Below are 56,476 nucleotides of genomic sequence, written 5' to 3'. Positions count from 1 at the left end.
ACGCCCCATTATGGAGCAGAAATACATCGCTATGTTTCTGAACCCCGACTCGTGGTCGGACCTGCGCCGCCTCGACTTTGACCCTGCCCTCTACGTCAACTTCGTGTACCCCACCCGCACCGTGAACCCCATCGTGGCTGGCCAGAGCGACCCACTGCGCCGCTACCCACGCCGCCTCCTGCCAGGCGCCACCGAGGTGCTCTACAACCCCAATGCCGTGGCCAAGCTTTTCAGCGATGCCGGGGCTAGCACCAACGACGACTACGTGACCAAGCCGCTGTGGTTTGACCAGAAATAAGGGGTTTCACTTTTTAGTATTCTTTGATTATGAAGCCTTTTGCTAAAATTCTTCTGCCGTTGCTGGCCGGCCTAGCCCTGCTGGCCGGCTGCAAGAAGGAGCTAGACGACTACTACCAGCCCGTGGCCACGGCCGGCTACTTTGTGGTGGGCCTGCCCAATGCCACGCTCAGTACCACCTCCACCACGGCCTTCAACGCCAAGTACGCGCCCGGCGAAACCATTCCGATTATCGCCGGCTACAACCTGACCGATAACCCGACAACCATCACGGTTTTTCAGGCCACCAAAACCGACTCGGCCCAGGTAGGCAGCTACCCCATCGGCGGCAGCTTTTTGCAAAGCGCGCAGCTCACGGCCCAAACGGTACCTTACACGGTGCCCACCACTTACCCCGTGGGTACCTCGGTGCGCGTCGACCTCACGCTCACTTTTCCTGGTGGTGGCACCCGGCTGCGGCGCTTTACTTACCAGGTGGCCAATGCGCCTACGCTGGCCTTTGGCACGCCTGCCGCCACCTACCGCAACGGACTCAGTGCCAGTGCCCAGGCCGAGGGCGACCTGATTGGCTACGCCATTACGATTAACGCGGGCGGCATCTCGACTTCGACCACGCCCGCCACCAACCTGTTTAAGAACGTCGACAGCCTCGTGTACTACGCTCGCGTGGGCGCTACCGGCCCGCTGCTGCGCCAGGGCGTAATCAAAGCGCCGACGGCCGGCGTAGAAAACAAGCGCACCATCGACCTGCGGGTGCCTAGCGGCGCGGCGGCCGGGGGCGGGGCCTCCTTCGTATTCACGGCCTACGCCCAGTACGTAGCTACCTCGCTGAGCACGGCCGTGCTGCCGGTAGTGGCGGGCACGCCGCTCAAAACTACCCGCACGGGCCGCCTGGCCTTCGGCGGCGGTGTCACCACCGACTCGCTAGCCTTCAACCTGGTAACGGGCCTCAACGAGCCCGCCGCCAATGCCGCTACGGCCAAAGACCTGCAAGTGAGCGGCTTGTCGAGCGCTGGCAACCTGACCGTTAATACCTCTAATACCACGCGCTACTACAAGCTGACCGCTGCCCAGCTCGCCGCCAACCCCTACGCCACGGCCACGGCCAATATGGTAGGCGCCTTGCTCTACCAGAACACCCCTAGCGCCGACCTGGGCACGCCGGCTGTGGGCGATGTGTACGCCGTAAAGCTGCGCGGCACTGCCGAAGTAATGCTGCTGCGCGTGCTAGCCCTGCGCGCCAGCACCAACGGCGGCGTGGGCCGCATCCGGTTTGAATACCGCTCTTTGTAGGTTAAACCAATTTTTTCAGCATTTTTTCATAAATAAAGCCCCGTTGGCCCCGGCCGGCGGGGCTTTTGCGCACTTCTGTGCCGACCTTTGCGCCCCGGTTTCGGTCTGCCACCCATGAACGCTCGCTTTTTCACCCAGTTTGCCGCCTTTGCGCTGAGCCTGCTAGCCGTCCTTTTCGGCTTGCGGGCGGCCTTTGGGCCGGCCGTGGTGCACCCGCTGGCGCCCTATGTGGTGGGGGCTTTGCTCGTGCTTACCCTGCTAGCCTACTGGCTTACGGCAAGCGTCGTTCGCAGCTCGCCCAACAACTTTTTAGTTGCCTATTTCGGCGGGGTTGGCGTGCGGCTACTCATCGGAATCGGGATTATTCTCGCCTACTTTTTTATTGGTAATATTCACGATAGCCACGGCTTGCTCACCTTTCTCGGAGCCTTCTTTATAGGCTACTTCTTGTGTGCCGGCTTTGAAATATGGGCTATTTTTAGTAACTTGCGCCCGTTTTCAGCGAAGCAAGTCCCAAAAGCAGAATAATTTACCCCGGACTTGGTTTTTAACTACTATTGAATGAAGCGTTTACTCACCCTCTTACTTTGCCTGTGCACGTTCGTCGGCTTTGGCGCCGAACCCACTAAAACGGGTGAAAAAGGGGGGGCCTTCAACCCTGGCGAAGTTATTTTGCACCACGTGGCCGACTCGCACGAGTGGCACTGGTTCAGCACCGATAACGGCAACTTCGTTACCTACCTGCCCATCATCGCCTACCAGCCCGGCAAAGGACTATCCATATTCTCTTCCGAAAAGATAGCCGAGGGCGAAACCTACGGCAATTTCAAGCTCGAAGAAGAAAAGCTCGTCACCACCGATGGCAGCAAAGTCTACGACTTCTCCATCACCAAAAACGTGGCCGCCCTTGCCATGAGCAGCATTGTGCTACTCATCGTTTTTGCCTCCGTAGCCAAGTCATACCGCCGCCGCGCCGGCCAGGCGCCCTCGGGCTTGCAAAACGCGCTGGAGCCGTTTGTCGTGTTCATTCGCGACGAGGTAGCCAAAAAAAGCATCGGGCCCAAGTACGAGCGCTACATGCCGTACCTGCTCACGGTGTTCTTCTTCATCTGGTTCAACAACCTGCTGGGTCTCACGCCCGGTGCTGCCAACCTCACCGGCAACATCGCCGTAACGGCGGCCCTGGCGATACTCACGCTGATTATCACCCTGTTCAGCGCCAACAAAAACTACTGGGGTCACATTTTCGCGCCTCCCGGTGTGCCGTGGCCGCTTTACATCATCATGGTGCCGGTCGAACTGGTAGGTGTGATTGTGAAGCCCTTCTCACTGATGATTCGTCTGTTTGCCAACATTACGGCCGGCCACATCATCATTCTGAGCTTTATCAGCCTCATCTTTATCTTCCGCTCGGCGGCCACTGGTTTTCTCTCGGTGCCTTTCGGCTTGTTTATCAGTATGCTGGAGCTGTTGGTGTCGGTGTTGCAGGCATATATCTTCACGCTGCTCACGGCCATGTACATCGGCAGCGCAGTAGAGGAGCATCACCACGATGAGGCCCACGGCGGCGAGGACTTCGGCACTGCTGAAGAGCGCGCTGGTGGCTCCAACTTTGCCAACCTCGGCCGCCCCGACGTAACTGCCCACTAACCCCCTAGCCGGGCGGCCATACTGGCCGCCGGGTCGTATTTCCCCAAGTTTTTTCCCTACACACATTTCATTTTTACCATGCTTCTTTCGTTGTTGCTGCAAGTTGTTAATTCGGTTGGTCTGGCTGTAATGGGTGCCGGCATCGGCGCTGGTCTGGCTATCCTGGGCGCTGGCCTGGGCATTGGCCGCATCGGCGGTAGCGCTATGGAAGCCATCGGCCGTCAGCCGGAGGCTTCGGGCAAAATCCAGACTGCCATGCTCATCGTGGCCGCTCTGCTGGAAGGTGCTACGCTGTTCGCCATCGTAGTCTGCCTGCTCATTGCCCTGAAATTGCAGTAGTCGCGTCGGTTTAAGCCCGGCCGGCCGGCTCCCTCCCCGGGGGCCGGTCGTGCCGGGTTTTCGTTCGGCTAAAGCCTGGGGGTTGGCAGCAAAGCCAACTAAACAAGCGCTTTGGCAACTTACCCGCTGCTGCCGAATGTTTATCGGTGCCGCCTGGCTGCGGCGCTGCCACTCCGATAATTGCCGCCCCTATGAATCTTATCACTCCCGAGTTTGGTTTGCTTTTCTGGCAAACCCTGATTTTCCTTCTCCTATTCTTGCTGCTGGCCAAGTTCGCTTGGAAGCCCATCCTGGGCTCGCTCAAAGAGCGCGAGGACAGCATCGACCAGGCGCTGAAAATGGCGGAGCAGGCTAAGCTGGAAATGCAAAGCCTGAAAGCCGGCAACGAAAAGCTGCTGGCTGACGCCCGCCACGAGCGCGACCAAATGCTGAAGGAGGGACAGGCTATTGCTAACCGCCTCGTTGAGCAGGCCAAAACCACGGCCACCGAAGAAGCCAACCGCATTTCGCAGCAAGCCCGCGAAGCTATTCAGCAGGAGAAGAACCAGGCCCTGGCCGAGGTGAAAAACACTGCTGCCCAGCTGAGCGTGGACATTGCCGAGCGCGTACTGCGCCGCGAGCTAGCCGACCCTGCCGCCCAGCAGAAGCTGGTAGACGACTACCTGAAAGACGTTAAACTTAACTAAGGCCTTATTTCTGAACTGCTGGTCCCTCTGAGTGAAATCAGGGGCTAGCAGTTCAGGAATGGCAGCTACCCCAACAATGGCCGACCAACAAGTAGCCGCCCGCTATGCCAAGTCCTTGCTGGACCTCGCGCAGGAGCAGGGCACGCTGGCGACGCTGAAGCAGGACATGGACCTGCTGGCCACTACCATGGCCGGCAGCCGCGACCTGCGCTTGCTGCTGCGCAACCCGATTGTGAAGCACGACAAAAAGCTTAGCATCCTCACCGCCATCTTCGGGGGCAAGGTGTCGGACATGCTGATGCGTTTTTTTCAGATTCTAACCAGCAAAAACCGTGAGGACGCGCTGGAGCACATCGGTGATGCTTTTCTGACGCAGTACAATGCCCTGATGGGCGTGCAGGTAGCTGAGGTGACCTCGGCCACGCCGCTCACGCCGGCCACCCGCGCCGAAATCGAGAAGATGGTGAAGCAGCAGACGGGCCTTCAGGACGTGTCGCTCACCGAAAAAATCGATGCGTCGCTCATTGGCGGCTTTGTGCTGCGCGTGGGCGACCGGCAGATTGACGACTCGGTGAAAGGCAACCTGCGCCGCCTGCGCACTTCCCTCACCGACACTACTTATACCCCTAGCTTAAACTAATATTCCAATGGCTGAAGTACGCCCGGACGAAGTATCCGCCATCCTGCGGCAGCAGCTGTCCAATTTCAAATCGGCTGCCGAGCTGGAAGAAGTCGGCACCGTGCTCCAGGTTGGCGATGGCGTGGCCCGTATCTACGGCCTCTCCAATGCCCAGTCGGGCGAGCTGATTGAGTTTGAGAACGGCCTGCAAGCGCTGGTGCTCAACCTCGAAGAAGATAACGTGGGTGCCGTAATGCTCGGCGAATACGGCGACATTAAGGAAGGTGCCACCGTGCGCCGCACCAACAAAATCGCCGCTATCCAAGTGGGTGAGGGAATCGTGGGCCGCGTGGTAAACACGCTGGGCCAGCCCATCGACGGCCGCGGCCCTATCCAGGGCCAGACCTACGAGATGCCGCTTGAGCGCAAGGCGCCGGGCGTAATTTTCCGCCAGCCGGTAACCGAGCCCCTGCAAACCGGCATCAAGGCTATCGACGCCATGATTCCGATTGGTCGTGGCCAGCGCGAGCTGATTATCGGCGACCGCCAGACCGGCAAGTCGACCGTAGCGCTCGACGCTATCCTTAACCAGCGCGAGTTTTTTGAGGCCGGCCAGCCCGTATTCTGCATCTACGTCGCCATCGGCCAGAAGGCTTCGACGGTAGCGCAGGTAGTACAGGCCCTCACCAAGGGCGGTGCCATGGACTACACGGTAGTAGTATCAGCCTCGGCCTCGGACCCCGCGCCGATGCAGTTCTACGCGCCCTTCACGGGTGCCGCCATCGGCGAGTACTTCCGCGATACGGGCCGCCCGGCCCTCGTGGTATATGATGACTTGTCGAAGCAGGCTGTAGCTTACCGCGAGGTATCGCTGCTGCTGCGTCGTCCTCCCGGCCGCGAGGCTTATCCCGGCGACGTATTCTACCTGCACAGCCGCCTCTTGGAGCGCGCCGCTAAAATCAACGCTTCGGACGAGATTGCGCGCAACATGAACGACCTGCCCGAAAGCATTCGCCCCCTAGTAAAAGGTGGTGGTTCGCTCACGGCTTTGCCCCTCATCGAGACGCAGGCCGGCGACGTATCGGCCTACATTCCGACCAACGTGATTTCGATTACGGACGGCCAGATTTTCCTCGAAACCAACCTCTTCAACTCCGGCGTGCGTCCCGCTATCAACGTGGGTATCTCGGTAAGCCGCGTGGGCGGTAACGCCCAGATTAAGAGCATGAAGAAGGTGGCCGGTACGCTGAAGCTCGACCAGGCCCAGTTCCGCGAGCTGGAAGCCTTCGCCAAATTCGGCTCGGACCTCGATGCCTCAACTAAGCTCACCATTGAGCGTGGCCGTCGCAACCTGGAGATTCTGAAGCAGCCTCAGTTCTCGCCCGTAAAGGTGGAGGACCAGGTGGCCATCATCTACGCCGCTACCAACGGCCTGCTCGACACCGTGCCCGTTAACCGCGTGCGCGAGTTTGAGAAGGAGTTCACGCAGACGCTGAACGCCCGCCATCCCGAAGCCCTCAAGGCCCTGAAAGCTGGCAAGCTGGACGACGCCGTGACCGGCGCCCTGCGCCAGACGGCTAAGGATGTCGCCGCCAACTACGCCGCGAAGTAAAAAGTTAAGGCCGTCTGTCATTGCGAGGAGGAACGACGAAGCAATCGCACCCGAACAACTCGTTTTGATGTGATTGCTTCGTCGTTCCTCCGCGCAATGACAGACGGTTTTTAATTCCTTAATGATTATATGGCCTCTCTAAAAGAAGTTCGCTCGCGTATCCAATCGGTTTCGAGCACGCAGCAGATTACCAAAGCCATGAAAATGGTGGCGGCGGCCAAGCTGCGCCGGGCCCAGGATAATATCACCCGCATGCGCCCCTACGCGCAGCGCCTCACCAGCATTTTGGCTAACCTGACCCGCACTACTACCGACGAAGTAGTGAGCGAGTACGGCCAGGTGCGCGAGGTGCGCCGCGTGCTCATTATTGCCATTACCTCCGACCGGGGGCTAGCCGGGGCGTTCAACGCCAACGTGTTTAAGGGCGTGAATGCGCTTATTGCGGAGCGCTACGCTAGCCTGCCCGCGAGCAATATTTCCGTCATGGCCATTGGCAAGAAGGCGCACGACTACTACGGCCGGCGCAGCTACAAGCGCGTGGGCGACTACACACACGTGTTTGCCAAGCTCTCGTTTGACACGGTGCGCGTGGCAGCTGAGGAGGCCATGCGCGGCTTTGCCGACGGCAGCTACGACCAGGTAGTGATGGTGTACAACGAGTTTAAGAACGTGGCCACCCAGTTTATTCAGACTGAGCAGCTGCTGCCGCTGGTGCCTACCGAAGTGCCCGCGGGTACCCCTAGCGCCAACGCGCCCGACAATAGCATCGACTACATTTTTGAGCCGAGCAAGGAGGAGATTATCCAAACCCTGATTCCGCAGAGCCTGAAAATCCAGCTCTACAAAGCTGTTTTGGAAAGCAATGCCTCGGAGCACGGCGCCCGCATGACGGCGATGGACAAAGCCACCGACAACGCCGGCGAGTTGCTGAAGTCGCTGAAGCTGACTTACAACCGGACGCGCCAGGCGGCCATCACGACCGAAATCCTCGAAATCGTGGGCGGGGCCGAGGCCCTGGCGGCCAGCCGCTAAAACATAAAGACTACGAGTGTGAAAGCGCCGGCGCCCATAAGGGTTCCGGCGCTTTTTGCTGCGCCAGGGTAAGTATCTGCCTGCTAAATGGCTGGCTGCGCGCGTGTATTGACGAGGCCACTGCCTAAAAGCTAACGGACAAAGCAAGCTGGCTAAGCTACGGGCGAGCAGCCCAGGTGGCGAAGTATATTCTATCTGAACCACTGCGCTTGAGCTGGGTGAGAGTTGGCTCTGCCTGGGGCCAGGCAGTTCAGCCCGGGTATAGGCCCGCCGACGTCCCTGGCCCGCATTGCTGCCGTGCGCGATAGCAGCGAGCCCCTGGCCCGGCCGGCGCTGGCCCATGCCGCTTGCGCCTTCTCGCGCCTTACCCGCTGCGCTGCCCTGGTAGCGCCCTGCCGGGGCCTCACGCGCTTTGCCAACCCTTCTCTGAGGCAGGGAAAAGCATTCGCATCTGGCTGCGGATGCGGGGCTTTTGCCTGGCAGCGGCGGTACTTTTGGGGGACTCATGCGCTATTTCATTCATTTTGCCTACGACGGCACGGCCTACTGCGGCTGGCAGGTGCAGCCTGGCGTGCCCACCGTGCAGGCCACGCTCGACAAGGCTCTGAGCCAGGTGCTGCGCCAGCCCGTTCATACGCTCGGCAGCGGCCGCACCGATACCGGCGTGCACGCCAGCCACCAGGTAGCCCATTTCGAAGCCGAGCTGCCCGAAGGCATGACCTTCGAGCTGCTGCGCTACCGCGTAAACCGCGCCCTGCCGCCCGATGTGCAGGCGTTCCGCATTCATGAGGTGGGCCCCAAGGACCACGCCCGGTTCTCGGCCGAAGCGCGCACCTACGAGTACTTCGTGAGCCTGCGGCCCGACCCGTTTCGGCGCGACCAGGCGCTGTACCTCGACCGTGGCCCCGACGTGGCGGCCATGAACGAGGCCGCCGCCTACCTCGTGGGGCAGTTCGATTTTACGGCCTTTTCGAAGGTCAAAGGGGCCGAAACGCACTATGTGTGCTATCTCTACGAGGCGGGTTGGCGCGAGGAGCCTGGCGGCCTCGTGTTTCGCATCCGGGCCAACCGCTTTGTGCGGGGCATGGTGCGGCTGGTGGTGGGTACGCTGCTCGATGTGGGCCGGGGCAAGCTCACGCCGCTCGAATTCCAGCAGGTGCTACACCGCCAGCAGCGTATCGCGGCTAGCGGCGCCGCGCTGGCTAAGGGCCTGTATTTGAGTAAGGTAGAGTACGCGCCCGGTATTGTGCCGCCGGAGGAAGGTTGCTAGCGACAGCTTTTTAAGTACAAAAAGGCCTGTTTTGCTATTGCCAGGTTCCTTATCAGGCATAAAACAGTACACGCGCAAGCGGTAAGAAGCGGCGCGCCCGGCAACGAAACGTGCCGACCTTTGTTAGCACGTTACTTATATGGACCCAACCTCTGCTACCAAAACCGGTCAGGTATTCGACTGGCAGGTGCTGCGCCGCCTGCTCACCTACGTGAAGCCCTATCGCGGCACGTTCATCGGCCTCATCGTGCTCACGGTGGCCACGGCCGTGCTCGGCACCGTGCGCCCGGCCCTCATCCAGCGCATAGTCGATGTTGATATTACTAACAACGACTGGGCTGGCCTCAACCGCTCCACGCTGTGGCTGCTTGGGCTGCTGCTGGTGCACACGCTCGTCAGCTACCTCCAGACCTACTACGGTGGCTGGCTGGGCCAGTACATCGTGCGCGATATCCGGGCCGACCTCTATCGTCATTTGCTCAGCCTCAAGCTCAGCTTCTTCGACCGCACGCCCATCGGGGTGCTCGTCACGCGCAATATCTCGGACGTGGAAACCCTGGCCGATGTCTTCAGCGAGGGCCTGGCCGCGATGGTGGGCGACTTGCTGCAAATAGTCTTCCTCATGATTTTCATGTTCTGGACCAACTGGCAGCTCGCCCTCATCAGCCTCTCAGTTATCCCGCCGCTGCTCTTTAGCACCTACGTGTTTAAGGAGAAGGTAAAAGGTAGCTTTCAGGAAGTGCGCAATGCGGTGGCCAAGCTCAACAGCTTCGTGCAGGAGCACCTCACGGGCATGAACGTGGTGCAGATTTTCAACAACGAGGAGCGTGAGTACCGCAAGTTTGAGGCGATAAACCAGGAGCACACCAAGGCTAACATCAAGTCGGTGCTTTACTACAGCATCTATTTCCCGGTGGCCGAGGTGCTGGGGGCCATTGGCGTGGGCCTCCTGGTGTGGTACGCCGCTCAGGGCCAGGTAGCGGGCGTTATCTCAAAGGGCGAGCTGATTGCCTTCATCATGTATAACGCGCTGTTTTTCCGGCCTATCCGCCAGATTGCTGACCGCTTCAATACCCTCCAGCTAGGCCTCGTGAGCACCGAGCGCCTGCTCAAGCTGCTCGACAACGAGGACCTGATAGCCACCTCCGGCACCCAGCCCGTGCCCCAGCTGCAGGGCGAGGTCGAGTTCGACAAGGTATGGTTTGCCTACAACGAGCCCGAGTGGGTGCTGAAAAATATCAGCTTCCACGTGCAGCCCGGCCAGACTGTGGCCTTTGTGGGTGCCACCGGCGCCGGCAAAACGAGTATTATCAACCTGCTCAGCCGCTTCTACGACATTCAGCAGGGCCACATCCGGGTCGATGGCCAGGACCTGCGCGAGTATGACCTGAGCCAGCTGCGCCGCCAGATTGGCGTGGTGCTGCAAGACGTGTTTCTCTTTGCCGGCTCCATCCGCGACAACATTACGCTGGGCAACAAGGAGATAAAGGACGCCAAAATCTGGGAAGCCGCCGCCCTGGTGGGCGCCGAGCGCTTTATCGGGCGCCTGCCCGGCGGCCTCGACTACCCGGTGATGGAGCGCGGCGCCACGCTCTCGGTGGGGCAGCGCCAGCTCATCAGCTTCGTGCGGGCCCTGGTGTACGAACCGCGGGTGATTGTGCTCGACGAGGCCACTTCGTCGGTCGATTCCGAAACCGAGGAGATGATTCAGCACGCCATCGACAAGCTCATGGAAGGCCGTACCTCGCTTGTTATCGCCCACCGCCTCAGCACCATCCAGAAGGCCGACCGCATTATTGTGCTCGACCGCGGCGAAATCAAGGAAACCGGCACCCACGACGAGCTGCTGCGCCTCGGCGGCTATTACGCCCAGCTCTACCGTATGCAATATGCTAGCAGTGAGCAGTTAGCAGCAAACAAGGAATAATAAAATTGTCTGTCCTTGCGAGTGCAACGCAGTGAAACGCGGCAATCTTTCCTCTTAATTAGATTGGCACCCCTAGCGGGAAGGGCGTGAAGGAAAGATTGCCGCGTTTCACTGCGTTGCACTCGCAAGGCCATAAAGTAAAAACATGCGTTTCTTTTTTCCCCTCGTGCTCATCTTCACGGCCATCGGCCTGAGCATCTATGCCTACCTGGGTGGGCTGCGCACCCCTAGTGTGGCCCTCGAAACCACGGCCGCGTCGGTGCTGCTGGCCGGCCAGCCCTTTTACGGCAAGGTCGATGACAGCCGGTTTGGCGAGCTATTTCGCACGGCCAAAAACTGGCAGGATGCCCACCCCGGCCAGCCGCTGGCCAACCTGTACTACAATAACCCCGAATCGGCGCACGATTCTATCCGGGCCTTCGTGGGCGTGCTGGTGCCCGACACGGCCGCCGCGCTGCCCGCTGGCTGGCGCTACCGCGTGGTGCCGGCCGGCCGCCGCGTGGTGGCCGCCCGTGTGCAGGGCGTAAGCTTTTTGCTAGCCCCAGGTAAGCTTTATGCGGCTGCCCAACAGCATATTAAAGACCAAAAATTGACCGGCGAACCGTTTTACCTTGAGCAGTTTGGGCCTAATGAAGACGACGAACTGCGGGTGGGGGTGAAGTAAAAAGGACGGTCTTTAGCCTGTGCGGATACTACCGGCAGCCCCAGGATTTATACGGGGCTAGCGATTTACTAAACGCGATTACTACGTAATTATCAGTAATAAGCGCATAGAAGTCAGCTTTAAGCAGCTGAAATGAGTACTCCCTAGCAGCAGCGCCGCCAGTAACGACTACTGGCGGCGCTGCTCGTTTTACATCATTAGAAAGGAGAGCGCTCATGCTAGCTATGGAATACCGCGGCCCGAAACGAATTCGGATCACTCAAAAGCCGATGCCTGAAATCTTGCATCCCGAGGATGCGATTGTGCGGGTAACCCGGTCCTGCATCTGCGGCTCCGACCTGCACCTCTACAACGGCAACGTACCCGATACGCGCGTGGGCCAAACCTTCGGGCACGAATTTACGGGCGTGGTGGAGGAAATCGGCTCGGAAGTAACCAAGCTCAAGGTGGGCGACAATGTGCTGGTGCCGTTCAACATTGCCTGCGGCAAGTGCATTTTCTGCAAGCAGGGCTTGTTTGGCAACTGCGCCGAAGCGGCGCCCCAGGCTTCGGCGGCGGGCGGCTTTTTTGGCTACTCGCACATCACGGGCGGCTACAACGGCGGGCAGGCCGAGTACGTGCGCGTGCCTTATGCCAACGTGAGTCCCACCGTCATTCCGCCCGGCATGGACATTGAAGACGCCGTGCTGCTCACCGACGTGGTGCCCACCGGCTACCAGGCCGCCGAGATGGGCGGCATCCAGACCGGCGACACGGTTGTGGTATTTGGCGCGGGCCCCGTGGGTATTATGGCCGCGCGCTGCGCCTGGCTGTTTGGGGCCGGCCGCGTCATCATCATCGACAAAGAGGAATACCGGCTGGAGTTTGCCCGCAACTACTCGAAGTGCGAAGCCTACAACTTCCTGGAAATGGACGACCCGGTGGTCTTCATCAAAAAGCAAACCGACTGGATTGGGGCCGACGTCTGCATCGACGCCGTAGGGGCCGAGGCCGCCGGCAACGCCCTGCAAACCATTACGGGCCGTAAAACGCTGCTGCAAGCTGGCTCGGCCACGGCCGTGCACTGGGCCATCAACTCGGTACGCAAGGGCGGCGTGGTGTCTATCGTGGGCGTGTATGGCCCTACCGATAACCTTGTGCCCATCGGCAACGTGCTGAACAAGGGCATCACCATCAGGGCCAACCAAACGGCCGTGAAGCGCCACCTGCCCCGCCTCATCGAGCACGTGCAAAACGGCATTCTCAACCCAAAGGGCCTCATTACCCACCGCCTGGCGCTGGAAGACGTGGCCGATGGCTACCGGATGTTCTCGGCCAAGCTCGACAACTGCCTTAAAACTGTCCTCATCCCGGCTACCGCCGGCATGTAACGCGCTGCTCTTATGGAACCCATCACCCACAATCCGTCGCAGCTTCCGGGCTGGAACATCGACGCCGACCCCGAAAACGACCCCACGTACCCGATGCGTACGCGCACCCCGGACGACCACAAGGGCTACTCCTGGGAGCGCCCCACTATGCAGCCCGTCACCATTGAGGTGCTGCAGTCCATCGAGCGCCCCGGCATCACGGCCGTATTTGGCACTTCCATGCCCCCTAGCGGCCTCAGCGGCGTTATCCGGCGCTTCGCCTTCAAGTACAGCGAAAGCAATTACCTGCACTGGCTCCCGCTGCTCTTCGCCGACCGCGTAAACGTGGTAGAAGGCGTGCTCAGCGACCTGGCGCACGGCCACGTGCCCAATATTTTTGCCGAGAAGGGCTACCCCGTCGAGTGGAAATACGATAAGAAAGGGCTGATACTTAAGCTAGCCACGTTTGCGGCTGTGGTGGCAGGCGCTACGGTGCTGCTCACGCGCGATAAATCGCCGAAAAGCAAGCCCGGCCGCGCCGGCCGCTAGACTTTGCAAGCTATTGTAGGCAGCATTATTTCTACCACTAAAAAGCCTTCGCTACATTGGGTAGCGAAGGCTTTTTAGTGCTAGCGCAGCCTAGCGCCCGAAGTAAAAAGTGCCGCTGAACAGCAGCTGGCTCAAACCAAAGCCCGCGCCGAACGAGGAAATAGTGTCCCCGTATCCATCGGCGGCCTTATCGGGCTTCACCGTAAGGTGCGTGTAGGCGAGGCTGCCAATTGAAGCGCCAAAGCTCAGTTTCGGAATCGGGAAAAACACGATACTGGGCGTAAGGCCGACATACGCGCCATCGGTCGTAATGTTGGTGCCCTGGGCACCTATACCCGGCTGAAAATCATTCTCATAGCCGCCCGCCAGGGTGCCCACCAGGCCAAACTGGTCAGTCACCATCTTGTAGTACTGCACAAAGGGGCCCACGCGCAGGCGGGTTGTGGGCGTTGTGGTGGTAGTGGTGCCCACATTAGAGTAGCTATTGGCCGCCGTATAGCTGAAATTCACCCCTAGCGCAAGGTTATTGGCTACAAATAAACCCAGATAGGGGTTGAGGGTCAGGCTATTAGTTGTGTACTTGGTGGTGTTGCTGATGCTGCCCGTTTTTACGGTTATTTCTTCGCTACTCGTGGTGTAGTTAACCGCGCCACCTAGTTGCAGGGTGCCGGCTTTAATGGGCGTTTGCGCATGGCTAGCCTGTGCCAGGGCACACAGCGCCAGCAAAGAGAAAATCTTCTTCATAAATAAATAAGTAGATGGGATTTTGCGGGCCTAAGGTAACTTAGCTAAAGTGGCCCCGCAATGAAATGTCATAAAAAAAGCCCGGCCCTTCTCTAGCGAGAAGGGCCGGGCTTTTCGGTGTCGGGGTGGCAGGATTCGAACCTACGGCCTCGTCGTCCCGAACGACGCGCGCTACCGGGCTGCGCTACACCCCGAGTACTAAGCGAAACCGATGGGGCGGCTCCGCGTCGGGAATTCCAAATAAAGAAAGTTGGCCTAAAAAAGCCTCCGACCCGAAGGTCAGAGGCTTTTTCGTGGGGCAAACTTGCTCCTCGGTCGGAGTGGCAGGATTCGAACCTACGACCTCCAGCACCCCATGCTGGCGCGATACCAGGCTACGCTACACCCCGAGGGCATTTGGAGTTGCAAAGGTAGGGAAACAAAGCGTATCTCCGCAAATACGGCGCCTTTTTTTTGCCCGCCAGCCCCGCAAACGGAGCTAAGGCGGTAGTAGGCAGCGACTAAAAATGTTGTGGGCTGCCGATGAAGTGGCATTCTTTGTGCTGCTGTACCTTTACCCGACTAATTCAACTACTCCCGAAATTCAGCTTTATTTCACGTTACTTTATGAAATCACTACCCCTGCTGGCGGCGGTGCTGCTGGCTCCGCTCGGGCTGCTGGCCCAAACTACCCCCCCGGCCAAGCCGGCGCCTGCGGCCACTGCCGCCCCGGCCCAAACCACCCCCGCGCCCCTCGCGCTAGCCCCGGTAACGCCCGCGCCTGACCCCAACGCGCTCAAAATCAAGGTTGACCAAAACCCCATCGCTCACACCCTCACGGTGCGCTGCGATGCGCCCGGCCCCACGCGCTTTGAAATCAACGACAAAGAAGGCCGCCCGGTGCTTACCAAAACCGCGATGGTGGGCACCACGCCCCTGGTAATGAAAGTAGGCACGCTGCCCGCCGGCCCCTACGTGGTGCGCTGCACCGCCGGCGAAAAGCGCGGCACCAAGCTGGTGCAGCTGCAATAACGCCGCAGGGGCTAGCCCGTTTCCCGGCCCAAAAAACGAAGAAGCCTTCCCGCAGCTAGCGGGAAGGCTTCTTCGTGGGTAGGTGGTAGGCTATGAGGTAGCAGCCTCAGTTTGGAGCTGGCGCTCGTAGAGGGCGCGGTAGAGGCCGCCGGCCTCGGCCATGAGGGCGGCGTGGGTGCCGTGCTGCACTATCTGACCGTCATCGAGCACGAGAATCTCATCGGCTAGCTTCACTGAACTCACGCGGTGCGAGATGATGAGGCTGGTGCGGTTTTTCATCACCCGCTGCAGGCTGTCGAGGATGGCGTTCTCGGTCTTGGTATCGACGGCCGAGAGCGAGTCGTCGAGAATCAGAATTTTGGGCTCTTTCACCAGGGCGCGGGCCATGCTCACGCGCTGCTTCTGGCCGCCCGAGAGCGTGATGCCGCGCTCGCCCACCTTGGTATCGAAGCCTTCGGGGAAGCGGATGATGTTGTCGTACACGTCGGCATCGCGGGCGGCCTGGGCCATGCGCGCCTCGTCGGGCTGGTCGAGGCCGAAGTTGATGTTGTTGCGAATGCTGTCCGAAAACAGAAATACGTCCTGCGGCACGTAGCCGATTTGCTCGCGCAGGCTCGTGAGCGAGTAGTCGCGCACATCGGTGCCATCTAGCCGGATATCCCCGCTCGTGACGTCGTAGAGGCGGCACAGCAGCGCGGCAATCGTGCTCTTGCCCGAGCCGGTGTTGCCAATCACGGCCAGGGTCTGGCCCGGCCGAATGCGGAAGCTCACATCGCGCAGGGCCCGGATGCCGGTGTCGGGGTAAGTAAACGTGACGTGGTCGAAGACAATTTCGCCGGCGATTGCCTGGCTGATGTGCTGGCGCGACACGATATCGGTTTTCTCATCCAGAAACTCGTTGATGCGGGCCTGCGAGGCCTCAGCGCGTTGCACCAGGGAGGAGGTCCAGCCCAGGGCCGTTACGGGCCAGGTCAGCAGGTTGACGTAAATAATGAACTCGGCAATGCTGCCCGTGGTGATGGTGCCCCGGATAACCTCCTGGCCCCCAATCCAAACCGTGACGATGGTGCTGATGCCCACCAGGAACATAATGAGCGGGAAAAACAGCGAGTTAACGAAGTTCAGGCTCAAGGACTTGTCTTTGTACTCGTTGGTCGAAACCTGGAACTGCTCATAGGAATCCTGCTGGCGCACGAACGACTTGAGCACCCGAATGCCCGAAAAGGCTTCCTGGGTAAAGGTCGTCATGGCCGCCAGGGCCTTCTGGATGTCGTCCGACTTCTTCTCAATCAGGTTGTTAACGTAAAAAATACTCACCGACAAAATGGGCAGCGGCAGCAGCGTGAGCACCGTCAGCTTCACATTGACGAGCAGCATGAGCGGCACCACGAGCACAAACAGCAGCACGAGCTGCAGAAAATACATGATGCCCGGCCCCAGGTACATGCGCACGCGGCCCACGTCTTCGGAGATGCGCGACATGAGGTCGCCGGTGCTGTGGCGGCGGTAAAAGGCGAGCGGCAGCGACTGGTAGTGCTGGTAAATCTGGTTTTTCTGGTCGTTTTCGATGCGCCGCGACATCACGATGAGCGTTTGGCGCATGAAAAACAGGAAGATGCCCCGCAGCAGGGCTAGCGCAATAATGACCATGCCGTAGAACAGCACGTTGCGCCCAAACAAGTGGTACACCCCCGCCTGCGCCTGGGTGCCGGCGTAGAGGTGGTAGAGGTCGATGCCCTCGTTCACCAAATCGAAGGAGTAGCGCACGAGCTGGGCCGGGAAAATGGTCAGCAGCGTGCTCAAAATCACAAAAAGCACTCCGCCGAGGAAATGCCATTTGTAGCGGAAAATATGCGGATTGACGGCAACCAGGGCGCGGGTGGGCATAAGCAGGGGAGGGGCCGGGGCCGGAAAACCGGGCCGCAACCGAAAAAAAACGGGTACTTTTGTGGCCGCAACGGCGTTCGGCCTGTCACAACTTAACGTTGGTCATGCTGAACGCAGTGAAGCATCTCGCTAGGGTCGGTGGCATGGCATACACCTATCGAAGCGGCCAAGATGCTTCACTGCGTTCAGCATGACGACCAAGTACTAGACTAGTACCTGAACAAAGTTACACCTCACTCTTCCCTCCCATTCCCACCCATTTTTCCTTTTTAACCCTATGGTACTCGACGCGCCTACCCAGGCTGCCGGCTCCATTTTTGAGCAGGTCGCCGAATTTCAGCACGAGCAAGTGGTGTATTGCCACGACCACGAGACGGGCCTCAAGGCCATTATCGGGATTCACAACACGGTGCTAGGCCCCGCGTTGGGCGGCACCCGCATGTGGCACTACGCCACCGAGGCCGAGGCCCTGCGCGACGTGCTGCGCCTGAGCCGCGGCATGACCTACAAGGCCGCCATCTCGGGCCTGAACCTGGGCGGTGGCAAGGCCGTCATCATCGGCGACGCTAAGAAACTGAAGAACGAAGCGCTGCTGCGCAAGTTCGGCCGCTTCGTCAATAACCTGAACGGCAAGTACATCACGGCCGAGGATGTGAACATGACCACCAAGGACATGGAATACATCCGCATGGAAACCAAGCACGTGGCTGGCCTGCCCGAGAGCATGGTCGGCAGCGGCGACCCCTCGCCGGTGACGGCCTACGGTACGTACATGGGCATGAAGGCCGCCGCCAAAAAAGCCTTCGGCTCGGACAGCCTGGCCGGCAAGCGCATTGCCGTGCAGGGCGTGGGCCACGTGGGCACTTACCTGCTGGAGTATCTGCAAAAGGAAGGGGCTAGCCTCGTCCTCACCGACTACTACGAGGAGCGTGCCTACGAGGCCGCCAGCCGCTTTGGCGCCGTGGCCGTGGGCCTGGAGGAGATTTATGACCAGGACGTGGACATCTACTCGCCTTGCGCGCTAGGGGCCACGATTAATGACGACACCATTGCTCGCCTGAAGTGCCGCGTCATCGCCGGCTCGGCCAACAACCAGCTAGCCCGCGAAAATGAGCACGGCCCCGAGCTGGTGCGCCGCGGCATCGTGTACGCCCCCGACTTTCTCATCAACGCCGGCGGCCTCATCAACGTCTACTCTGAAATAGTGGGCAGCACCCGCGAAGGTGCCCTGGCTCAAACCGAGAGAATTTACGACTACACCCTGCAAGTGCTCGACAAAGCTGAGCAGGAAAACAGCCACCCCCAGGCGGCTGCCATTCGCCAGGCCCAGGAGCGCATCGAAGCCGTGGGCCGGGTGAAATCGACCTATTAAAAAAGAGTTATGCCTAAAAATTCGTTTGTCATTGCGAGCAGAGCGAAGCAATCGCCCCAGAACGAGTCGTTCGGGTATCGTGTGGGTGCGATTGCTTCGCTGCGCTCGCAATGACAAACGATTTTTTACAGTGCAACGCTGAACAATAAACAACGAACCAACGAAATGCTAAACCGCCGTCTTCTCCGCATCAAAGTCATGCAGGCCCTTTACGCCTACCAGCAAGCGGTTGCCGCCGATTTGCTGCTGGCCCAGGACCTCATTGCGGCGGCTTTTGTGCCCGACCTTGCCGCCGATGTTGCCCCCGACCGCCGCCTGCTCGAAGGCCAGCGCAAGCTGGGCGAGGCGCAGCTGCGCGAGTGGCACCGCACCGGCGAAGTACCCGAGTCGGGCTCCGACGACAAAGCGGTGGCCGCGGCCGTGAAAAACGCCATCGAGTACTACGAGCGGCTGGTAAACAAGGAAGCCAATTTCTACGGCGGCCAGCTTATGCACGGCGCCGAAAGCATTCACGACCAGTATCTGCACCTGCTGAACATGCCGCAGGCGCTGCTCCAGATAATCATGGAAGACAACGAGCGCGAGGCCCGGCGCTTCACCGGCCCGCGCTTTGAAGCGAGCGACACGGCGCGCCTGTTTGAGAATGCGGCCTTTGCCAAGCTCAAGGAAAACGAGCAGCTGCTGCAAACCACCATCAAGCGCAAGCTGCAATGGACGGACAGCGAGGAACTCGACGCCCTGCGCGAGGCCTGGCAGAAGGAGATGAAGCCTGACGAAACCGTGCAGGCCTACCTGCAAGGCAAAAACACGGGCCTGGCCGAGACCGATTACGAAACCGATATGGAGCTGGTGCGCCACCTCTACAAAGACTTCGTATTCAAGGGCGAAGCCCTGCCGCGCTGGCTCGAAAGCAACGACCTGAACTGGGAGGAAAACCGCCCTATCGTGCGCAACCTGGTGCTGAAGACGCTGAAAATGCTGCCTTACGCTGCCGATGAAAAGCAGGAGCTGATGAACCTGAGCGCCAACTGGCAGGACGACCGCGACTTTGCCGAAACGCTCTACAAGCAGACCCTGGCCGACGATGCCAAGTCGGAAAAGCTCATTGCGGAATCAACCCAGAACTGGGATGTGGAGCGGGTAGCTTTGCTCGATAAAATTATTTTGAAGATGGCGCTCTGCGAGATGCAGCTCTTCCGGGGCATCCCGGTGAAGGTGACCATCAACGAGTATATCGAAATCAGCAAACTCTACAGCACCCCCAAGAGCAAACAATTCGTAAACGGGATTCTGGACAAGCTGGCTCAGGATTTGGCGGCTAGCGGCGAAATCCGTAAGTCGGGCCGGGGCCTGCTGGATAACCAGTAACGCATTCTTTCTTAACACTTTCCCTTTTCATACCCTTTCCCAAATGGCTAGCAAAACCACCACCGGACTGTTGTGCTTCACGGGCGGCGCCCTGGCCGGGGCCGCCATCGGCCTGCTCTACGCGCCCGAAACCGGCCGCGAAACCCGTTCCTGGCTCAGCTACCAGCTGGAAAAATACCGCTCGGTGCTCGCCGACCTCACCGAGAGCCTCGTGACGAGCCGCGACAACACCCCGTCGTCGGCCAAGAGCGAAGGCCAGCGCGTGATTCAGGACGCCAAAAGCAAGGCCGAGCAGCTGCTGGGCGATGTCGACCAGCTCATCAGCCAAATCAACTCGCGCCGCGCGCTCAACTAATTGGCGGCGGGAGCGGCCGGGCCAGCCCCGGCCGCTCCCGCTTGCTTTGTACCCCCTGCTCTCTCGTTAGTCCCTTTTTTATGCATCTCGTAACCCTTATTCCCGGCGATGGCATTGGCCCGGAAATCACCCGTGCCGTAGTCGATATTTTTACCGCCGCCCAGGTACCCGTGCAGTGGGAAACCCACAACGCCGGCGAAACCGCCCTGGCCGAAAGCGGCGCCCTGCTGCCCCAAACGCTGTTCGACTCGCTGGAGCGCACCCGTGTAGGCCTGAAAGGCCCCGTGACGACGCCGGTGGGAAAAGGCTTTAAGAGCGTCAACATCTCGCTACGCCAGAAATACGACCTTTATCAGAACGTGCGCCCGGCTAAGACGACGCCCGGCGTCGACACGCCGTTTAAAGGAATTGATTTGGTGCTGTTTCGCGAGAACACCGAGGGCCTGTACGCGGGCCTGGAGATATACGACGAGCGCCTGGGCATTGCCGACACCCTGAGCCGCATTACGGTGGATGGCTGCCACAAAATATGCCGGGCCGCCTTTGCCTACGCCGCTAAAAACGGCCGCAAGCACGTAACGCTGGCTCACAAGGGCAATATCATGAAAAATGCGGGCCGCCTAATGATTGAGGCCTGCAAAGACGCTTCGGCCGAGTACCCGGAGGTGACGTTTTACGACGAGCGCATTATCGACAATATGTGCATGCAGCTGGTGAGCAAGCCCCAGCAGTTCGACGTGATTGTGACTACCAACTTGTTTGGCGACATTCTGTCGGACCTCTGCGCCGGCCTGGTGGGCGGGCTAGGCGTGGTAAGCGGCGCCAACATTGGCGACAACATGGCCATCTTCGAGGCCGTGCACGGCTCGGCCCCCGACATTGCCGGCCAGGGCAAAGCCAACCCCACCGCCCTGTTGCGCTCGGCGCTGATGATGCTGGAGCACCTGGGCGAAAATGCTTATGCTGAGCGCATTGAGGCCGCCCTCAACGAGACGCTGCTGCACAAAGAGCAGTGCACCGGCGACCTGGGCGGCCGGGCCTCGACCACCGAGTTTGCCCAGCACATCATCGACAAGCTCAAGTAACCGTTTTTAAACCCGAAACCACCCGGCGCGGGCTAGCCAGCCCGCGCCGGGTGCTGCGTATATGCTGCGTTCTACTTTTTATTCGCTTGCCGTGGCGGCCCTGCTGCTAGGCAGCTGCAACCGCGACAAGGCTACCGACGCCGGTACCCAGGGCATGAATGCCGCCGCCGACGACGCGGCTGCCGATGCCAAGGCCAACCCCACCGTGGACAACCCCAACGTGGCCAGCGACACCGAGGCCCCCAACCCCGATGCGCCGGTGCTGACCTTCGCCGAAAAGCAATTCGACTTTGGTGATATTCAGCCCGATAGCAAGGTGCAGCACGTCTTCAAGTTCACCAATACCGGCAAAACGCCCCTGCTCATTGCCGACGCCACGGCCAGCTGCGGCTGCACCACCCCTAGCTGGACCAAGGACGCCGTGGCGCCCGGCGCCACCGGCGAAATGGAGGTGCAGTTTGACAGCCACGGCAAGCAGGGCCTCATCAGCAAGCAGGTGAACGTGCGGGCCAATACCCAGCCCAGCACCACCACTATCTACATCAAAGGCAACGTGCTCACGAAGTAGCCTGCCGGGCCGCAGCGTAGGCTAGCCAGCACATTTTGCCGGGCCCGCCTACCTTGCGGCCCGTTTGTTTTTGCTTGCGGCAGCACGCCCTTCCTACGCTTTTTTGATTTCTTCCATGACTTTTCTGACCCTTCTGCTCCAAGCTTCGCCTAGCGGCGGCGTTATGCAGCTCATCTTTCCGGTGGCCATCGGCCTGGTGCTATACTTCTTCATGATTCGGCCGCAGCAGCGCAAGACGACCGAGGCCAAGGCCTTTCGCGAGTCGCTGGTGAAGGGCACGCGCGTGGTCACCATAGGCGGCCTGCACGGCCTGCTGGTAGAGGTAGGCCCCGAAACCGTGCTGCTCGAAGTAGAGCGCGGCCAGCGCCTGCGCTTCGACCGCAGCGCCATTGCCCGCGTGGCTGGCTCGGCTGCGGCCGCCCCGGCCGATAGCACCACGCCTGCCGCCAGCTAATATGCGGCCCACGCCGCCCCCCATCGGCAGTGGCCGGGCGGGCCAGGTGCTGCGGCGCCTGGCTAGCCCGCTGGTAGGCCGCGAGCCGAGCTTTTACCGCGCCGTGCTGATTTGCTTCTTGATATCCAGCACGTTGTGGATGCTGCGCTCGCTCAGCAACAGCTACACTGCGCCGCTCAACTACCCCGTGAGCTGGCACTACAATGCCCGGCGCTACCACCCGGCCCGGCCCCTGCCGCCCACCGTGCCCATTGAGGTGCGGGGCAATGGCTGGCGCCTGCTCAGCCGCGCCGTGGGCCTGCACCTGCTGCCCGCCGAGGTGCGCCTGCGCCTGCCCGGCACGCCGCCCCAGCGCTCGCCGCTAAGGCCGCCGCTGCGCCGGGCGCTGGGCACCGTGCGCCTGGTGCGCCTGCCCGCCGACTCGGCCACGTACTACCTGGTGCCGGGCGGCGACTCGCTTTAACTAATTGTGAGTTATGAGTTAGAAGTTATGAATCATGAGTTGCTACTCATGGTTTCGTAAGTAACTTAATATCAGCTCATAATTCATAACTTCTAACTCATAACTCACAATCATGCTTCGCATCGGCATCACTGGCGGTATTGGCTCGGGCAAGAGTGTGGTGGCGCGGGTATTTGCCGCACTGGGCGTGCCGGTATACGACTCTGACAGCCGGGCCAAGCACGTGATGGCCAGCGACCTGGTGCTGCGGGCGCAGCTCCAGGAAGCGTTTGGCGCCGACGCCTACGATGCGGCCGGCCAGCTCAACCGGCCTTACCTGGCCAGGGTCGCTTTCAACGACGCCGCGCAGCTAGCCCGGCTCAATGCCCTGGTGCACCCGCGCGTGGGCGAGGATTTTGCCGGCTGGGCCGCTGCCCAGGCTGCTGCGGGCGCCCCGTATGTGCTGAAAGAAGCCGCGCTGCTCTACGAGTCCGGCTCTTACCGCGGCCTGGATGGCATTATCACCGTGTTTGCGCCGGCCGGGGTGCGGGCTGCCAGGGTGCTGCGCCGCGACAGCCACCGCTCGGCGGCCGATGTGGAAGCCATTATGAGCAAGCAGCTTAGCGAAGACGAAAAGCTGGCCAGGGCCGACTACGTGGTCTACAACGACGACTCGCAGCTGGTGCTGCCCCAGGTACTGGCGCTGGATGCGAGGTTTAGAAAAGCACTTTGAGCAAGGCGCGTAATTGAAGCAACGCCGTTTTGGTAAGCAGCGCGACAGTGCTCCAACTACTGCCCTTGCCCAAACCAGGCAGCTAGCGGATAATGGGGTAGCGCTCGAAGGGCCGGTCTACGAACAGCTTGCGGTAGGTGGCGTGGGTTTTAATGATTTTGGCCCCGATGCTGCGCGTCGTCACGAGCATCCGGGGGTTGAAATCGCCAATCCAGTTCATCTCAATGTCGCGGTAGCCAATAACGCTGAACGGCAGCTGCGTCCAGGCCACGAGCGCCTGGTCAACGCCTTTGCCCTGAAATTCAGGTACTACGCCGTAGATAATGCCGAGCATCTTTTTGTCGCGCCGCCGCATGTAGCGCCACTGCTGCCACACAAAGCGCAGTTTGCCTATCAGGTTGAGGCGGTGGCCGATGTGCTTGAAAATCTGGTTCAGCTCGGGCAGGCTGATAAAAAAGGCCACCGGCTGCTCGCCGTGGTAGGCAAAGGCCAGCAGGCGCTCGTCGAGCACGGGCTTCAGCTCGCGCACGAGGTTGCGGGCCTGGTCCAGGGTCATGGGCTGCACCCCGGCGTGGCGGCCCCAGGCCAGGTTATACACGTGGTGAAAATCGTGGGCCAGCTTCTCGGGCTGGGCCTTGCTGGCGTAAACGAAGCGAAACTCGCCGCTGGCCTGAAAGTCGGTCAGCTTCTGGTGAAAGCTAGGGTGCAGCGGCAGCAGCACCGGCCGCCAGCAGGTGTACTGCTTGAAGTAAAGCTGGAAGCCATAGGCCTCAAACAGGCCCTGGTAATACGCTGGGTGCCAGAACATGCCGTAGTTGGGCTCGCGGTTGAAGCCGTCGATGAGCACGCCCCAGAATCGGTCGCGGTCGCCGAAGTTGATGGGGCCATCCACGGCCAGCATGCCGCGTGCCCGCAGCCAGTCGCAGGCCACGTCGAAGAGCTGGCTGGCCGCCGCCTGGTCGTTGATACACTCAAAAAAGCCCAGGCCGCCCGCCGGCAGGCTGGCATCGGTAGCCGTAGCCGTGAGCGGGTTTACAAACGCCGCAATGCGCCCGATAACCGTGCCCTGGGCATCGGTGAGCAGCCAGCGCTGCGCCTGGCCGCCCGCGGCAAACAGCTTATTTTTGGCCGGGTCGAATACGGCATCTACTTCGTTGTCGAGCGGGCCAATGTACGCCGGCTCGTGGCGGTGCAGGCGGTGGGGCAGGGCGCAAAACTGCCGCTGCCGGGCCGCCGAAAGAACTTCGAGTAAGGGCATGGCGGCAAAGTTAGGGCGTGGGCCGAGCTAAGGCCTTTTGGCCAATGGGCTCGGGGGGCAGCGGGCGGCCCAGCGAATCGCGGCGGAAGATGGACAGTGCGCGCACGCCCCCTCCGGGCCGGTAAGCCAATACTTCGGGGCCTAGCGAGTCGGCATAGGCTTGCGGGTGCCAGCGGTAGGCCGTGAAATAGTAGCGGGCGGTGCTATCGGCTACGAGCCGGATGCGGCGGCGCTGGGCGGGCTCAAGCAGCAGCCAGTTGACGTAGATAATGGGCCGCTGCGGGCCCGTAACGGTAAGGGTGGGGGCGGGGTCGTGGCGCAGCAGCCACTGCAGCCCGTAGAGGTAGCTGGCCCCCCAGTAGTCGCGCTCAAACAAGCGCTCGGCAGCCGGCGCCGGCAGGCAGCTGAAGTACACCTGCTGGTTAGGGTAGGCCAGGATGATAAAGCACAGGGCCCGCGCAACATCGGCGGCCAGCAGCAGGCCGGCCAGCCCGGCCAGCCGCGCCGCGCGGCCCCCCGCCCGCCAGGCCTGAGCCAGCGCCCGCACGCCGCGCAACGCTAGCAGCAGCAGCGCCGGATAAACAAAGTAGATGTGCCGCCAGCCATCGTACACCACCGACTTATTGAGGATAATGAGGGCCGGGGGCACTACCAGCCAGGCCACCAGCAGCGCATCGAGCCAGCCGCCCGACTGGTACAGGGCGCGCGCGCCGCGCCGCCCGAGCGTTAGCAAGCCCGTGGTTAGCCCAAGCGCGGCGAGCACCAGGTAAGCCAGGGGAGTGGTGATAAGCAGCCAGGTAGGCAGGTAGTGCCACGGCAAGGCAATGGCGCGCAGCAGCTCGCCCCGGTACAGCACCAGCCCCGGCCACGGGAAATGGGTGGTGCGGTCCAGCACTTCGAGCAGGCGCGGCCCGGGGGCGGCCCACAGGTAGGGCCAGCCCACCACCGTGAGCACCGCCGCCAGCCCGGCATAGAGCGCCAGCAGCCCCAGCCGGCGGCGCAGCGGCGTGGGCACGGCGCCCGGCGCGCCGGCTTGCAGCCCCATCGCGGCCGCCGTGAAGGCCACCAGCAGCACCAGCCCGGTGAGGCGCACATCGGCCGCCACGGCCGTGGCCAGGGCGTGCACCAGCGTGCGGCGCAGGGTGGGGCGCTGGGCCAGCCGCACCAGCGTGAGCATACCCAGCGCAAACGCCACCATAAAGCTGATATCCTTGCCGTTATAAAAAGCCTCGGCAAAAAAGCGCGGCGACAGCACCAGCGCCCCGGCCGCCAGCAGCGGCAGCCAGCGGGCCGTGGGGTAGCGCAGCCGGGCCAGCCGGTACACCACCACCAGGCCGCCCAGAAACACTAAAAATACCAGCAGGTGCCGCAGCCGGTAGTAGCCGGGCGGGTCGCCGGGATACAGCACCCGCCCCAGGGCCGCCGCCGGCAGCTCAAACGCCACGCCGTGGTCGAAGCCCGGCCAGGTGCCCTTGGGGTGCAGCGGCAGGCCGGCTGGCGTGAGGCGCTGCGCCAGGGCCTTGGGCAGCAAAAACTCGACGGCATAGTTGAGGTTAACGGCCCCGTTGTAGTGGTTGCTGGGCTCATCCCAGGTCAGGCCATAGCCCCGGTAAATACTGGCCCCCAGCAGCAGCAGGGCCCCTAGCAGGCCCAGGGGCAGCCAGCGCTGCCAGCGCGGGCGGGGCGCCCCAGAATAGTTGCTCATAGGCCCGCAAGATACTGGCGCCCGCCCGGCAGTGTCCCAACCATTCGGGCCGCTAGCCAGTATTCGGAGGGGCGGGCAGGCGGCGGCCCGTCGTATCTTGCCGGGCAATCGGGCTCTTTTGCTGATAGAGGACAGTATTCAGGTTTATGAAAACTATTGATTATCAGCGCTTATTCCGAATATTGCCCGACTCGCTGCTGTTGCTGCTGCCCGATGGCACGGTGGCCGACAACTCCGATGCCCACGTGCAGGTGTCGCTGCTGCCGCGCGAGCAGGCCGTGGGGCACAATATTTTTGCCGCTTATCCATCGGCGCCCGAAAGCCAGCGCGAATTATTCGAGTCGCACGAGTACGTGCGCCAGCACCTGGTGCCCCACACCATGCCGCTGCTGCGCTACGACCTCGAACGCCCCGCCGAGCAGGGCGGCGGCACCGAGGAGCGCTACTGGCAGATAACCCACTATCCGCTCTTCGATGAGCAGGGCCGGCTCGAATACATTTTGCAGCGCCCCCAGGATGTGACGGCCCAAACCCTGGCCACCCGCCAGGTAGCTGAGGCCGCCCAGGCCCTGGCCGAAAGCCAGGCGCGCAGCCAGTTTATCCTGGATTCGCTGCCCGTGATGGTGTGGACGAATACGCCCGCCGGCCAGCCCGATTACTTTAACCCGCGCTGGCTGGCCTTCACGGGCCAAACCCTGCCCGAGCTACAGGCCAGCGACTGGCACAACCTGGCCCACCCCGACGACCAGGCCACGCTGCTGGCCGCCTGGCGCGAGGCCCTGGCCAGCGGCCAGCCCTTGCAGCACGAGTACCGCCTGCGCCGCCACGATGGTGCGTATCGCTGGGTCTTGATTCAGGCGGCACCCCGCCGGGCCGACGACGGCCACCTTACCATGTGGGTGGGCAGCGCCATCGACATCCACGCCCAGCGCCAGATGGTGGCCGAGCTGCTGCAAGCCAACGAGCAGCAGGCCGCCCTGGCCGAGCAGGCCTACGAAACCTACCAGCGAGCCGAAAGCCAGCGCCGCACCTACGACAAGCTTTTCAATGAAGTGCCCGCGCTCATCGCCATCTTGCGCGGGCCCGAGCACCGCTACGACTTCGTGAACCCCGCCTACCAGCAGGTGTTTCCGCACCGCCAACTGCTGGGCCGGGCCATTGCCGAGGCGCTGCCCGAGGTGGCGGCGCAGGGCTTAATCGGGATACTGAACCAAGTATACGCCACCGGCCAGCCCTTCCGCGACCCCGCCCTGCGCGTTGACCTGGAGCGCCAGCCGGGCACCCCGCTGCAGGAAGTCTACGTAGACTTGGCCTTGCAGCAGTTTACCGAGCAAAACCAGCCGGCCGGCATCATGGTTTTTGCCGTAGAAGTAACCGACTTGGTGCGCGCCCGGGCCGAACTGGCCGAGCTGCGCGCCCGGGGCACCGGCGGCCCGGGGGCCGCCAGCTAGCCCTAAGTGCCCTGGCAGCTGCCAGTTATCTCATTACCCCAGTTTTTCGCTTCCCTCTCCACATGGCACTTTCCCTCTTCGACTTTCAGCAGGCCCGCGTCAAGCAGGTGTTGTTCAAGTCGCGGCTGCGCTCGGTGCTGTACGGGGTGCGCGAGGCTGATGCTGCCCTTTTTTCGCCCGCCGAAAGCCCGCTGGGCCAGTGGGTGCAAACCGTGCTCAAGCCCAGCTACGGCACCCGGCCCGAGGTGCGCGAGGCCGAGCGCCTGCTTCAGCAAATGCTGCGCACCGGCCAGGACCTCACCGCCCGCTACCAGCGGGGCCAGATTGAGGAGGCCCGCGCCGGCCTCGACCAGATAAATTCGTTTGCCGACCAGATAGATGCTGTGCTGCTGGGCCTGCAAGCCAGCCTGGGCCTCAACTAGGCCGGCAACCCCGGCGCGGGCTACTACGTTTAGCAGGCGGCCTGCCCTATGCGCCCGCTTATGAAACGCACCGAAATCATTCTCCGTCAAGACCGTATCGTGTACACGCTGCTCATCGTCACGGCGGCCATTGGCCTGGCGTGGGTGCTGTGGCGGCACCAGTACCTGCTGGCCCGCACCAGCCACGGCGGCGCCCTGCCGGCTACCCAGGCCACGCGCTAGGCCCGGCGGCGCCCAGGAAGCCGCGTTTGCGCCGCCCGGCTAGGCAGGGGCCGGGCGCCCTGGCGCCAGCAGCTGGCCGGCCCCGGGTTCATGAGTAGGGGATGAACCTGTATATTACGGCCTGCTAACTCCCCTGGTCCATGTCTGCCCCCCGCGCTGCCACCTGCGTTATCGTTGATAACAACGAGATAGATGTGTACTTGACTGAGCATTTAGTCGGGCTTACCGAGGGCTTGCAGCTAGTGGCCTCTTTTACTAGCGCGCCGGCGGCGCTGGCCTTTTTGCGGGCCCACCCCGAAATAAATATGCTGCTGCTCGATGTGGAGATGCCCGAGCTGTCGGGCATGGAGCTGCTGCGGCAACTGCCCCGGCCCCACCCGGCCGTTATCATCATCAGCGGGCACCGCAGCTTCGCCATCGAGGCCTTTGACCTGCACGTGGCCGACTACCTGGTGAAGCCCGTGGAGTACCCGCGCTTTCAGGAGGCCGTGCGCCGGCTGCTGGGGCAGCCCGCACCGGGCGCGGCGGCCCTAGCCATTACTCCGCCTCCCAAAGCACCCCCATCCAACGGCCCGGGCCCGGAGGTGGTGCCGGAAAGCAACGACCTGTTTGTGAAAGTAAACAACCGGCTGGTGCGGCTCAACTTCGACGAGGTGCTCTACATCGAGGCCATGTCGACTTATTCGGTGCTGGTGACGGCCCGGCAAAAGTTTATCGTGCACTACACGCTCAAGAGCATTGCCGAGCGGCTGCCGTTTGCGCACTTTCGCCGGGTGCACCGCTCCTACATCATCAATACCCGCCTCATCGATAGCATTGAGGATAACATACTTACGCTGGCCGGCTACGAAGTACCCCTGGCCAAGTCGTATCAGGATGAGCTGCTGCACTCGCTGCGCAGCCTCTAGCCGGCGGGCGCGGCGCCCGGGTGGGGCAGGTGGGTGGTGAGGGCCTGCACCACGGCTTCTAGGTGGTCGGCCAGCTGCTGCGCGGCCTGCCCAAACGCGGTGGCGGCGGCACCCGGCCCGGCCGGCAGTGGCGGCTGCAAGGCCGCCAGGCAGCCCGCTACGTGCTGAATACCAAGTACCTGGATGGTAGAGCGCAAGTGGTGGGCTAGCCGCGCCACATCCTCCCACTGGCTGGCGGCGGCGGCGGCGCGCAGCTCGTGGAGCAGCGGCGGCGTGCTGCGCACAAACGCGTTGATAATCTTGGTGATAAGACCCTGGTTGCCCTGCGCCTGCGCCCGCAGGTACGTGAGGTCGAGGCCCACGGGCGGCGCAGCCTGGTAGGCACTAAGCTGGCGATGCAGGTCGTCTTCGGCAAAGGGCTTGAGCAGGCAATCGGCAAAGCCGGCGGCCCGGTAGCGCTCCGTGTCGGCCGGCAAGGTATTGGCCGTGAAGGCGATGGCCGGGGTGGCGGCCCGGCGCGGGTCGGGGTGCTGGCGCAGGCGGGCCAGCACCTCCAGCCCGCTTAGGCCCGGCATCTCAATATCCAGCAGCACCACGTCGAAGGCCTGGGCTTCGAGCAGGGCCAGGGCCGCGGGGCCGTCGTGGGCTTCGTGCAGGGCGGTGCCCCAGTGCGCGAGCAGGTAGCGCGCCACGTGGCGGTTCAGCTCATTGTCGTCGACCAGCAGCACGCGCAGGCCAGCCAGGCTGCCGGCCCGGCTGGGGGCGGCCACCGGCACGGCCGGGCGCAGCGTGGGCAAGGCCTTGGGCAGGGTAAGCACCAGCGTAAAGGTGCTGCCCACGCCCGGCTGGCTGGCCACGTGCAGCGTGCCGCCCATGCGCTGCACCAGCGCCCGGCAAATGCTCAGGCCCAGGCCCGAGCCGCCGTACTGGCGCTGAATGGCGGGGCTTTCCTGGGTAAAAAGCTCAAAAATCGCGTCGAGCTTATCGGCCGCAATGCCCGGGCCGCTGTCGGCCACCTCCACTCGCAGGGTCAGGTCGGCGTCGGTTTGGGCCAGCACCTGGCTGCGCACGTGCACGTGGCCGCGCTGCGTAAACTTGAGGGCATTGCCGACCAGGTTAACGAGCACCTGGCTCAGGCGGTGGCTGTCGCCCACCACCCAGGGGTAGGGCGCCGCCGGGCCGCCGGGTATCAGCTTAAAGTCGAGGCCCTTCTCGCTGGCCTGCCAGGCTAGCAGCGCCAGCGCCTCGCCGGCCACCCGGCCAAACTCAAATGGGGCCTGCTCCAGCTCCAGCCGACCGCTGGTTATGTGGCTGATATCCAGTACATCGTTCAGCACCCGAAGCAGGAAGTGGCCCGAGGTGCGCACTATGCTCAGCAACTGCTGCTGCTGGCTGGTAAGCGGCGTTTTAGCCAGCTGCTCGGCCATGCCCAGCACCCCATTGAGCGGGGTTCGAATTTCGTGGCTCATGTTGGCCAGGAAGGCTTCGCGGGCCTGGGCGGCGGTTTCGGCCGCCGCCTTGGCCTGCGCCAGCGTGTGCTGGGTGTGCTTCAGGTCGGTAATGTCGAGGCCCAGGGCCAGCAGCAGCGGCTCGCCGCCAGCGGGGGCGGGCAGCGGGCAGCTCACCGTTTGAAGCCAGCGCACCTCGCCCGAGTCGAGCGTGAGGCACTCCTCGCCGTGCCGCCCCTGGCTCGTGCGCTGCGCCTCGGCATCGGTGCGGGCAAGGGGCTGGCGCTCCGGCGCGGCCGGCGTGCCGGCCGCTGCCTGGGCCAGGGGCTGCCAGGCCGGCACCCGGCCTACGAGCGTGCGCATGGCCTGGTTCTGAAACCGAAAGCTGCCCTGCGCATCGCGCACAAATACCACCGCCGGCAGGGTATCGAGCACGGCCTGCATAAAGGCCAGCTGCTGCTCGGCGTGGTAGCGGCTGGTGGCCTCCAGCAGGTACGCATCGGCGTAGCCCAGCGCCGCGGCGGGCACCACGGTGGCCTGCCAGTGCTGGCCGGCCCCTAGCGCCAGGTCTGCCTGCACGGTGCAGGCAGTAGCCAGGGCCCGGGCCAGCGCCTCGCGCAAGGGGGCGGGCAAGGGCGCGGGCAGCTCGGGCAGCAGGCGCTTGGCGGCCGGGTTGGCATAGGCCACCTCGCCGCTGGGGTAGAGGCGCAGCACCGGGTGGGGGTTGGGGTCGGCGCAGCTGGCCAGCGCTTGCAGGGGCGTGCCGGCGGGCCGGCGGGCGCACAGCAGGTACCCGCCCCCGGCGCCGGGCAGCAAGGGGCTTATTTTCAACTCGATAGGTGGCTGGTGGTGGCGGGCCAGCGCCACGTAGCTACCGGCGGGCTGGGCCCGCAGGCGGTCGAAGGCGGTGGGCTCGGCTAGCTGAGCCCGCAGCTGGGCTTCGAGCCGCGCGGCGGGCTGGCCCTGCCAGTAGGCCGGTGGCTGCGCCAGGCCCAGTAAGCCGGGCAGCGCCGCGCCGACCAGCCGCACGTGCCGGGTAGCATCTACGAGGAGCACGCCTACCTGGGCCTCGTCGAGGCTCTGCGCCAGCAGCAGCTGCGTAGCGTCGGCTTCGTGCCTGGCGGCGGCCAGCGTCTGCCCGGGCTTTGGCGCGCGCGCCCGGGTAACCTCGTTGGTTGGCTGCCCGGAAGGGGCCGGCAAAAGACCACTGCGTTGCGCGGGCATCGTAAAAGACAATAAAAGCTTGTTAAGGTACCATAATTTTTGATATTTAGAATAAGGCGGGGTTTTGCCTGCGCTTTTTTTATGCCAATGCGCATTTCAGGTAGCTGAATACCAGAAGTTGATAGCTCAAGCCGCCGGCAAGGCTCAGAAAACGCCGAAAGCATGGGGTGCCCGCTGGCACAGCAAGACCCAGCTTCCGGATATAAACCATGAGCATTGGTAGGCAATTCGGGTGCACCCATGAGGAAGAGATTAATTTTAGCCAGCTTCTTTTTTAAGCCCTTGCCTGCAAGCCGCAACAGGCCTTGCGGCTGCCCTAGGGCGGCCGCAAGGCAGTGGCTTTTAGGGTAGTGCGTGTGCCCCAAAGCTGTGTGGCCCTGGCTGGGGCAGTAGGGTAAGCGGCACGGGCATAGCAAGAAGCAGCTGGCCAGGTTACCTCACTCTTATCCTTTCTTTGCTATGAATCAACGTTACCTTTTGCCGGTAGCCTTGCTCCGGCTGGCTTATTGGGAACGACTGCTGGGCTTGCTGCTGCTGCTAGGCCTGGCGGCGCGGCCCGGGCAGGCCCAAACGCCTTATGCGCTGGCCAACGGCGACTATTTCGAAAATTTTGCGGGTATCAGCACCTGGAGCGATGGCTTTACCAGCGGCACCGGCGCGGCGCCTTATGCGCCGGTGGGGGTGCTGGCCACGGGCAGCATACCGGGCGCCACCCGCACTACCCTCTCTAGCAGCACTTTTGTGGCGGGCACCAGCGGCGGTGTGCAAAAGGGCACCAGCCAGCCCACGGCCACGAATGCGCTGGGCTTTCTGCCCGCCGGGGCTACGGATAATACTGCGGCCGTGGCCGTGGACCTGCTGCTGGATTTTCGCACCCGCGAGGCCGGCCAGCTTTCCTTCGACTGGGCGACCCTGGCGGCCGGCAACACCGCGGCCAATGCGGCCACCAACACGCGCGTGTCTTCGCTAAGGGTATTTGCCAGTACCGATGGCAGCACGTTTCAGGAGCTAGCCGGGGCCGCCGTGCTCAACAAGACCAACAATACCCCCAACGGTACCCTCTCGGCTTACAGCAGCGTAGCGGGGGTGGCGCTGCCCGCCAGCTTTACCAACTCGGCCACGGCCCGGCTGCGCTTTTACGTGTATAATGGCGATGCCTCGGCGAGCGGCAGCACCGGCAACCGGCCCAAGGTATTGATTACCAACGTGGGCGTTACGTCTCTGCCGCTGCCCACCATCACCTCGCTTAGCCCGGGCAGCCTGGCGGCGGGCGGCGGCGGCGGCACGGTGCTGGTGAATGGCCTCAACTTTACGCCGGGCAGCGTGGTGTCGTACAACGGCGTGGGGCAGGCCACCACCTATGTATCGGCCACGCAGCTGCAAATAACCCTGGCGGCGGCCGACGTGGCTACCCAGGGCAACTACCCGGTAACCGTGGCCAACGGCACTAAGGTGTCGAACACAGTCAACCTGGTCGTCGCGGGGGCCTACTATACCAAGGCGACGGGCAACCTCAACGAGCTTAGCACCTACGGCACCAACCCCGATGGCAGCGGCCCGGCCCCCACTAGCTTTAGCACCCCGGCCCAGGTACTGCACGTAAATGGCGCGGGCCGCACCATTGCGGGCACCTGGACGGTGAGCGGCGCCGGGGCCAAGGTGGTGCTCGATGCGGGCGCGGGCGTTGTTATTCCGGCGGCGTATAATTTCACCGGCCCCCTCGACCTGGGCCCGGCTACTACCTTCGAAGTCAATACCGTGGGCCAGCAGCCCGGCGCGCAGCTAGGCACCCTGGATGCCAGCAGCACCGTGGTGTTTGCCCAGGCCGATGCCTACGTGGTGCCGGTGGTGGCCGGGCCCGGCTACGGCAGCCTGGTGCTGCGCAGCGCGGCCAAGTCGCTGGCCAGCGGCACGTTTCAGGTGCAGCGCAACCTGGTGCTGGACAACATCACCGGCTTTGGGGGCACTAGCCTGAGTTTGGGCGGCAGCCTCACGCTGCTAGGGCCAGTGAGCTTCGATGCCAGCCGCCGGCTGGCCCTCACCACTACCAACCCCAACGCCCAGCAAACCCTGAGCGGCAACGGCGTAACCCTGGAGCTGCTGAGCCTGACCACCGCCGCCGGCACGCCGGGCGTGGCCCTGGCCGCCAGCACCAACCTGCTGCTGGGCGGCCCCGGCGGGGGCGGCTACGCGCTGGCCGCCGGCTCGCAGCTGAGCGTGGGGGCCAATACGCTCAGCTTTCTGCCGGGGGGGCAGGCCAGCATCGGGGCCGGCACGGGGGTGCTGAGCCTGGACCCCGCCTCGGTGCTGGTATTCAACAAAACCGGGCCGGCGCCGCTGGGCACGCTGCGGGTGGCAGTGGGCTTCGATGTGCTGGCCGGCCTCACCCTCAATGCCAGCGGTGGGGCTAGCCCGGCGGCCAACGACCTCACGCTGGGCAGCAGCCTGCAAGTGGGCGGGCCGCTAACACTCACGAGCGGGCAGCTCACGATTGGCAGCAACACCTTGTCGCTCAACGGGCCCGTGGTAACGGGCACGCCCGGCGTGGCGCAGTTCAACGGCTCGACCAGCTCCAGCCTCTACTTTGGGGGCATGGGCGCTATCGGCACGCTGGCCTTTGCAGCGGGCACGGGCAGCTCGCTCAACAACCTGACCCTGAACCACACAGCGCCCGATACGGTAACGGCCAGGGTGGTGTCGACGCTCACGGTGTATGGGCAGCTCACGCTTAACCGGGGCAGCCTGAAGTTTACGGATGCCAACCGCCTGATTGTCAATAGTGCCGCGGCCAACATCGGCGGCGGGCCGGTGAGCTACGTGAATGCCCTGACCCGGCCCTTCGTGACCAATGCCAGCTCGCCCACCAGCAGCGTGGCGTTTCCGCTGGGCGGCGGGGCGGGCAGCTACCGGCCGCTCACGCTCACCATCACCGGCAATACCGGCACCACCTACTACACCATTCGGCAAACAGAGCGCGGGCCCACCAGCCGCACCGACCCCGCGACGCTGAAAACCGTGTCGGACGTGCGGTACTTCACCATTACGCGCGAAAGCGGCAGCAACGTCAGCGTAACCTCCTCCACCGTTAACCTGACCTACGGCGCCGACGATGGCGTAACCAACCCGCCCGGCCTGCGCGTGGCCCGCACCAGCCCCACCGACCCCACCATGTGGGAAGACCTGGGCGGCACCGGCAGCGGCAACAACACGGCGGGCACCGTGCTGTCGGCGGCCTTTGCCAACCTGGGCAGCGGGGGCGACTTTGTGCTGGCCGCCGCTGCCAGCGTCACCGGCAATCCGCTGCCCGTTGCGCTTACGGCCTTTGGGGGCCAGCGCCAGCCCGACGGCACCGTGCTGCTAACCTGGCGCACCGCTACCGAACTCAACAACGCCTACTTCGAGCTTGAGCGCAGCCGCGACGGCCTCACCTTTGGCCGCGTGGCCCAGGTGCCCGGCCAGGGCAGCAGCAACCTGCCCACCAGCTACCGCTACCTCGACCCCACCGCCCCCGTCGACCAGCTTTACTACCGCCTGCGGCAGGTCGATGCCACGGGCCAGGCCGCCTACAGCACCGTGGTAGCGGTGGGCGGCGCGGGCGCGGTGGCCGCGCTAGGGGTGTACCCCAACCCGGCCACCAGCCAGCTTACGCTGCTGCTGCCCGCCGCCGCTGTGGGCCAGCCCGTGCAGGTGCTCGACCTGAGCGGGCGCCGCGTGGCCCTGCCCAGCGGCCTGTACCCCACCGAACTCGATGTGAGCCAGCTCGCCGCCGGCACCTACCTTGTGCAGGTAGGCGCGGGCGGGGCCGGCCTCACCCGGCGTTTTGTGAAGCTCTAGCCGGCCGCTTGCCAGCGCGCCGGGTGGCTAGCCCGGCGCGCTGGTGTTTATTTGCCCTCACCCTTCTTTTTTTCTTGAAAACATGCTGCTAACCTACCCAAGCCCCACCCCCCAATGGGCGGTGGCAAACCAGGCGTTGCTTTCGCCGGCGGAAGAAACTGCCTACCTCGCCCGGCTGCGCGAAGTCGAGAATGCCCTGCTGTGCCAGGCTTTTGGCGGGCAGGTGCCCCAGCCCGGCAGCCAGCTGCGCCTGCAACGCTACCTCAACGGCGAAATTAACCGGGCCGAGGCCTTTCAGCCCGGCCATAGTGCGGCGCGCTGCTCTGCCAGCTAGGCCCGCGCTGCGCCTTGGTGCGCTACCTGTTCTTTCCCGCTCTTTCCTGCCGCTATCCTACTTGCTATGTTAAAACCAAACACCCCCAACTGCCAAAGCTGCCCTAGCCGGGGGCACAACCTGCTAAGCTGCTGCCCGGCCGCCGACATTGCGCACATTGCCCACGATAAAACCAACCACCAGTACCGGGCGGGCCAGGTTATTTTTGAGGAGGGCAGCCGGGCGGCGGGCCTGTACTGCGTGCACGAAGGCCGCGTAAAAATCACCAAATCGGGCGGCGATGGCAAGGAGCAGATTCTGCGCCTGGTGCGCTCCGGCGATGTGCTGGGCTACCGCGCTCTGGTGGCGGGCAGCCGGCACGCCACCTCGGCCGTTGCCCTGAGCGACTGCTCGGTATGCCTGATTCCGAAGCAGCTCATCAGCTCGCAGCTGAGCACCAACGCGCTGTTTAGCAGCGCCCTGCTGCAGCTGCTGGCCGCCAACCTGGGGGCCACTGCCGAGCGCATGCTGCACCTGGCCTACAAGCCCGTGCGCGAGCGCCTGGCCGAAGCCCTGCTGCTGTTGCAGCGCACCTACCACCCGGCCGGGGCGGCGGGCCAGCCCTTCACCATTGCCATCAGCCGCGACGACCTGGGCGCCCTCATGGGCACCACCAAGGAAACGACCACCCGCATGTTGTCAGAGTTCAAGCAGGAAGGCCTGATTGCCACGCGGGGCAGCGCCATTACCATACTGGCCGACGGGCAGCTGAGCAGGATAGCTACGCTCTTCGACTAGCCCCGCCGCTGCCCGCGGGCAAGCCGGCCGCCGGCTTGCCCGCGGGCAGGCGCCTTTCCCTCCCGCTACCTGTGCCTGCGTATGTCTGTTTTACTTGATAGCCAGCACCTGGCTGGCTTGCCGGGCGTGCCCCCCGCGCTGCTGGCCGAGGTGCGCCACGAGGCCGGGCTGCTGGCCCGGCGGCTGTTTGCCAGCCAGTGCCTGGTGGTGTTTGAAGTGTGGCAGCAGCAGTGCTGCTACAGCAGCCCCGGCACCACCCGCCTGCTGGGCTACGAGGCCCCCGAGCTGAGCCTGGAGCTGCTTTACCAGGCCATTCACCCGGCCGACCTGGCGGCCGTGATGCGGGGCTCGGAGCTGGCCAGCGAGTTTTTGCAGCAGTGCGGCCCGGGCCCGGGGCCGGCCGGCGAGCCCGCGCCCCCGTGCTTCAGCATCGACTACCGCTTGCGCTGCCGGGCGGGGCACTACCTGCACGTGCTGCGCCAAAACTTCATTATCGCCCAGGATGCGCAGGGCCATCCGCTGGCCACTGCTAGCCTCTTCACCGACATTACGGCCCACAAAAACACCGAGGATGTGCGCTTTAGCCTCGACCGGCCCGAGTTTGCCGGCTGGCTGGCCGCGCGCAAGGGCAAGCGCGAGGACGATGAGCTAAGCCCCCGCGAGCAGGAAATACTGCGGCTCATTTTGGCCGGCAAAACCAACGCGGCCATTGCCGAAAAGCTGTTTATCAGCTACTTCACCGTAAAAACGCACCGCCGCAACATCCAGCGCAAAATCAAGTCCAACAACATCAGCCGGCGCCTGGCCCACCTCGGGGTGGGCATAGTGTAGGGCCCGGGCCGTGGGCGGGTGGCTAGCCGCCCGCCCACGGCCCGCTACTCCGGAAAGTGCAGCTGCAAAATAGTCTGGAGCTTTTCGGCGGTGAGGGGCTTGCTCACGAGCCCGGCAATGGGCAGCGCCTGCATACGGGCCAGGTCGCGGCCGTCGAGGCTGGTAGTCAGCATTACAATGGTGCTGGCCTGCTGGCGGGCCGGTGGCAGCTGCTGAAAGGCTTCCAGAAACTCCAGGCCATCCATCACGGGCATATTGATATCGAGCAGAATGAGGGCGGGGGCAGGGGCTTCGGGTGCCTGGGCGCGCTCGCCGAGCAGGGCCAGGGCCTCGGCCCCGTTGTGCGCCACCAGCAGGTGGTCGGTAAGCTGCAATCGCTTGAGCAGCAGCTCATTGAGGAAATTAGTCGTCGTATCGTCGTCAACTAGCAGTACGCTGGAGAGCTTTGGCATAGGAGGAAGGCAGCTGCCTCGCCGGCCCGGCGCTAGGCCGGCAGCGAGACACTAAAGATAGAGCCCACGCCCGGCTGGCTGGCCACGTGAATCTGGCCCCCGGCGTTTTCGACCAGGCGCTTCACCATGTAGAGGCCCACGCCCGAGCCCTCGACGTGGGTGTGCAGGCGCCGAAACATGCCAAAGAGCTTGCCTTGCTGGCCGGCATCGAGGCCCAGGCCGTTATCCTGCACTTCCAGCACCAGCTGGCCGTTGGCGTGGCGGCCGCGCAGCTGCACCAGGGCCGGGCGGGCGGGGTCGCGGTACTTAATGGCGTTGCTGAGCAGGTTATACACAATGCTGCGCAGGTTTTTGGGCGAGAAGCGGGCCGTGGGCGGGCCGGCCAGGTCCACGGTGAGCGTGGCGCCGGCGGCGGCCAGGTCGGCGGCCAGGTCGAGGCGCACGGCGCGCAACAGGGCGGCCAGGTCTACCACCTCGGCGGGCGCGCCGTCGGCATCGGGCTGCAGCTTCGACACGTCGGTGAGGTGGGTCAGCGTTTCGCGAAAGCGCAGCACCGCGCCGTCCATCATCTCCAGCAGGCGCGGTACCAGCGGGGCTTGCAAGGACTCGGGTGGCAGCTGCTCGCGCAGGGCCGTGAAGAGGCCTTCGAGGTTGGCGATGGGCGATTTGAGGTCGTGCGAGGCCGTGTACACGAAGGTGTCGAGGTCGGCGTTGGTGCGGCGCAGGCGCTGGTTGGTGGCGGCCAGCTCATCGGCCAAAGCCTGGGCCTGCTGGCGGTTTTCTTCCACGGTCTGGCGGGCGCGCACCTGCTCGGTTACCTCGTAGGCAAACACCAAAATGCCATCTATCTGATTGCGTGAGTTATAGCGGGGCTGGTAAGTGAAGTTGAAGTGCAGCCGCTCAAGCGCAGCGCCGTCGTGGCGCGCCAGCTCCAGGGGCAGCTCCTGGGCCACGAAGGGCTCGCCGGTGGTGTACACGTGCCGTAGCAGCTCGGGCACGGCGGTATCGGCCAGCTCGGGCAGGGCCTCAAACACCGGCCGGCCGGCCAGCGCCCGGCCCGGAAATATCTGCTGGTAGGCCGGGTTCACGAGCTGGTACACGTAGCTAGGCCCGTCGAGGATGGCAATGGGCGCCGGCGCATCCATAAAAAGCGTGTGCAGCAGCTCGCGTTGCTGGTCGGCCTCGCGGCGGGCCAGCACCTGCGCCGTCACGTCGTAGGTAAACACGGAAATGCCCACAATCTCGCCCTGCTCGCGGTAGGCCTGGTAGGTGAAGTTGAAAAACCGCGTTTCGGCCGCCTGGCCCGCCGGGGGCTCCAGCACCAGCGGCTGCTCGGTGCCAAAATACGTTTCGCCCGTGCGGTACACGTGGTCGAGCAGGGCCGTGAAGCCCTGGGCCACCGCCTCGGGCTGCGACGCTGCAATGGGCAGCCCCAGCAGGGCCCGGCCCGGAAACAGCGCCCGAAACGCGGGGTTGATGTAATCGACGCGGTGCTCGGGGCCGCGCAGCAAGCCAATAATGGCTGGCGTCTGCTCAAATATCTGGTACAGGTTTTCGCGCTCCTGGGCCTGGCGCTGGGCGGCGGCCAGCAGCTCGGCCTGCAGCTCGGCCTGCAGGGCCGTGGCCTGCTGGCGGGCGCGCACCTTCTCGGTAGCATCCACGAGGAAGGCCAGGATATCCTGCACCCGGCCCTGCGCGTCGAGAATGGGCTGGTACACAAAATCGAGGTAGCGCTGCACGAGCTGGCCGGTAGCCGCGTCGTGCAGCTGCAGCGGGGTTTCGGTGCCCACGTAGGCCCGGCCGGTGGCCCGCACCTGGTCGAGCAGCCGCACAAAGCCCTGCTGCGCAACTTCGGGCAGCATATCGGCCACCGGCAGGCCTAGCTGCGCCCGCCCGCCCGTCAGGGTCAGGTAGTTGTCGTTGAAAAACGAGTAGCAGTGCTCGGGGCCGGTGAGCGTGGCAATGGCGGCCGGCACCTGCCCTAGTATCTGGCGCAGCAGCCGCTGCTGGGTGCGCAGCTGCTCGCGCTGCTGCTCGGCCACGCGCAGGGCGGCCTGCACCTCGCGGCTGCGGGCCTCCACGCGGGCTTCCAGCTCCTCGTTGAGGCGGCGCAGGGCTAGCTGGGTGCGGGCCAGCTCGGTGTTGTTGGTCAAAAACTCCTCGTTGGAAGCCTGCAGCTCTTCGTTGGTGGCGGCCAGCTCCTCGTTCGAGATATCGAGCTGGTGGTTGAGGCCGCTCAGCTGCCGGGCCGTGTCTTCTACCAGGCGGCGGGCCTGCACCTGGGCCGTTACCTCGTAGGCAAACACCAGAATACCGTCTATCTGGCCCTGCAAGTCGCGCCGGGCCTGGTACGTAAAGTTGTAATAGCGCTCGTCGAGCGCAGTCGGGTGCGAGTTGTCGTGGTCGAGCTGCACCAGCATTTCGGTGGCCAGAAAAGGCTCGCCGGTGCGGTACACGTTGTCGAGCAGGTCGAAAATGGGCTGGCCCGCCAGCTCGGGCATGGCCTCGGCAATGGGCTTGCCCAGCAGCGGGCGCTCGCCCACCAGGGCCTGGTAGGGGCCGTTCACCAATTGAAAGCGGTGGCTAGGGCCTTCAAAGATGCAAATCATGGCCGGGGCCTGCATCAGCACGTGGTGCAGAATGGCCTGCTGGCGCTCGGCCTCGGCGCGGGCCTGCTGCTCGCGGGCCTGGCTGGCGCGCAGGGCCTCTTCGGCGGCCGAGCGCGGAAAGTCGCCGGTGTCGGCAAAGCTCACGAGCAGGCCGCCGCCCAGCCGCCGGGCCGCCACCCGGAAGTAGGTGTCATAGCCATCGGCCTCATACTTAAGCTCTATCTGCTGCGGCTCGGTGGCGCGCAGGGCCGCGCAGTGAAAGGCAAACGCGCCGTTGGCGACGCTGTTCGGAAACCGGGCCAGGTACGTAACGGCCGGCCGGGCCGGCAGCCCGATAATGCGCTGGGCGGCCGGGTTGAGGTAGGCAAAAGCCAGGTCGACCACCGCCCCGCTAGCGTCGGCGATGGGCGTGTAGGCCACAATGCCCGTCAGGGACAAGTCGAGCAGGGCCGGCAACAACTCGCTTTCGGGAAAAATATCGGCAGGAAACAAAGCCGCAGCAGGCATAAAAAACGTGCGTAAAAAACTAAAATACCCGGCCGGGGCCGGCGGTGCCCGGCCACAAAAGGGGCACCGGCACCCCGGCCGCTAGCAGGCCAGCCGCCGGGCATGAGCTTACCATGTACGAAAAAAAGCCGCCGGCCGCCTCAATTGCCAGGAAAAGGCGCGGCTGGCGCCCGGGGCGGCGGGCGCCAGCCGCCGCATCGCCCTAACGAAAAGGAAGAAGCGGCTGCGCACAGCAGACCCGGGTAGCCAGCATTTAACAGCTATACGGCCAGCTGCCTGAGGCTGGCCGGGGGCTAGCGGGCCGGCGTGGGCGCGCTCACCTCGTGGGCAAAAATAGACACGCCCACAACCGTGTCCTGCTCCCGGTAGGCCTGGTAGGTAAACGTGAAGTGGTGCAGCCGAGGCGCCTCCCCGGGCTGGGCCAGCTGCACGGGCACGGCCTCGCCAAAATAGGTTTCGCCGGTGCGGTACACCTGCTCGAGGCGGGCTAGCTCGCCGCTGGCCGTGGCTTCGGGCAGGGCCTCGGCCAAGGGGCGGCCCACTAGCTGCCGGCCCGGGAAAAACGATTGGTAGGCGGCGTTCACGTACTCGTAGCGCAGGGCCGGGCCGCGCAAAATGGCCACCGCCGCCGGGGTGTGGGCAAATACCTGGTACACCAGCTCGCGGTCCTGGGCCTGGCGCTGGGCGCTGGCCTGCACCTGGGCTTGCAGGGCCTCGGCGTGCTGGCGGGCCACTACGCGCTCGGTCACATCCACAATAAAAGCTAAAATGCCCTCGGTTTGGGCCTGCTCGCCCAGCAGCGGCTGGTAGATGAAGTCGATAAACAGGAGTTCCGACTGGCCCGTGGCGCTGTTATGCAGCTGAATTGGGGTTTCCTGGCCCCGGAAGGGCTGGCCCGTGGCGTACACCTGGTCGAGCAGGCCCCCGAAGCCCTGCTCTATTGCTTCGGGAAACACTTCCGCCACGGTTTGGCCCAGTTGGGCGCGGTGCCCCGACACCCTCTGATAGGTATCGTTGAAGAAGCTGAAGCGATGCTCGGGGCCGGTGAGCGTGGCAATGGCAGCCGGCACCTGGCCCAGTATCTGGTCAAGCAGGCGCTGCTGCTTGGTGGCCTGGGTGCGTTGCTGCTCGGTTTCCAGCAAGGAGGCCTCCAGCTGCTGGGTGCGCTCCTGCACGCGGCCTTCCAGCTGCTGCTGCACTAGTAGCACCTCCTCCTGGTTGGTTAGCAGCTCTTCGTTGCTGGTATGCAGGGCCTGGTTGAGGGTGGCTAGCTGCTGGTTGAGGTCCTGCACCTGCTGGCGGGCCACCACCTGCTCGGTCACCTCGGTGGCCACCACCATCACGCCCGTAATATGGCCGTCGGCCTCGCGCACGGGCAGGTACACAAAGTTCCAGTACACCGTTTCGCGGTGGCCGTTGCGGTCGTGCTGGGCGGGCATTTCGTGGGCCACGTAGGGCTCGCCGGTGGTGAATACGCCCGCCAGCAGCTCCTCGTAGCCCATGCCGGCCACTTCGGGCAGCGCCTCAAACAGCGAAAGGCCAATAATATCCTCGGCCCGGCGGCCCCACAGCTCGCACACCAGCGGGTTGGCCAGCTCAATAATATTGTTGGGGCCCCGGTACACGGCAATGGCCACCGGGGCCTGCTCAAAAATGCGCTCCAGCTCGCCGCGCTGGCGCTCGGCCTCGGCCAGGGCCGCCTGCTCGCGCTGCTGGCTGGCGCGCACCCGGGCTTCGGCCTGCTCCTGGTTGGTGATATCTATTACGCTGTGAATCAGGTAGATTACCTGGCCTTGCTCATCCAGCACCGCGCTGTTGTGGGGCAGCCAGTGGCGCTCCACAAACTGGCCGGGGGCGGCGGGGTCGGGCACGTCGTAGCGCTGCGGGGGCACTTCGTGGGGCTGGCCGGTGGCCAGCACCTGGGCAAACGAGGCCCGCAGGTTGCGCTGGCTGTTGGCCTCGGGGGTGCGGGGGTTATCAGGAAAAACGTCGAACACCGGGCGGCCCACTACCTGCTCGCGCGTGCGCAGCGAAGCCGCCAGGTACGCATCGCTGGCGGCCACCACCACCAGGTCGGGCGAGAGCAGCAGATAAGCCCCCGGCAGGGCATTGAAAACGGGAAGCAGGGCAGAGCTGGCAGGCATGATAACAGCGAAGAGCGATAGGAAATACGAAGGTAAAACGCCGCCCGGAAGACAGCCCTGGCCAGCCGGGCGCTGGCACTACTCTGGCTCATACGCTCGGCCTGCCAATCTAGATGTAGGCCTGGGGCCGCCCCCGCCCGGCAGCAGGCCAGCGCGCCCCGGCGCAGTCGGGAAAACAAGCCGCTCTGCGGGGGCCGAGGCCAATAAAATCGGCCTTGGCACAAAAAGCCGGCCGGGCCCGGGCGCACTAGGCCGCACCCAGGCCGCTGCCCGGGTGCGGCCCCCTTGGGGTGTAGCCCCGGCGCCCGGGCCGCCGTACTCTTGCAGAAAAAAGCCTGTTATGCCTGCTTCCGTGGTTTGCTTCGGCGAAGTCCTCTGGGACATCCTGCCCACCGGCCCGCAGCCGGGCGGCGCCCCCTTCAACGTGGCCGTGCACCTGCACCAGCTAGGGCAGCCGGCGGCGCTCATCAGCCGCGTGGGCGATGATGAGCCGGGCCGCGAGCTGCTCCGCTTTATCGCCGCCAAAGGCCTCGGCACCGCCTACGTGCAGCACGGCCCCGGCCACCCCACGGGCGTAGTGAACGCCGACGTGGGCGATGCCAACGAGGTAGTGTACAGCATTGTGCAGCCCGTGGCCTGGGATTATATTCAGTACGAAGCCCGCCTGGCCCACCTCGTGGAGGAGGCCGCGGTGCTGGTTTTCGGCAGCCTGGCTGCCCGCCAGGCCGAAACGCGCGAAACCCTCTAGGGCCTGCTCGAACACGCCCGCTTTCGGGTGTTTGATGTGAACCTGCGCGCCCCCCACTACCGCCCCGAGGTAGTGCAGCACCTGCTGGCGCAAGCGCACCTGGCAAAGATGAACCACCACGAGCTAACCGAAATAATGGGCTGGCTGAACCCCGCCGCTCCCACCGGCCGCCCCGCCGCCCTGCGCTGGCTAGCCCACTACTTTGGCCTGCAAGCCGTGTGCGTAACCTGCGGCGCCGAGGGCGCGCTGCTTTACACCAACGGCCAGCTTTACCAAGCTCCTGGGGTACCCGTGGCAGTGCAGGATACCATTGGCAGCGGCGATGCTTTTCTGGCCGCCCTGCTGCGGGGCTGGCTGGCCGGCGACGAGCCGGGGGCCATGTTGCGCTTCGCCTGCGCCGCCGGTGCGCTGGTGGCCACGCAGCCGGGCGCCACGCCCGCGCTCACCACCGCCGACGTGCATAACTTGCTGGCCGCGCCGGGGGCCTAGCTGCCGGCCGCTGCTTTTTCCCACCCATTTGCCCACTATACTGAGTATGAAAAAGTTATTGCTGCTGCTCGGCAGCTCACTCCTGAGCGCGGGGGCCTGGGCGCAGGCTAGTGCGCCCCCGCCGGCCACGCCGCAGTGGCGCCCGGCCTACCACTTTGCCCCCAGCGCCCACTGGATGAACGACCCCAACGGCATGGTCTTTTACCAGGGCACCTACCACCTGTTTTTTCAGTACTTCCCCGGCGGCATGGTGTGGGGGCCCATGCACTGGGGCCATGCCACCAGCCCCGACATGCTGCGCTGGCAAGAGCAGCCCATCGCGCTTTTCCCCGATAGCCTGGGCTATATCTTCTCCGGCTCGGCCGTGGTCGACAGCAAGAATACGAGCGGCTTCGGCAAAAACGGGGTGGTGCCGCTGGTGGCCATCTTCACCTACCACAACCCCAAAAAGGAAAAATCGGACCCCGAGCATACCCAGAGCCAGGCCCTGGCCTACAGCCTCGACGCGGGCAAAACCTGGACGAAATACATGGGCAACCCGGTGGTGAAAAATCCCGGCATCGTAGACTTTCGCGACCCCAAGGTGAGCTGGAACGAGCAGGCGGGCAAGTGGATAATGACGCTGGCCACCAAGGACCGCATCACGTTCTTCTCCTCGCCCAACCTCAAGGAGTGGACCAGGGAAAGCGAGTTTGGCGAGAAGCTAGGGGCGCACGGCGGCGTGTGGGAATGCCCCGATTTGTTCCCGCTCACGCTCAATGGCAAGACGCACTGGGTGCTGATTGTCAACATCAACCCCGGCGGGCCCAACGGCGGCTCGGCCACGCAATACTTCGTGGGCTCTTTCGATGGCCACACCTTCAAACCCCTGAACGACAAGACGAAGTGGGCCGACTACGGCCCCGACGAGTACGCCGGCGTCACGTTTGCCAACACGGGCACGCGCCGCCTGTTTCTGGGTTGGATGAGCAACTGGGAGTATGCCAACCAGGTGCCCACCTCGCCCTGGCGCAGCGCCATGACCATTCCACGCGAGCTGGGTTTGCGCCAGGAGGGGAGCGAAATCTACCTCACCTCCCAGCCCGCCCGCGAGCTGGCCAAGCTGGCCGCCGCGCCCACCACGCTGCAAACCGTGGCCGTGAAGGCCCCCGTAGACCTGGCCCGCCTGCGCGTGCCCAGCGGCAAATTCCGCCTCAACCTGACCACGAGCCGGCTCGCCAGCTTCGAGCTGGTGCTGGGCAACGCGGCCGGCGAGGAGCTGGTGCTGGGATTCGACAAGACTAAAAACGAATACTTTATCGACCGCCGCAAGGCGGGCGCCACCAGCTTCAGCCCCAGGTTTGCGGGCCGGCACGTGGCCCCGCGCCTGGCCACGGCGGCGGGGGCCGACCTCACGCTGTTTTTCGACGCGGCCTCGGTGGAGTTGTTTGCCGACCACGGCCTGACGGCCATGACGGAGATATTTTTCCCCTCCCAGCCCCTGACCAACCTGCGCCTGCGCTCGGCTTCGGGTATCACCTTTCAGCAGGTGAGCAGCGCCGCGCTAGCCCCCAAGCCGGCGAGCAAAACGCCCGTCGTCGGCCAGCGCTAGGGCCAGCGTAATGGAGTAAGTCGAGCCATCAGAAAAGCCCCCGGCCAGCGGCCGGGGGCTTTTCTGATGGCTCAGGATACGAGAAGTAGTGAGGGCTGGGGCCAGCTGGGGCAAGGCTGGGGAGGCCGTCATCATCATTGGCCAGCCGGGCTTGGGCAATGGGCCCGGCCGCGCCAGGGGCAGTACTGGTGTCGACGGGCCAGGGGGCGCTCGCTGCCCTGGGCTAGGGTGGGCGGGGCCGGGCCAATGGCCCTGGCCGCCCGGGCGCTAAGCAGTAGCGGGCAGCCTACTGCATGTGCACCCGAAACTGCCACACGTGCTTATCGAGCACGTAGCTCAGCTCCTGCAACTGGTTGGACGTCACTTCATCGACCTTGCTCATGTGCTCGATGCGCTGGCGCACGCGCTTGGCCACGGTGGTGATGCGCTCGGTCATGAGAATGAGTACCTGCTTGTCGGAGAGGTAGCCGCCGGGAAACTCGCCCAGGTTGGCGGTGGCCGCTATTACGCCGGTGCGGCCGTCGATGGGGCTGCCCACCTGCAGCACGCGCTCGGCCAGGATGTCGGCGTACTTGCGGTACTCGTCGGCATTCTCCTGCAGCTTTTCGTGCAAGGGCAGGTACAGCGGGCCGCGCAGGTTCCAGTGGCTCTGCTTCGAGTCGTGAAACAGCTCCAGCAGCTCTACCACGGTGGCCTGCAGGTCGTCGGTGACGGGCTTGCGCTTGTCGGCCTCCACCGGAATGAGCGGGTCGGCGGCCGGGTTGCGGTAGTCGAGCTTGCCGCTAGGGTCGGCGGGCGGCGTGGGGGTGTTGTCGGGGGCGGTGCTGCTGCCGGCGGGCAGCGGCATGGCAGAAGGGGCGGGCGTATTTTTGGCAGCGCGGCGGGTTTGGGCCTGGGCCTGGGGGGCCAGGGCCGTCAGCAGCGCCACCGACGCGGCCAGAAGGTAAATTTTCATAAAAACTTACTGGTAAAGGTATTATCGGCGGGCAGCGGCGCACCTGGGGCGCTGCCCGCCAGGTTGGGTAGGGCTTTGAACGAGGCGGCTTCTTATGCCTGGCTTAGCAGAAGCTTAAAATTTGCTTAAAGCCACCGCAGTAGCCGGCGCGGCTGCGTTTAACTGGCTGTGCCGCCCCCGCGGGCCCTGCGGGGCGCCGGCGGCCTTTTTTTACTGGTCGCCGCGCCCGGCGCCGGCCCTTGCCCCCCTCGCCCATGCAGCTATTGGTAATTGAAGACGAGCCCGGCATTGCCCGGTTTCTCAAGCAGGGCCTGGAAGAGGAATCCTTCGGGGTGGAGGTGGCGGAAACCGGCACGGAGGGCCTGCGCCAGGCCCTGGCCCAGAAATTCGACCTGCTGCTCATCGACTGGATGGTGCCCGGCCTTACGGGCCTGGAGGTGTGCCAGCAGCTGCGCGCCCGCCACGACCACACGCCCATCATCTTCCTCACGGCCAAGGATACCGTGCCCGACACCGTGGCCGGCCTGCAGGCCGGGGCCAACGACTACATCAAGAAGCCCTTTCACTTTGAGGAGCTGCTCGAGCGCATCAGGGTGCAGCTGCGGCCGGCGGGGGGGCCGGCCGAGCGCTTCACGCTAGGCCCTATTGTGCTGAATGTGAGCACGCACCAGGTTTTCAGGGGCGACGAGGAGATTGCCCTCACGCAGAAGGAGTTTGCGCTGCTCGAATACCTGCTGCGCCACAAAAACAAGGTGTGCCGCCGCCAGAGCATTATCGAAAACGTGTGGGATATTCACTTTGAGTACAACACGGGGGTTATCGACGTGTACATGAATGCGCTGCGCAAGAAGCTTAAAATCAGCAAGGAAGATGACTACCTGCAAACCATTCGCGGCATTGGGTATGTCGCCCGCGACTAGATGAGCCTGCGCTTTCAGGACCGCATTGCGCTGCACTACGTGCTGGCCACGGCCGCGCTGGTGGTGGCGGCCTACCTGGTGGTGTTTGGGGTGGTGCGCGAGCGCGTGTATACCGACCTCGACCAGAACCTGCGCTTTGAGGCCGCCAAGCACATCGGCGAGCTGCACGTGACGGCCCGCACCATTCGCTTTGCCAACCGCGAAGAGTGGCTGGAGCGCGAGCACCGCGAGGTGCAGGTAGACCCCGTTTTTATTCAGGTAAACGACCTGCGGGGGCGGCTCATGGACCGCTCGCCCAACCTCAAAGCCGACCAGCTGCCCTTTGCGGCGGGGCCCGACTGGCAGCTGCCGCGCAATGTGCTGCTAGGGGGCAAGGGCCTGCGGCAGGTGCAGGTGCCGGTGCGGGCGCCGGGCGGGCCGGTGCAGGGCTACCTGCTGGCGGCCATCTCGTCGGAGGCGGCGCAGCACGTGCTGGGCAGCCTGGCGATGGTGCTGCTGGGCTCGCTGCCGGTGGTGCTGCTAGGGCTGTTTGGCAGCGCGCGGTGGCTGGCGGGGCACAGCATTGCGCCCCTTACCCAGATTACGGAAACCACTAACCGCATCACGCGCAATAACTTATCGGAGCGCATTGCCCTGCCCCCGCGCCCCGATGAGCTGCACACCCTGGCCAGCGCCATCAATGGGCTGCTGCACCGCATCGAGCAGGCCGTGGCGCGCGAAAAGCAGTTCACGGCCGATGCCTCGCACGAGCTGCGCACGCCGCTGGCCGTGCTCAAGGGCACGCTGGAGGTGCTGGTGCGCAAGCCCCGCCGGCCCGACGAGTACGTGGCCGACATCACGCGCGGCATTGGCGAGATTGACCGCCTGACCTACCTCGTGGACCAGCTGCTGCTGCTGGCCCGCTTCGAGAACCACGCCAAGGGCCTGAACCTACAGGAGCTGACGGTGCTGACCTGCGTGCATGACGTGCTGTATCGCCGCCGCGCCGACCTGAATGCCAAGCACATCCGGGTAGATGTGCAGGATGGCGACACGCCGGCCATCGTTTCCGACCCGTACCTGGTAGACCTGATTCTGGACAACATGCTGGCTAATGCCGTGAAGTACTCGCCGGCCAACTCTACCATTACCGTGGGGCTGGCGCTGGTGGCCGGGGCCCTGCGCTGCACCATCACCGACGAGGGTATCGGCATTAAAACCGAGGACCTGGACCGGATTTTTGACCCCCTCTACCGCTCCGATGCGCTGGCCCACAAGGAGATAGGGGGCACCGGCCTGGGCTTGTCCATCGTGGCCAAGGCCTGCGCCCTGCTGCGCATTACGCTGGCCGTGCGCAGCGAGCTGGGCCGGGGCACCACGTTTACGCTGGGCTTCCCGCAGTAGTGCCCGCCTGGGCCTGCCTGAGGCCAGGTTCGAAAAGTAGCCACCATACTGCCTGTTATGGCGCGGCGCGGCGGCATTCCCTGCCCGGTTATCTTACTCCCGATTATGTTGGAATAATTTCGTAAAATTTTGGTTGTGAGTATATTATGTTGAGCTATTTAGTTGTGCTGTTGCTGGCTTAGCTAGGGCAGGCGCCTGCGCGCGGCCTGGCAGCGTGCCGCGCGAGTAATTTGGGAAAGGCCGCGCCTCTAAAGCCGGCCAGCACGGGGCCGCTGCCAGAATGTTGCTAGGATTGTGGAGTTATTTTGAGCCTGAACCTACTTTTCAGGTATGAAGCTGCTCCTAGTTGAAGATGAAGCCGGCCTGCGCCAAACGGTGCAGGAAACCCTGCGCCAGCACGGCTACGTGGTAGAAACGGCGGCCACCTTTGCCCAGGCGCACGAAAAGCTGACGCTCTACAGCTACGACTGCGTGCTGGTAGACCTGACGCTGCCCGATGGCGACGGGCTCAATTTAATCCGGCTGCTCAAGATCGAGAACTCCTCGGCGGGCGTCCTCATCCTCACGGCCCGCGACGGAGTGGAAGACCGCGTGAAGGGCCTTAACCTGGGCGCCGACGATTACCTGGTGAAGCCCTTTCATCTTTCCGAGCTGAACGCGCGGGTGCTGGCCATCATCCGCCGCCGGCAGTTTCAGGGGCACACGTCCATTACGTTTCGCGACCTCGTGGTGCGGCCCGAGCACAACGAGGTGCTGGTGCGCGGCGAGCCGCTAGCCCTCACCCGCAAGGAATATGACCTGCTGCTGTACCTGCTGGCCAACCCCGGCCGGGTGCTCACCAAGGAAGCCATTGCCGAGCACCTCTGCGGCGACCAGGTGGACGCGGCCGACTCGCTGGACTTTATTTATACCTACCTCAAAAACCTGCGCAAGAAGTTGCAGGAGCGCGGCGTGGACAACTACATCCGCACGCTCTACGGCGTGGGCTACAAGCTCAACCTAGAATAATAATTAAGGACGAATAGCGCTCTGTTAGTGTCTGATAGTCAAAGCATAATCATCAGTCATTCGTCGCTAGTAATTAGGAATGAAGCTACTGGCCGCCACCACCCGCTACTACCTGCTGCTCACGGCCGGGCTCTTTGCCCTGGCCAGCGGCCTGCTGTACCTGGGCCTGCAATGGGCCCTGCGCCACGAGGCCGAGGAGCAGCTGCGGGGCGAGCAAACCTACGTGCAGCAGCTGGTGGCGCAGGGCCAGCCGCTGCCGGCCCGGCTCTTTGCCTATCAGCTCGACCGCAGCACGCAGCCCCGGCCCCTGGGCTTCAGCGATACGCTGCTGCTCGACCCGGCAGAGCATGAGCTGGTGCCGTTTCGGCAGCTCACGTTTCGGGTGCCGGCCAGCCAGGGTGCCGAGTGGATTACGGTGCGCAAGTCGCTGGTAGAGAGCCAGGACCTGCTGCGGGTAGTGCTAGGCGTGATGCTCGGGGCGCTGGCCTTGCTGCTGCTGGGCGTGGTGGGCCTGAACCGCTGGCTGGCCCGGCGGCTGTGGGCGCCGTTTCAGCACACGCTGGGCCGGCTGCGGGCCTACGACCTGCACCGCCACCAGCCGCTGGGGCTGCCCGCGCCCGCCATCACCGAGTTTGCCGAGCTGAATCAGGCGCTCAATCAGCTGAGCGAGCGGCTAGTGGCCGACTACGAAAGCCTGCGCCAGTTTACCGAAAATGCCGCCCACGAAACCCAAACGCCCCTGGCCATTATGCAGGCCAAGCTGGAGCAGGCCCTGCAAGCCCCGGCCCTGCTGGAGGACGAAGCCACGCTGCTGCTGCTGAGCGATGCCCGCCGGGCGGCCCAGCGCCTCTCGCGCCTGCACCAGGCCCTCACGCTGCTCAGCAAGCTCGAAAACCAGCAGTTTGCCCCCGCCCAGGCCATGCCCGTGCACCTCGACCAGGTGCTGCACGACCGCCTGGCCGTGCTGGAGCCGCTGCTCGACGCCCGCGCCCTACGCCTGACCCTGCACGTGGCGCCCAACCTGCCCGCCCGCCGGCTGCACCTGGGGCTAGCCGACTCGCTGCTCCAAAACCTGCTCCAAAACGCCATCAAGCACAACCTGCCGGGCGGCGAAATCGTCGTGTCACTCACGCAGTCGGCGCTCGAAGTCAGCAACACCGGCCCGGCCGTGGCCGGCGACCCTAGCCGGTTTTTCGAGCGCTTCCGCAAGCACAACGCGGCCTCCGATTCGCCGGGCCTGGGCCTGAGCATCGTGCAGCACATCTGCGCTTACTACGGCTTTCGGGTGCGCTACGCCTATGAGGCCGGCCCGGCGCGCCACACGCTGCGAGTTGATTTTGACTGAGTTTTGCCTATTTCATACTACTGATTCCTGTCAATGCGTATTTCTGCCCTGGCCACCAACGCCCTGCGGGGGGCTAGCCGCCACCGCTTATTGTTGCTGTTGCTGGGAGTGGTGGCCGGGGCGTGGGGGCTGTTTGCCGAGGTGGCCCACGAGCTGCGCGAAGACCGCCTGCAACCCGACCACGGCTTTCCCTTCGACCGGCCCATTCTCAACTACCTGCACCAGCACGAGGGCCACGGGCGCTGCGCCCTGGCCGACAACCTGAGCGCGCTGGCCGGCCCGGTGTGGCTAGGGGTGTATGCGCTCGTGGCGCTGGGCCTGGGGTGGCTGGCCTACCGGCGGCGCTTCCGGGCGCTGGCTTTCGTGGTGGGCGCCGTGGGCGGCACCATGGGCATCAACCTGCTGGCCAAGTACCATTTCGAGCGCCTGCGGCCCGATTTCTACCACCAAGTATGCTTCGAAACGCCCACGCTGCTCACCGACCCCAGCTTCCCGAGCGGCCACACCATGGCCTCGCTGGCGCTGGCTAGCGCGCTGGGCATTGTGTGCTGGCCCACGTGCGGGCGCTGGCTGGCCTGGGGCGTGGGGCTGCTGTTTGCGCTGGGCGTGGCCTGGTCGCGCCTCTACCTGGCGGCTCACTACCCCTCCGATGTACTGGCCGGCTGGCTGGCCACCATTGCCTGGGTCTGGACACTGTATCTGGTCATGTCGCGCTACCTTGGCGAGCTGCGCCAGCTAGGGCACACGCTACGTGAGGAAGTGAGCGAGGCACCGATGAAGTGAGGCTTAGACGCTGGGCACATGGTCGTTTCCTTTCGTGGCGCCCCACCCCCGGCCCCTCTCCCGCAGGGGAGGGGAGCCACGGCGGGGCTAACGTCCTCAATCATCAGGCTCCCCTCTCCCGCAGGGGAGGGGCCGGGGGTGGGGCGCCACGTAATGTAAATAGTTGCTTACCAATATCGAAACTAAGCCAACCCAAGCCACCCTACGCCGCCGCCGGCTCGTGTTCCGTCACCGCCTCGGGCGGACGGATGTGGTGATAAATCAGCCGCATACCCGTGGGCAGCACGAAGAGCAGCATGGGCAGCGCCACCACGAAGCCGCCAATGACGGCCACGGCCAGCGGCTGCTGCATCTGGGCGCCCAGGCCGATGCCGAGGGCGAGCGGCGAGAGCGCCAGAATAGCCCCGATGGCCGTCATCAGCTTGGGCCGGATGCGCAGGGCAATGGCGTAGCGGATGGCCGTATCCACGTCGCCCGTCTCGCGCAAGGACTCGTAGAACTGGTGCACCGTGAAAATGGCGTTCTCCGCGATGATGCCCACTATCATGATGATGCCCGTGTAGGAGCTTACGTTCAGCGGGATACCGGCAAAAAACAGCCCTAGCACGCAGCCCGTGATGCCCATGACGGAGATAAAGAGCACCAGCAGCGAAATCAGCCACTCGCGAAACAAAAACAGCAGCACCGCAAACACCAACAGGCTGGCCGTGAGTAATATCAGCTCCAGCTCGCGGAACGAGGCCTGCTGCTCGGCGTAGGCTCCCCCATACACGATGGTGTAGCCGGGCGGCAGCGTCACCTGCCGGCCCACCTGCTGGCGGATGGCCTGCACGGCCGAGCCCAGGTCGCGCCCGTCGAGGCGGGCCGTGAGCACGGCCACCGATTTCAGGTCTTCGCGGCGCAGCTCCACGTTGCCGGGCTCCACGTCGATGGTGGCGAAGAAGGTGAGCGGCCTAGGACTGCCATTGGGCAGAAAAATAACCTGTTTCTGCAACTGCGCCAGCGAGTTGCGGCTAAAGTCCACGTTGCGCAGTAGCACCTGGCGCAGCTGCTCGCCATCCTGCACCTGCCCCACCTGAATGCCCCCAAGCGAGCCCGCCTGCGCCGGCGAAATACTGGCCTGCGCCGTGCCATTGCCCAATATTTGCCCGCCCACCAGGTTGCTGAGCTGGGCCTGAAAATCGAGCGGCGTGAGGCCGTAGCGCGCCAGCTTGGCCACATCGGGCCGAAACACGATGCTAGGGCCCGAGGGCACCAGCCCGTCGTTGATGTCGGCCACGCCGGGCACCTTCGCCAGCACCTTGCCCGTCTGCTCCGAGAGCTTTTCGAGGGTATCCTGGTCGTCGCCGAAAATCTTGATTTCGATGGGCTTAGCGCTGCTCATGAGGTCGCCCAGCAGGTCGGCAATGCGCTGGCCGAAGTCCACGGTAAGCGCCGGCTGCGTAGCTTCGATGCGCTGGCGCAGCTGGTTGATAACCTCCGGCGTGCTCAACTTATGGTCGCGCTTGAGCTGGATGAGGTAGTCGCCGTACTCGGGCGGCCGGGTGTCGAAAGCCAGGCCGATGCCAGTGCGCCGCGAGTAGCTCTGCACCTCCGGGTTTTTGGTAATAATGTCGCGCTCAATCTGGCGCAGCATCCGGTCCATCTCCGCCTGCGCCGTGCCGGGCGGGCCATGATAGTCGAGCACGATGGTGCCCTCGTCGAGGTCAGGCAAAAAGCCCGTTTCGAGCCGGCCGGCGGCCAACCAGGCGCCTACCCCCAGGCCCAGCACCAGCACCGCCGCCAGCAGCGGCCTGGCGAACAAATTCGTCAGCCAGCCCAGCTTGTCGGCCTGCTCCTGGGCGGCGTTGTGGGCGTGGGCATTTTTGCCCGCCCGGTAGCCGATAAACAGGTGCAGCACCGGCAGCAAGAGCCAGGTCACCAAAAACGAGCAGACCATCGTAATCTGCATCGTATCAGACAGTTCCTTGAAAAAACTGCCTGCTAGCCCGCTCATCAACCGGAAGGGAAAGTGGATGACGATGGTGCTCAGCGACGACGCCACCATGGCCGGAAACAGCCCCGCGATGGCCGCCCGCACCACCTGCACGTTGCTGCGGTCGGGGTGCTCCTCGTGGGTGCGGTATATCTGCTCGATGATGACAATGGCGTCGTCGATTATCAAACCCACCGAGGCCGCAATGGCCCCTAGCGACATGATATCCAGCGTAATACCAAACAGGTAGAGCACCAGCAGCGTGAAGCACACCGTGACCGGAATGGTAAGCAGCACCGCCAGGCTGGCCCGCCACGAGCGCAGAAACACTATCATCACCAGGATGGCCAGCGCCAGACCTTCCACGATGCTATGCAGCACGCTGTCAATACTATCCGTCACGAATACTGACTGGTCGTAGTACGGCTTCAGCGTCATGCCGGGGGGGAGGAGGCGGCGCAGCTCGGCGGCCTTGGCGTGGGCATCGCGCGAGAAGGTGGCCAGGTCCACGCCCTGCTGCTTCACCAGGTCGATGAGCACCGCGTCGTGGCCATTGGCGTTGATGAGCACGAACTCCTGCTGCTCTTGAATGTCCACCGTAGCCACGTCCTGCACCCGCACCACGCGGCCCGAATCGGCGCGCACCACCACCTGCTTGAGGTCGTCGAGGGTGCCGAGGCGGGTGTCGGTGAGGGTGAGGTAGAGGCGGCGGAAGCTAGCCAGGTTGCCGGCCGACTGCACGAAATTGGTAGTGGCAAACGCTGCCTGCAATTGGGCCGTGGTGAGGCGCTGCCCCGCCAGCTTGGCCGGGTCCGGAATCACCACAAATTCCTTGGACTTGCCCCCGCGCACCACCACGTTGGAAGCGCCCGACACCTGCGAAAACAGCGGCCTGGCCAGCAAATTAGCTGCATCGCGCAGGGCGATGGGCGAGCGCGAATTGCTTTCAAGCGAATAGCCCAGCACCGGAAACAGCGACTGGTTCATGGCCTCGGTGGCGATGGTGGTGCCGGCCGGCAGCAGCCCCTTTATCTCGTTGACGCGGCTTTCGAGCTGGGCCTTGGTGCTGTACACGTCCACGTTCCAGGTCAGGAATACCTGAATCACGCACGAGCCCCGGCTGGTGCTGCTTTTCACGATGGTGACGCCCTTCACCCGCTTCACGGCCGCCTCCAGGGGCTTGGTCACGGTTATCATCATCCGGTCGATGGGCTGCTGCCCGGCGTCGGCGATGAGCGTGATTTTGGGGAAGGTAACCTCCGGAAACAAAGCCGTTTGCATCCGCGAGTAGGCAAACAGTCCGGCCGCCAGCAGCATCAGCCCAATGAGCACGATGGGCTTGCGCAGCGTGTGAAAGTAGGAGCTTTCGGCCGGCTCGGCGGGGGTAGGCGGGCTAGCCGGCCGGGGCGGCGCGGGCGGGCCCGGCCGCTCGGTAATGGTAGGCGCGCTCATCGTACCAATTTCACTTTGGCGGTGTCGGCCAGGCCGTAGTTGCCGGTGCGCAGGATGCGGTCGCGGGGCTGAAAGGTCGGGCTCTTGATTTCGATTTCCTGCGGGTTTTGCACCCCTAGGGTCACCGGCACCTTGATGGCCGTTGAGTCGTTCACCAGCTTCATCACCCAGAAATGGTGCAGCGTTTCATCAGCCAGCACGCAGCTAGCGGGTAGCGTCTGGGCATTGGGTTGCCTGGTCTGGGTGAGGCGCACCTGCACAATCAGGTTTTCCGGAATCACGCGCGGCGGGTTGTTCGGCCGCACCAAGTACACCTCCGACTGGCCGGGGCTCACGCTAGCCAGCGGCGCCTGCACCGTGCCCGTGAGGCGGGTGCTGTCGGGCAGCACGATGGT

The 56,476-nt window shown here is 63.8% G+C and carries 48 protein-coding genes, 2 tRNA genes and 1 pseudogene (2 of these 51 only partly in view); 38 read left to right on the top strand and 13 right to left on the bottom strand.

Going from position 1 to position 56,476, the window contains the following annotated elements:
• From Q5H89_RS04565 to Q5H89_RS04500, 14 genes are all read left to right on the top strand, one after another.
• A protein-coding gene (locus Q5H89_RS04565; RefSeq protein WP_305018119.1) for a SusD/RagB family nutrient-binding outer membrane lipoprotein crosses the window boundary here: on the top strand, window positions 1-298 show its 3' end. Its footprint begins 1,271 nt before the window's first position; only the last 298 of its 1,569 coding nucleotides appear in the window; the start codon falls outside the window, past its left edge; it ends in the stop codon at window positions 296-298.
• A gap of 29 nt (window positions 299-327) precedes the next feature.
• Window positions 328-1,590, top strand: a complete 1,263-nt coding sequence (locus Q5H89_RS04560) for a hypothetical protein (RefSeq protein WP_305018118.1) — start codon at window positions 328-330, stop codon at window positions 1,588-1,590.
• Window positions 1,591-1,704: 114 nt separating this feature from the next.
• Window positions 1,705-2,118: a hypothetical protein gene (locus tag Q5H89_RS04555; protein WP_305018117.1), complete on the top strand. Its 414-nt coding sequence runs from the start codon at window positions 1,705-1,707 to the stop codon at window positions 2,116-2,118.
• A gap of 33 nt (window positions 2,119-2,151) precedes the next feature.
• Complete coding sequence (atpB, locus tag Q5H89_RS04550; protein WP_305018116.1) at window positions 2,152-3,240, top strand: F0F1 ATP synthase subunit A; 1,089 nt, start codon at window positions 2,152-2,154, stop codon at window positions 3,238-3,240.
• Window positions 3,241-3,318: 78 nt separating this feature from the next.
• Complete coding sequence (gene atpE, locus Q5H89_RS04545; protein ID WP_305018115.1) at window positions 3,319-3,579, top strand: ATP synthase F0 subunit C; 261 nt, start codon at window positions 3,319-3,321, stop codon at window positions 3,577-3,579.
• A 191-nt stretch (window positions 3,580-3,770) separates the two neighbouring features.
• Window positions 3,771-4,265, top strand: coding sequence for a F0F1 ATP synthase subunit B (locus Q5H89_RS04540; RefSeq protein WP_305018114.1), 495 nt, complete (start codon window positions 3,771-3,773; stop codon window positions 4,263-4,265).
• Window positions 4,266-4,341: 76 nt separating this feature from the next.
• Window positions 4,342-4,905 (top strand): ATP synthase F1 subunit delta, encoded by a 564-nt coding sequence (gene atpH, locus Q5H89_RS04535; RefSeq protein ID WP_305018113.1) that lies wholly within the window; start codon window positions 4,342-4,344, stop codon window positions 4,903-4,905.
• A 7-nt stretch (window positions 4,906-4,912) separates the two neighbouring features.
• Window positions 4,913-6,496 (top strand): F0F1 ATP synthase subunit alpha, encoded by a 1,584-nt coding sequence (gene atpA, locus Q5H89_RS04530; RefSeq protein WP_305018112.1) that lies wholly within the window; start codon window positions 4,913-4,915, stop codon window positions 6,494-6,496.
• Between the two features lie 129 nt (window positions 6,497-6,625).
• Complete coding sequence (atpG, locus tag Q5H89_RS04525) at window positions 6,626-7,528, top strand: ATP synthase F1 subunit gamma (protein WP_305018111.1); 903 nt, start codon at window positions 6,626-6,628, stop codon at window positions 7,526-7,528.
• 505 nt (window positions 7,529-8,033) lie between these two features.
• On the top strand, window positions 8,034-8,798 hold the full coding sequence (gene truA, locus Q5H89_RS04520; protein WP_305018110.1) for a tRNA pseudouridine(38-40) synthase TruA: 765 nt from the start codon (window positions 8,034-8,036) through the stop codon (window positions 8,796-8,798).
• A gap of 139 nt (window positions 8,799-8,937) precedes the next feature.
• Window positions 8,938-10,725, top strand: a complete 1,788-nt coding sequence (locus Q5H89_RS04515) for an ABC transporter ATP-binding protein (RefSeq protein ID WP_305018109.1) — start codon at window positions 8,938-8,940, stop codon at window positions 10,723-10,725.
• A gap of 145 nt (window positions 10,726-10,870) precedes the next feature.
• Window positions 10,871-11,389, top strand: a complete 519-nt coding sequence (locus Q5H89_RS04510; protein ID WP_305018108.1) for a GyrI-like domain-containing protein — start codon at window positions 10,871-10,873, stop codon at window positions 11,387-11,389.
• Window positions 11,390-11,604: 215 nt separating this feature from the next.
• The gene (locus tag Q5H89_RS04505) at window positions 11,605-12,759 is read left to right on the top strand and encodes a zinc-dependent alcohol dehydrogenase (protein WP_305018107.1); all 1,155 of its coding nucleotides are present in this window, start codon (window positions 11,605-11,607) and stop codon (window positions 12,757-12,759) included.
• 12 nt (window positions 12,760-12,771) lie between these two features.
• Window positions 12,772-13,287 carry a hypothetical protein gene (locus tag Q5H89_RS04500; protein ID WP_305018106.1) on the top strand — a complete coding sequence of 172 codons (516 nt, stop codon included), beginning with the start codon at window positions 12,772-12,774 and terminating at the stop codon, window positions 13,285-13,287.
• A 90-nt stretch (window positions 13,288-13,377) separates the two neighbouring features.
• On the opposite strand, the gene Q5H89_RS04495 is transcribed toward Q5H89_RS04500, so the two are convergent.
• The 3 genes from Q5H89_RS04495 to Q5H89_RS04485 form a co-directional block, all read right to left on the bottom strand.
• Window positions 13,378-14,031, bottom strand: coding sequence for a hypothetical protein (locus Q5H89_RS04495; protein WP_305018105.1), 654 nt, complete (start codon window positions 14,029-14,031; stop codon window positions 13,378-13,380).
• 120 nt (window positions 14,032-14,151) lie between these two features.
• Window positions 14,152-14,225: transfer RNA gene (locus tag Q5H89_RS04490), tRNA-Pro, on the bottom strand.
• 121 nt (window positions 14,226-14,346) lie between these two features.
• Window positions 14,347-14,420 (bottom strand) — tRNA-Pro (locus tag Q5H89_RS04485).
• Between the two features lie 217 nt (window positions 14,421-14,637).
• Here Q5H89_RS04485 and Q5H89_RS04480 point away from each other — a divergent pair.
• On the top strand, window positions 14,638-15,042 hold the full coding sequence (locus Q5H89_RS04480) for a hypothetical protein (RefSeq protein ID WP_305018104.1): 405 nt from the start codon (window positions 14,638-14,640) through the stop codon (window positions 15,040-15,042).
• Window positions 15,043-15,132: 90 nt separating this feature from the next.
• Here Q5H89_RS04480 and Q5H89_RS04475 read toward each other — a convergent pair whose 3' ends face one another.
• Entirely contained in the window at window positions 15,133-16,929 is a 1,797-nt protein-coding gene (locus tag Q5H89_RS04475) for an ABC transporter ATP-binding protein (RefSeq protein ID WP_305018103.1), read from the bottom strand.
• 277 nt (window positions 16,930-17,206) lie between these two features.
• On the opposite strand from Q5H89_RS04475, the gene Q5H89_RS04470 reads away from it, so the two are divergent.
• The 8 genes from Q5H89_RS04470 to coaE all read left to right on the top strand — a co-directional run bounded on the left by Q5H89_RS04470 (window position 17,207) and on the right by coaE (window position 23,306).
• Window positions 17,207-18,301, top strand: coding sequence for a Glu/Leu/Phe/Val dehydrogenase dimerization domain-containing protein (locus Q5H89_RS04470; protein WP_305018102.1), 1,095 nt, complete (start codon window positions 17,207-17,209; stop codon window positions 18,299-18,301).
• Window positions 18,302-18,499: 198 nt separating this feature from the next.
• Window positions 18,500-19,669 (top strand): transcription antitermination factor NusB, encoded by a 1,170-nt coding sequence (gene nusB, locus Q5H89_RS04465; RefSeq protein WP_305018101.1) that lies wholly within the window; start codon window positions 18,500-18,502, stop codon window positions 19,667-19,669.
• Between the two features lie 43 nt (window positions 19,670-19,712).
• Window positions 19,713-20,024, top strand: a complete 312-nt coding sequence (locus Q5H89_RS04460; protein ID WP_305018100.1) for a YtxH domain-containing protein — start codon at window positions 19,713-19,715, stop codon at window positions 20,022-20,024.
• Between the two features lie 80 nt (window positions 20,025-20,104).
• The gene (locus Q5H89_RS04455; RefSeq protein WP_305018099.1) at window positions 20,105-21,109 is read left to right on the top strand and encodes an isocitrate/isopropylmalate dehydrogenase family protein; all 1,005 of its coding nucleotides are present in this window, start codon (window positions 20,105-20,107) and stop codon (window positions 21,107-21,109) included.
• Window positions 21,110-21,170: 61 nt separating this feature from the next.
• Complete coding sequence (locus Q5H89_RS04450; protein WP_305018098.1) at window positions 21,171-21,677, top strand: DUF1573 domain-containing protein; 507 nt, start codon at window positions 21,171-21,173, stop codon at window positions 21,675-21,677.
• Window positions 21,678-21,792: 115 nt separating this feature from the next.
• A complete protein-coding gene (yajC, locus tag Q5H89_RS04445) occupies window positions 21,793-22,131 on the top strand; it encodes a preprotein translocase subunit YajC (protein ID WP_305018097.1) in 339 nt (112 codons plus the stop codon).
• Window position 22,132: 1 nt separating this feature from the next.
• Window positions 22,133-22,594: a hypothetical protein gene (locus tag Q5H89_RS04440; protein WP_305018096.1), complete on the top strand. Its 462-nt coding sequence runs from the start codon at window positions 22,133-22,135 to the stop codon at window positions 22,592-22,594.
• 112 nt (window positions 22,595-22,706) lie between these two features.
• Window positions 22,707-23,306 carry a dephospho-CoA kinase gene (gene coaE / locus Q5H89_RS04435; protein ID WP_305018095.1) on the top strand — a complete coding sequence of 200 codons (600 nt, stop codon included), beginning with the start codon at window positions 22,707-22,709 and terminating at the stop codon, window positions 23,304-23,306.
• 82 nt (window positions 23,307-23,388) lie between these two features.
• Here coaE and Q5H89_RS04430 read toward each other — a convergent pair whose 3' ends face one another.
• Together Q5H89_RS04430 and Q5H89_RS04425 are read right to left on the bottom strand one after the other, a co-directional pair.
• Window positions 23,389-24,564 (bottom strand): hypothetical protein, encoded by a 1,176-nt coding sequence (locus Q5H89_RS04430; RefSeq protein WP_305018094.1) that lies wholly within the window; start codon window positions 24,562-24,564, stop codon window positions 23,389-23,391.
• Between the two features lie 10 nt (window positions 24,565-24,574).
• The gene (locus Q5H89_RS04425; RefSeq protein ID WP_305018093.1) at window positions 24,575-26,269 is read right to left on the bottom strand and encodes a hypothetical protein; all 1,695 of its coding nucleotides are present in this window, start codon (window positions 26,267-26,269) and stop codon (window positions 24,575-24,577) included.
• A gap of 146 nt (window positions 26,270-26,415) precedes the next feature.
• On the opposite strand from Q5H89_RS04425, the gene Q5H89_RS04420 reads away from it, so the two are divergent.
• The 4 genes from Q5H89_RS04420 to Q5H89_RS04405 all read left to right on the top strand — a co-directional run bounded on the left by Q5H89_RS04420 (window position 26,416) and on the right by Q5H89_RS04405 (window position 29,272).
• A complete protein-coding gene (locus Q5H89_RS04420) occupies window positions 26,416-27,720 on the top strand; it encodes a PAS domain-containing protein (RefSeq protein ID WP_305018092.1) in 1,305 nt (434 codons plus the stop codon).
• A gap of 62 nt (window positions 27,721-27,782) precedes the next feature.
• The gene (locus tag Q5H89_RS04415) at window positions 27,783-28,142 is read left to right on the top strand and encodes a histidine kinase (protein ID WP_305018091.1); all 360 of its coding nucleotides are present in this window, start codon (window positions 27,783-27,785) and stop codon (window positions 28,140-28,142) included.
• A 60-nt stretch (window positions 28,143-28,202) separates the two neighbouring features.
• Complete coding sequence (locus Q5H89_RS04410; protein ID WP_305018090.1) at window positions 28,203-28,364, top strand: hypothetical protein; 162 nt, start codon at window positions 28,203-28,205, stop codon at window positions 28,362-28,364.
• Window positions 28,365-28,504: 140 nt separating this feature from the next.
• Window positions 28,505-29,272, top strand: a complete 768-nt coding sequence (locus tag Q5H89_RS04405; RefSeq protein ID WP_305018089.1) for a LytR/AlgR family response regulator transcription factor — start codon at window positions 28,505-28,507, stop codon at window positions 29,270-29,272.
• Here Q5H89_RS04405 and Q5H89_RS04400 read toward each other — a convergent pair.
• Window positions 29,269-31,944, bottom strand: coding sequence for an ATP-binding protein (locus tag Q5H89_RS04400; protein ID WP_305018088.1), 2,676 nt, complete (start codon window positions 31,942-31,944; stop codon window positions 29,269-29,271). The two genes, Q5H89_RS04405 and Q5H89_RS04400, sit on opposite strands and share 4 nt — an antisense overlap.
• A 459-nt stretch (window positions 31,945-32,403) precedes the next feature.
• Between Q5H89_RS04400 and Q5H89_RS04395 the strand changes: the two genes are divergently transcribed.
• From Q5H89_RS04395 to Q5H89_RS04380, 4 genes are all read left to right on the top strand, one after another.
• Window positions 32,404-35,778 (top strand): T9SS type A sorting domain-containing protein, encoded by a 3,375-nt coding sequence (locus Q5H89_RS04395; RefSeq protein ID WP_305018087.1) that lies wholly within the window; start codon window positions 32,404-32,406, stop codon window positions 35,776-35,778.
• An 82-nt stretch (window positions 35,779-35,860) separates the two neighbouring features.
• Window positions 35,861-36,112 carry a hypothetical protein gene (locus tag Q5H89_RS04390; RefSeq protein WP_305018086.1) on the top strand — a complete coding sequence of 84 codons (252 nt, stop codon included), beginning with the start codon at window positions 35,861-35,863 and terminating at the stop codon, window positions 36,110-36,112.
• A 66-nt stretch (window positions 36,113-36,178) separates the two neighbouring features.
• Entirely contained in the window at window positions 36,179-36,889 is a 711-nt protein-coding gene (locus Q5H89_RS04385) for a Crp/Fnr family transcriptional regulator (protein WP_305018085.1), read from the top strand.
• Between the two features lie 81 nt (window positions 36,890-36,970).
• Entirely contained in the window at window positions 36,971-37,720 is a 750-nt protein-coding gene (locus tag Q5H89_RS04380; protein WP_305018084.1) for a helix-turn-helix transcriptional regulator, read from the top strand.
• Window positions 37,721-37,764: 44 nt separating this feature from the next.
• On the opposite strand, the gene Q5H89_RS04375 is transcribed toward Q5H89_RS04380, so the two are convergent.
• The 3 genes from Q5H89_RS04375 to Q5H89_RS04365 all read right to left on the bottom strand — a co-directional run bounded on the left by Q5H89_RS04375 (window position 37,765) and on the right by Q5H89_RS04365 (window position 43,432).
• Complete coding sequence (locus tag Q5H89_RS04375; RefSeq protein ID WP_305018083.1) at window positions 37,765-38,172, bottom strand: response regulator; 408 nt, start codon at window positions 38,170-38,172, stop codon at window positions 37,765-37,767.
• 32 nt (window positions 38,173-38,204) lie between these two features.
• A complete protein-coding gene (locus tag Q5H89_RS04370) occupies window positions 38,205-41,288 on the bottom strand; it encodes a PAS domain-containing protein (RefSeq protein WP_305018082.1) in 3,084 nt (1,027 codons plus the stop codon).
• Between the two features lie 293 nt (window positions 41,289-41,581).
• The gene (locus Q5H89_RS04365; protein WP_305018081.1) at window positions 41,582-43,432 is read right to left on the bottom strand and encodes a PAS domain-containing protein; all 1,851 of its coding nucleotides are present in this window, start codon (window positions 43,430-43,432) and stop codon (window positions 41,582-41,584) included.
• Between Q5H89_RS04365 and Q5H89_RS04360 the strand changes: the two are divergent.
• Both Q5H89_RS04360 and Q5H89_RS04355 read left to right on the top strand, forming a co-directional pair.
• Window positions 43,431-44,669, top strand: a pseudogene (locus tag Q5H89_RS04360) (carbohydrate kinase family protein). The gene Q5H89_RS04365 and the pseudogene Q5H89_RS04360 overlap by 2 nt on opposite strands.
• A gap of 46 nt (window positions 44,670-44,715) precedes the next feature.
• On the top strand, window positions 44,716-46,260 hold the full coding sequence (locus Q5H89_RS04355) for a glycoside hydrolase family 32 protein (RefSeq protein WP_305018080.1): 1,545 nt from the start codon (window positions 44,716-44,718) through the stop codon (window positions 46,258-46,260).
• Window positions 46,261-46,546: 286 nt separating this feature from the next.
• On the opposite strand, the gene Q5H89_RS04350 is transcribed toward Q5H89_RS04355, so the two are convergent.
• Window positions 46,547-47,215: a Dps family protein gene (locus Q5H89_RS04350; RefSeq protein WP_305018079.1), complete on the bottom strand. Its 669-nt coding sequence runs from the start codon at window positions 47,213-47,215 to the stop codon at window positions 46,547-46,549.
• Window positions 47,216-47,469: 254 nt separating this feature from the next.
• Here Q5H89_RS04350 and Q5H89_RS04345 point away from each other — a divergent pair, with 254 nt between their 5' ends.
• The 5 genes from Q5H89_RS04345 (at window position 47,470) to Q5H89_RS04325 (ending at window position 52,654) form a co-directional block, all read left to right on the top strand.
• Window positions 47,470-48,135, top strand: coding sequence for a response regulator transcription factor (locus Q5H89_RS04345; protein WP_305018078.1), 666 nt, complete (start codon window positions 47,470-47,472; stop codon window positions 48,133-48,135).
• Entirely contained in the window at window positions 48,136-49,518 is a 1,383-nt protein-coding gene (locus Q5H89_RS04340) for a sensor histidine kinase (protein WP_305018077.1), read from the top strand.
• A gap of 330 nt (window positions 49,519-49,848) precedes the next feature.
• Window positions 49,849-50,526, top strand: a complete 678-nt coding sequence (locus tag Q5H89_RS04335; RefSeq protein ID WP_305018076.1) for a response regulator transcription factor — start codon at window positions 49,849-49,851, stop codon at window positions 50,524-50,526.
• A 79-nt stretch (window positions 50,527-50,605) separates the two neighbouring features.
• The gene (locus Q5H89_RS04330) at window positions 50,606-51,871 is read left to right on the top strand and encodes a sensor histidine kinase (protein ID WP_305018075.1); all 1,266 of its coding nucleotides are present in this window, start codon (window positions 50,606-50,608) and stop codon (window positions 51,869-51,871) included.
• Between the two features lie 33 nt (window positions 51,872-51,904).
• The gene (locus Q5H89_RS04325; RefSeq protein ID WP_305018074.1) at window positions 51,905-52,654 is read left to right on the top strand and encodes a phosphatase PAP2 family protein; all 750 of its coding nucleotides are present in this window, start codon (window positions 51,905-51,907) and stop codon (window positions 52,652-52,654) included.
• Window positions 52,655-52,856: 202 nt separating this feature from the next.
• On the opposite strand, the gene Q5H89_RS04320 is transcribed toward Q5H89_RS04325, so the two are convergent.
• The gene (locus tag Q5H89_RS04320) at window positions 52,857-56,081 is read right to left on the bottom strand and encodes an efflux RND transporter permease subunit (protein WP_305018073.1); all 3,225 of its coding nucleotides are present in this window, start codon (window positions 56,079-56,081) and stop codon (window positions 52,857-52,859) included.
• Window positions 56,078-56,476 carry the end of an efflux RND transporter periplasmic adaptor subunit gene (locus Q5H89_RS04315; RefSeq protein WP_305018072.1) on the bottom strand. It continues 525 nt past the right edge of the window, so 399 of the gene's 924 nt are visible here — the last part of the coding sequence; its start codon lies beyond the right edge, outside the window — the gene reads right to left on this strand; the stop codon is at window positions 56,078-56,080. The genes Q5H89_RS04320 and Q5H89_RS04315 overlap by 4 nt, the downstream gene beginning before the upstream one ends.

Source organism: Hymenobacter cheonanensis, from assembly GCF_030581075.1.
Classification (GTDB): domain Bacteria; phylum Bacteroidota; class Bacteroidia; order Cytophagales; family Hymenobacteraceae; genus Hymenobacter.
Note: the sequence above shows the minus strand (reverse complement) of the source record. Positions and strands in the feature narration are given on the sequence as shown.

Coding starts and splice junctions, on each gene's coding strand:
- Q5H89_RS04560 (WP_305018118.1), top strand. CDS start 328: ATGAAGCCTTTTGCTAAAATTCTTCTGCCGTTGCTGGCCGGCCTAGCC.
- Q5H89_RS04555 (WP_305018117.1), top strand. CDS start 1,705: ATGAACGCTCGCTTTTTCACCCAGTTTGCCGCCTTTGCGCTGAGCCTG.
- atpB (WP_305018116.1), top strand. CDS start 2,152: ATGAAGCGTTTACTCACCCTCTTACTTTGCCTGTGCACGTTCGTCGGC.
- atpE (WP_305018115.1), top strand. CDS start 3,319: ATGCTTCTTTCGTTGTTGCTGCAAGTTGTTAATTCGGTTGGTCTGGCT.
- Q5H89_RS04540 (WP_305018114.1), top strand. CDS start 3,771: ATGAATCTTATCACTCCCGAGTTTGGTTTGCTTTTCTGGCAAACCCTG.
- atpH (WP_305018113.1), top strand. CDS start 4,342: ATGGCCGACCAACAAGTAGCCGCCCGCTATGCCAAGTCCTTGCTGGAC.
- atpA (WP_305018112.1), top strand. CDS start 4,913: ATGGCTGAAGTACGCCCGGACGAAGTATCCGCCATCCTGCGGCAGCAG.
- atpG (WP_305018111.1), top strand. CDS start 6,626: ATGGCCTCTCTAAAAGAAGTTCGCTCGCGTATCCAATCGGTTTCGAGC.
- truA (WP_305018110.1), top strand. CDS start 8,034: ATGCGCTATTTCATTCATTTTGCCTACGACGGCACGGCCTACTGCGGC.
- Q5H89_RS04515 (WP_305018109.1), top strand. CDS start 8,938: ATGGACCCAACCTCTGCTACCAAAACCGGTCAGGTATTCGACTGGCAG.
- Q5H89_RS04510 (WP_305018108.1), top strand. CDS start 10,871: ATGCGTTTCTTTTTTCCCCTCGTGCTCATCTTCACGGCCATCGGCCTG.
- Q5H89_RS04505 (WP_305018107.1), top strand. CDS start 11,605: ATGCTAGCTATGGAATACCGCGGCCCGAAACGAATTCGGATCACTCAA.
- Q5H89_RS04500 (WP_305018106.1), top strand. CDS start 12,772: ATGGAACCCATCACCCACAATCCGTCGCAGCTTCCGGGCTGGAACATC.
- Q5H89_RS04495 (WP_305018105.1), bottom strand. CDS start 14,031: ATGAAGAAGATTTTCTCTTTGCTGGCGCTGTGTGCCCTGGCACAGGCT.
- Q5H89_RS04480 (WP_305018104.1), top strand. CDS start 14,638: ATGAAATCACTACCCCTGCTGGCGGCGGTGCTGCTGGCTCCGCTCGGG.
- Q5H89_RS04475 (WP_305018103.1), bottom strand. CDS start 16,929: ATGCCCACCCGCGCCCTGGTTGCCGTCAATCCGCATATTTTCCGCTAC.
- Q5H89_RS04470 (WP_305018102.1), top strand. CDS start 17,207: ATGGTACTCGACGCGCCTACCCAGGCTGCCGGCTCCATTTTTGAGCAG.
- nusB (WP_305018101.1), top strand. CDS start 18,500: ATGCAGGCCCTTTACGCCTACCAGCAAGCGGTTGCCGCCGATTTGCTG.
- Q5H89_RS04460 (WP_305018100.1), top strand. CDS start 19,713: ATGGCTAGCAAAACCACCACCGGACTGTTGTGCTTCACGGGCGGCGCC.
- Q5H89_RS04455 (WP_305018099.1), top strand. CDS start 20,105: ATGCATCTCGTAACCCTTATTCCCGGCGATGGCATTGGCCCGGAAATC.
- Q5H89_RS04450 (WP_305018098.1), top strand. CDS start 21,171: ATGCTGCGTTCTACTTTTTATTCGCTTGCCGTGGCGGCCCTGCTGCTA.
- yajC (WP_305018097.1), top strand. CDS start 21,793: ATGACTTTTCTGACCCTTCTGCTCCAAGCTTCGCCTAGCGGCGGCGTT.
- Q5H89_RS04440 (WP_305018096.1), top strand. CDS start 22,133: ATGCGGCCCACGCCGCCCCCCATCGGCAGTGGCCGGGCGGGCCAGGTG.
- coaE (WP_305018095.1), top strand. CDS start 22,707: ATGCTTCGCATCGGCATCACTGGCGGTATTGGCTCGGGCAAGAGTGTG.
- Q5H89_RS04430 (WP_305018094.1), bottom strand. CDS start 24,564: ATGCCCTTACTCGAAGTTCTTTCGGCGGCCCGGCAGCGGCAGTTTTGC.
- Q5H89_RS04425 (WP_305018093.1), bottom strand. CDS start 26,269: ATGAGCAACTATTCTGGGGCGCCCCGCCCGCGCTGGCAGCGCTGGCTG.
- Q5H89_RS04420 (WP_305018092.1), top strand. CDS start 26,416: ATGAAAACTATTGATTATCAGCGCTTATTCCGAATATTGCCCGACTCG.
- Q5H89_RS04415 (WP_305018091.1), top strand. CDS start 27,783: ATGGCACTTTCCCTCTTCGACTTTCAGCAGGCCCGCGTCAAGCAGGTG.
- Q5H89_RS04410 (WP_305018090.1), top strand. CDS start 28,203: ATGAAACGCACCGAAATCATTCTCCGTCAAGACCGTATCGTGTACACG.
- Q5H89_RS04405 (WP_305018089.1), top strand. CDS start 28,505: ATGTCTGCCCCCCGCGCTGCCACCTGCGTTATCGTTGATAACAACGAG.
- Q5H89_RS04400 (WP_305018088.1), bottom strand. CDS start 31,944: ATGCCCGCGCAACGCAGTGGTCTTTTGCCGGCCCCTTCCGGGCAGCCA.
- Q5H89_RS04395 (WP_305018087.1), top strand. CDS start 32,404: ATGAATCAACGTTACCTTTTGCCGGTAGCCTTGCTCCGGCTGGCTTAT.
- Q5H89_RS04390 (WP_305018086.1), top strand. CDS start 35,861: ATGCTGCTAACCTACCCAAGCCCCACCCCCCAATGGGCGGTGGCAAAC.
- Q5H89_RS04385 (WP_305018085.1), top strand. CDS start 36,179: ATGTTAAAACCAAACACCCCCAACTGCCAAAGCTGCCCTAGCCGGGGG.
- Q5H89_RS04380 (WP_305018084.1), top strand. CDS start 36,971: ATGTCTGTTTTACTTGATAGCCAGCACCTGGCTGGCTTGCCGGGCGTG.
- Q5H89_RS04375 (WP_305018083.1), bottom strand. CDS start 38,172: ATGCCAAAGCTCTCCAGCGTACTGCTAGTTGACGACGATACGACGACT.
- Q5H89_RS04370 (WP_305018082.1), bottom strand. CDS start 41,288: ATGCCTGCTGCGGCTTTGTTTCCTGCCGATATTTTTCCCGAAAGCGAG.
- Q5H89_RS04365 (WP_305018081.1), bottom strand. CDS start 43,432: ATGCCTGCCAGCTCTGCCCTGCTTCCCGTTTTCAATGCCCTGCCGGGG.
- Q5H89_RS04355 (WP_305018080.1), top strand. CDS start 44,716: ATGAAAAAGTTATTGCTGCTGCTCGGCAGCTCACTCCTGAGCGCGGGG.
- Q5H89_RS04350 (WP_305018079.1), bottom strand. CDS start 47,215: ATGAAAATTTACCTTCTGGCCGCGTCGGTGGCGCTGCTGACGGCCCTG.
- Q5H89_RS04345 (WP_305018078.1), top strand. CDS start 47,470: ATGCAGCTATTGGTAATTGAAGACGAGCCCGGCATTGCCCGGTTTCTC.
- Q5H89_RS04340 (WP_305018077.1), top strand. CDS start 48,136: ATGAGCCTGCGCTTTCAGGACCGCATTGCGCTGCACTACGTGCTGGCC.
- Q5H89_RS04335 (WP_305018076.1), top strand. CDS start 49,849: ATGAAGCTGCTCCTAGTTGAAGATGAAGCCGGCCTGCGCCAAACGGTG.
- Q5H89_RS04330 (WP_305018075.1), top strand. CDS start 50,606: ATGAAGCTACTGGCCGCCACCACCCGCTACTACCTGCTGCTCACGGCC.
- Q5H89_RS04325 (WP_305018074.1), top strand. CDS start 51,905: ATGCGTATTTCTGCCCTGGCCACCAACGCCCTGCGGGGGGCTAGCCGC.
- Q5H89_RS04320 (WP_305018073.1), bottom strand. CDS start 56,081: ATGAGCGCGCCTACCATTACCGAGCGGCCGGGCCCGCCCGCGCCGCCC.